Source organism: Bacillus sp. DNRA2, assembly GCF_012843265.1.
In the GTDB taxonomy this organism is placed as follows: Bacteria; Bacillota; Bacilli; order Bacillales; family Cytobacillaceae; genus Bacillus_BU.
Map to the genome: position 1 here is coordinate 173,014 of NZ_JABAIT010000004.1, position 41,966 is coordinate 214,979.

Here is a 41,966-nt window from a genome sequence, read left to right on the forward strand (position 1 = left end):
GTTTTAGGCGGGAAAGCTCCTCATAATCATGGGGTTTTTATTGGAGGGATAACAGCACAGGCAACAGCCGAGAAGGTCGTTCATATTGATTCTATTTTAGAGAAAATTTCTAAATTTATTGATGAAAAAATGTTTCCAGATGTATACGACATTGCTCGTTTCTATCCGGACTATTTTCGATTAGGCGGAGGGTATGGCAACCTTTTAACCTATGGTGCATTTAACTCTTATAAGGAGTTAGGCACGCTTTATGTGAATCCGCTTGTTTCTACAATGGGATCTGTTGAAACCTTTGATGAAACTAAAATTCAAGAAAAAATAGATTACGCCTATTACCAATCAATAACCAACAGCAATCAACCAAATGAGGCATTGACAAAGCCGGATATGGACAAAGAAAAAGCCTATTCTTGGGTGAAGGCACCAAGATATAATGGTCTTCCTTTTGAGGTTGGACCGTTGGCAAGATTAACCTTAAGCGGGGTGTATAACAATGGAATCTCTGCTATGGATCGAACGATTGCGAGGGCATTAGAAGCAAAGAAAATCACAGAAATTATGAAAATATTACTTCAGCAAATCATTCCAGGAGTAGATGTGCAAAAAAAATATCAACTTCCAGAATTAGCATCCGGAAGGGGGCTAGTGGATACAACCAGAGGGGCACTAGGCCATTGGCTAAAGATTATAGATAAGAAAATCTCCTTCTATCAAATTATTACTCCTTCCACATGGGATTTTTCAACTAAGGACGATAATGGATATAGAGGTACTGCTGAAGAAGCTTTAGTCGGTACACCCATTCAAAATCCAGATAAACCTGCGGAAATAGGCAGAATTCTTCGTTCTTTTGATCCGTGTATGTCATGTGCGACTCATGTATATAGTCCAGGTAAACAAGTAAAAACGATAAAGGTATTTTAATGGAAAAAATACTCGTTTTAGGTATTGGGAATAGATTAATGATGGATGATGGAATTGGAATTTATCTAATTGAGCAACTATCCCAAATAAATCGTACACCTCATGTATCATTTTTGATTGGAGAATCAGATATTGATTACTGCTTGGATCGAATAATGAAGGCTACATTTGTCATCATTGTGGATGCTGTATTTTCGGGTAGCAAACCAGGAGAGCTTACCGTTTATCCTCTTGCCAATTTACATGAATATCAAACTTTAGACATATCAGGGCATAACTTACATTTGTTTCAATCATTGTATCAACAAAAAGAATCAATTAAGGGTTATCTCATTGGAGTGGAGCCTTATGAGATAAAGTTCCATATTGGATTAAGCAAAACTTTAGGAGAAAAATGGAAAACAATTTTTCAAGATGTATCACAGACTATTGATAGTTTGATTGTTAAGAATTGAGTGTGTTATATAGATCTTCAGATGATAAGTTAAAATAAAGGTGCAATCGATTAAAAAAGCCCATCAGATTTATTTTCTGATGAGCTTTTTTACGATGCTAGCCTGCTTCGTTAATATTAGAGTTACCATTACCATTGATGGACTCATGCAATGAATCCCTGTCACGTATATTTGAAATGGTAGTATCATTATTTTTTTTCTTGTCGTTTGCCATAATCTTATATGAACCCCAAGCAACATACAACGAAACCATAAATAAGACGAGTGTAAATGCTGCATGAATAGCACCAAGCCAGCCGTAAGGAGTATAGTATTGGAAGTTGATAAAGAAGAATAACACAAAACTTATAACATTATACAATTTGTGGATCCCACCAGCTATACCCAAAATAAACATAAAGGATGGAATAAACTCAATTACCTTTACTAAATCTCTGTGTTTTTGCCAAAGTCCACCATCAACTGATACGGCTAAACCTGCTAAAGAAATTTGAGTGATAATCCCCAGCAAAAGAATCCAAGCTAATAGAAAAAATAAGGTTCGTGAGTATTTTTGTGTCTTATTCTTCGCTTTTTCACTTATTATCATTAAAAAGCCCCCTATTTTTTACTTTCAAGACCTAGTCATGCAAACGATTAAGATGATTCCCAATTACTTATGTATTCATAGTCCAAATAGACTATACAAATGTAATATGAAGAAACAATGTAGAAGTAATGAACTTTCTATGTCATTAATCGAATTTGTATATTGTGATCCAATTAAAATATTGGGCTGATAGTTAAAAAAATAGAGTTGAAAATGTTATTGCAATAATAATATTGAGTGATATAACATCGAATTAATGATGAACTAAACAAATTATAGGGGAGTCTTTTTATGTTGGAAGATATTTTATTTAAAGATGCGAGTATTGATGATTTACCAATTATTGTGGATATTTATAATTCAACTATTCCAAGCAGAATGGTAACGGCTGATACTGAACTTGTTTCGATAAACGATAAACTAGAATGGTTTAAAGAACATAACCCTTACAAAAGACCTTTGTGGGTTGTAGAGTATAGAGGTGAAATTTGTGGCTGGGTAAGTCTTCAATCTTTCTATGGTAGACCAGCTTATAATGCAACTGCCGAAATTAGTATTTACATTCATGAAAATTTTCGAGGTAAAGGACTTGGGAGAAGTATTTTAAGCAAAGTTATTGAGGAATGTCCTAAGTTTGAAATTGATACCATACTTGGTTTCATCTTTGGGCACAATGAGCCGAGTATTAAACTCTTTTCAAGTTTTGGTTTTGAAAAGTGGGCTCATTTACCAGAAATCGCAACATTGGATGGAATTAAGAGAGATTTGATTATTCTTGGCAAAAGGATTTCATAGCTTTAAGAATTTTTGTAAGGTAAACACAACTACATCAAAATATCTGCGGCCAACACTCATACCAGGTGGAATGTGTGTCTAAACTCATTTTTAAATAAGGCAACTGCTTATAGGGCGTTGCCTTTTTTGTGTTTTGTAAAGGATTTACAATGCTGGATTGAATTTGAAAAGAGCCGTAGTGATTCTGGATAGTCTGAATTTATACCATTACCATGTTGGCGTTGTTAAATTTTCAGATTAAGTATTGACGAAAGTAATCAAAAATATTAATATTTATGTGTGAGTGATAATGATTATCATTATCGAAAAAACGCGAAATAATTTACATAAAAATGAAAAGGTGGAAGTGAATGATGAATATAGGAAAACTTGTTAAGCCTTTATTGGTTAGTACTGTTTTAGCGCTTGGTCTTACAGGTTGCGGAACCACTGAGAAAAACGAATCAACTGAATCGAAGAAAACTGAAAATCAAGTTGTAAATGTGTATACAGCTAGACATTATGAAGCAGATGATGAAGTTTATAAGAATTTCACAGAAAAAACTGGTATCAAAGTAAATGTTGTAAAAGCAGAGGCAGAAGAACTCATTGAAAGGTTAAAGCGTGAAGGAGAAAGTACTCAAGCTGACTTATTTATTACCGTTGACGGTGGTGTTCTTGCTAATGCCAAGAATAATGATGTACTTCAACCTGTAACTTCTGATGAAATTGAAAAAAATGTTCCTAAAGAATTCCGTGAAAAAGAGAACAACTGGATTGGAATGGCCACAAGAGCACGTGTGATTGTTTACGCAAAGGATCGTGTGAAACCTGAACAGCTCTCTACTTATGAAGGTTTAACAGATAAGAAATGGGAAGGGAAAGTGTTGGCTCGTTCTTCAACAAGTTTGTATAATCAGTCTTTACTTGCATCATTTATTGAGTTGAATGGAGAAGAAAAGGCAGAACAATGGTCAGAAGGAATCGTAAAAAACTTTGCTCGTCAACCTGATGGGGGAGACCGTGACCAAGCGAAAGCCATTGCAGCTGGAGTCGGTGATGTAGCAATTATGAACACCTACTATGTTGGTTTACTTGCAAACTCTGAAGATCCGGAAGAAGTAAAGGTTGCAGATAGCATTGGTGTTTTCTATCCTAACCAAGAAACAAACGGTACACATGTTAACATTAGTGGAATTGGATTAACTAAGCACAGTAAAAATAAAGAAAACGCCATTAAGTTAATTGAATATATAACAGGTGTTGAAGCACAAGAGTTCTTATCTGCAAACAACTATGAATTCCCTGTAAACCCTGAAGCCAAACAAGCTGAGTTGTTAGAATCATGGGGCGAGTTTAAAATGCAGAAGCTTGATTTTGACACATTAGGGGAACATAATCAAAAGGCTATTGAAATCTTTAATAAAACAGGATGGAAGTAATATGAAAACTTCACCACTTAAACGTTACGCACAAAAAGAGCTTAACGGCTGGTGGATCATAAGTATGATTGCGGCGGCAGTAATTCTGCTGCCCATTCTTTATGTTTTTGTCGAACTTTTCCAAGTACCAAATGAAAATTGGTACCAGATCCGCCAATACTTAATCAAAAATTATGTTTTTAATACTGTATTTCTTGTGGTATTAACAGGATTGTTCACATCTTTCTTAGGGATTACCCTTGCTTGGCTGACATCAGCTTACGATTTTCCACTACGTAAGTTTTTTCGTTGGGGATTGATGCTGCCGCTTGCAATCCCACCATATATTGCTGCTTACACCTATAGAACCATGCTAAGCTATACGGGTGTAATTCAAACAACACTTAGGAACCAATTTGATTATCAAATGAATCCAGAGGTTTTATCGATTTCATCTTTACGAGGAGCAGTCTTCATTTTTAGTTTATTCCTGTTTCCATATGTTTATATTATTGCCAGAGCGTTTCTAGAAAGTCAAAGCTCTACTTATATTGAAAGCGCTAGACTTTTAGGGAGAAAACCTTTCGCAGTTTTTACAAAAGTTGTATTACCACTTTCAAGACCAGCATTAATTGGCGGTGCTGTTTTAGTTATTTATGAAGTGCTGAGTGACTATGGAGTTACCAGCTATTTTGGCATTCATACTATTACGACCGCCATTTTTCAAACGTGGTTTGGAATGTATGATGTGGATACTGCTATGAGATTAGCAGCTTGGCTTATGATGTTCATCGTTGGAATGATGATCATTGAAAGGCTTCTTCGTATGCGACAGCGATATCATTTAAGTAATAAATCTAGGCCGCTTGTACCACAGAAACTTAAAGGGATTCATTCAGCTGCTGCATCGATCTATTGTTCGGTAGTGTTTTTGCTCGGTTTCTTGATTCCTTTTATCCAATTATTATCATGGGCAAAGTTAACCGTTGATAAGGTTTGGGATACAGAATTTTTTACTCTGCTCTATCAGACCGTTTCAGTTGCAGCTATTTCAACGAGTATTATCCTGATATTTGCTGTAATTGTAGCCAATGTTAGTCGTTCTAAAACGACCTTTTCATTTATATTATCAAAATGGGTAACATCAGGATACTCGATTCCTGGTGCCATCATTGCTATTGGTGTACTGGCAGTTTTTATTCAACTCGATGAAAAATTAGCTCCCCTCTATTCGATGATGGGATTAGGAAATGCACCACTAGTATTAAGTCTGTCTATGGCCATGCTAATTGTAGGTTACACGATTCGATTTATGGCCACTGGATATAATGCCATTGAAGTGGGTTATGAGAAGATTGGATCAAAATATACAGAGGCTTCAAGATTACTTGGAAATGGAGTGACCAAGACGTTTTTTAAAGTAGAACTCCCGCTGATTAAAGGTGCTGTATTAAGTGGGTTTATTTTGACATTTGTAGAGATTTGTAAAGAGCTACCATTAGTTTTATTATTAAGACCATTCAATTTTGAAACGCTGGCTACGAAAACCTATCAGTATGCAAAAGACGAGATGATTCATGAAGCGTCCATTCCATCTTTAATGATTATTGGCCTTAGTGCTTTGTCTGTCATCGTTTTCCATTTGATTGATAAGAGGGTGAAACAATGAAAATTCTAGAAATACAGGATCTCACATTTTCCTTTTCACGAGTTCAGGAACCGGTCATAAAGGATTTATCCTTTATTGTTAAAAAGGGTGAAACAGTAGGTATCCTTGGTCCAAGCGGGAGCGGGAAAAGCACACTTCTTCGTCTTATAGCAGGTCTTGAAATGCCTAATAGTGGCAGTATATCAATAGCAGGTACATCAGTTGTAAACGATGCATTATTCGTTCAACCAGAAAACCGAGGAGTGGGGATGGTATTTCAGGATTACGCTTTGTTTCCCCATATGACTGTCAAGGGTAATATATTATTTGGTCTTTCGAAAATATCAAGAAAAGACCGCACTTCTCGTTTAAAAGAAATGCTTCAACTTGTACAAATGGAGGAATTCGAAAAGAGGTATCCTCATGAATTAAGTGGGGGGCAGCAGCAAAGGATTGCCCTAGCTCGGGCTCTTGCCCCAAAACCAAAGCTGTTGTTAATGGATGAACCTTTCAGTAATCTTGATGCCGATTTAAAAGAGTCCATTCGTGCAGACCTAGGATCGATTTTGAAGAAGGCAGAAATGACCTGTATTATCGTGACTCATGACCGAAAAGATGTGGATGCGATTTGCGATCGAAATATCATGTTGGGGCAAAAGAACACGGCCTTTTTTCAAGAAAAAATAATTACAATTCAATAGGGTAAGTTAGGAAATAAATCCCATGATCGTTTGGGTGGGGAATTTTCCAATACAATTTATCCGTTGCTACTTTCGCATGTAAATGATACCAATATAAAAAATATTGTTTGTCTGTTTATTTGATGTTAATATTTTATTGATTTAAAAATTTTATAAATAATTGGATTGTTACTGTTAAATCAGGCAAAACCTAAAATTAACTTTATTTATTATGTTAATTTTAGGTTTTTTATTTTTTTTTGAGGTGATTGACATGAAAATTGCAAAAGTGATCAACAACAATGTCATTAGTGTCACCGATTCCCATAATAAAGAGCTTGTGATTATGGGGAGAGGGATTGCGTTTCAAAAGAGGCCAGGCGACCTTGTGGACGAAACAAAGATCGAGAAGATTTTTAAATTAGATGATAAGGACATCTCTGAAAAATTTAAAATGCTCTTGTATGATGTTCCAATGGAATACATGGATATTTCTGAGCGGATTATTTCTTATACGAAAAACAAACTTGGTAGGAATTTGAATGATAGCATCTATGTATCATTAACCGATCATATTAACTTTGCGATTGAGAGAGCTCATAAAGGTTTACAAATTTCTAATCCGTTACTTTGGGAAATCAAACGAATTTATGCTGAAGAATATGCAATCGGTTTAAAGGCAATAACGATGATTAAAGAAACGCTTGGAATTATTCTTCCTGAGGATGAAGCGGGCTTTATTACGATGCATATTGTCAATGCTGAGCTAAATGAAGAAATGCCAAATGTCGTTAACATGACCAAATTAATTCAAGATATTTTAAATATCGTTAAATATCATTTTAAAATTGAAATTGATGAGGAATCCTTAAACTATTTCCGTTTTTTAACCCATCTCAAGTTTTTTACACAGCGGTTATATGCGGATACTCCCCACAATAATGAAGATGATTTTTTATATAAGATGGTCAAAGAGAAAAATACAGAAGCATTTGCGTGTGTGGAGAAAATTAGGGACTTTATCGAAAAAACTCATAAATATAAGTTAACAAAAGAAGAGATAGCCTACCTCACGATTCATATTGAACGAGTGGTAAATCGCTCCTGAAAAATTATAGTAAGAAAGCGTTGACACTTTATGAAAGCGCATGCTAATATGATTTTACAAATTAATATTAATTTATTAGGATTGTTACTGATTAAGCAGGCAAAACCTAAATTGTAGTACCAAACTTCTTTTATGTGTTTGGTTTACAATTTAGGTTTTTTTATTTCTTACATTGAATTACAGTTGTAGGTGGTGGCCAACACTTACAAGTGGTTATGTAAAATTTCATATTTTTAACAGGATTGTTACTGGTAAAGCAGGCAAAACCTGAGGAAGATGAATGGGTATTTTTACACCGTATCCATGTCTTGTTCCTCAGGTTATTTTTTTACAAAAAATCAGGAGGTATCACCATGGACTACAAAAAAACAGCAATAAGTATTCTTGAATTAGTCGGTGGAGAAGAAAACGTTCAAAATGTTATTCATTGTATGACCAGATTACGCTTTAATTTACATGATAAAAGCAAGGTAGACCGCAAACGTTTAGAAAAGGTTCCTGGCATCATGGGAACAAATGTAAGCGGTGACCAGTTCCAAATCATTGTCGGAAATGATGTTCCAAAAGTATATAACGCTATTTTAGAAAACAGCTCAATTAAAGTCGATAGCAAGTCCAAGCAATCTGGGAAAAAACAAAATCCAATCAATGCCATGTTCGATGTCATTTCCGGTGCGTTCACACCACTTCTCCCTGCGATTGCTGGTGCCGGTATGATCAAAGGGATTCTAGCAATCGCAATTGCTTTCGGATGGACAACGAGTACGAGCCAATTATATACCATCTTAAATGCTATTGGTGACGGAGCCTTTTACTTCTTGCCGATTCTTTTAGCAGTAAGTGCAGCAAGAAAATTTGGCAGCAACATTTATGTAGCAGGTGCTATAGCTGCAGCCCTCCTGCACCCAACCTTAACAGCTTTATTAAGTGCTGGTGAACCGATTCATTTCTTAGGTATTCCAGTTACCGCGGTTACTTATTCTTCAACCGTTATTCCTATTTTATTAGCAATTTGGATTGCTTCTTATGTTGAAAAATGGGTGGATCGTATTATACCTGACATGTTTAAACTAATTTTAGTACCAACGATTACTATCTTAATCATTGTACCCGTTACATTAATTGCAGTTGGTCCACTTGGTTCTATTATCGGAAATTGGCTTTCTGTAGCGATTGAGGCATTATTCAAATACGGATGGATTTTTGCAGGTTTAATCTTGGGAGGTACTTTCTCATTAATCATTATGACAGGAATGCACTATGCATTTACCCCAATTGTCATGAACAATCTTGCAACTAAAGGATATGACTTTATCTTACCGGCTATGTTTGCGGCAAACATGGGGCAAGCAGGAGCGGCATTTGCAGTGTCTTTACGTTCAAAAAATTTATCATTTAAATCTTTAGCAATGACAACTAGTATAACTGCACTTATGGGTATTACAGAACCAGCGATGTATGGAGTTAACATGCGCCTAAAGAAGCCATTTATTGGTGGATTAATTGGTGGTGCTGTCGGTGGAGCATACTATAGTGCTGTTGGAGTAAAATATTTCATTCTTGGCGGTAATGTTGGTTTACCAGGTGTTACTTCTTTTATCGGCTCAACATTTTTATTAGCTATTATTGGATTGCCAATTGCCTTTGTGGCAGCTGCCATCGCTACTTTTATCCTAGGATTTAAGGATTTAGAGAGTGAAGAAGGCCAAGATTCTGAAACTGCAGAAGGAACAACTACAACTGATACTAAGTCTGAATTAGTAGTAGCGGCAGAAAAGGTATTCAGCCCAATAAAAGGTGAAGTGAAGGCTTTAAGTGAAGTAAATGATCCAACGTTCTCTACAGAAATTATGGGTAAAGGTTTAGCAATCATGCCTCAAGAAGGTAAAGTGGTTTCACCTGTTACTGGAAGAGTAACGACTATTTTTAAAACGAAGCATGCAATTGGTATTACAAGCGATAATGGTGCTGAAATCCTAATCCATGTTGGATTGGAAACAGTAAGACTCGAAGGTAAACATTTCACAGCATATGTGAAGGATGGCGATTTTGTTGATGTGGGTCAAACTCTTGTGACATTTGATATGGATGCCATTAAAGCAGAAGGGTATGACTTAATAACCCCAGTTATCATTACAAATCCTGATCGCTATCAGATTATTAAACCAGTAAAAAAAGGAGACATTAACGCAAGTGAAGCATTCTTAGCATTACAGTAATGAAAATAAACTAGAGGTGGATAATTATGAATCGTAAATTTCCAGAAGGTTTTTTATGGGGCGGAGCAACCGCTGCAAACCAATTAGAAGGAGCTTATCAAGAAGGGGGAAAAGGATTAAATCTTGCCGATGTGCTTCCAGGCGGAAAAGTTCGGTTAGAAATTCTTATGAAACCCGGTTTTAATTATGAGATAGACCAAAGTAAGTACCATTATCCAAACCACGAAGGTATTGATTTTTACCATCGTTATAAGGAAGATATTGCTCTTTTTAAAGAAATGGGTTTTAAGGTATTCCGTATGTCGATTGCTTGGTCACGTATTTTCCCAAGAGGGGACGAAGAAACTCCCAATGAGGATGGGTTAGCTTTTTATGACCGTGTATTTGATGAGTTGCTCAAAAATGGCATTGAACCAGTCGTAACAATTTCGCATTATGAAACACCTTTACATCTTATTAAAGAATATGGTGCTTGGAAAAATCGAAAACTCATTGGATTTTTTGAGCGATATGTAAGAACCATTTTTAATCGCTATAAAAATAAAGTGAAGTATTGGATGACGTTTAATGAAATTAATGGAGCGACCCACTTTCCACTTTTTGGTTTGGGCTTTTCAGCTTCAAGCGAAGAAGCTCGTTTACAAGAAAGTTTCCAAGGACTTCATCATCAATTTGTGGCGAGTGCTTTAGCTGTAAAAATAGGACACGAAATCATTCCGGGGTCTCAAATTGGATGTATGCTTATTTATGCACCAGTGTATTCCTTCGATAGCAACCCAGAAAATGTTATGCATACGATAAGAGAAGAGCAAATCTTTAATTACTATTGTGGAGATGTCCAAGTTCGTGGTGAATATCCTGCTTTTGCCGAGCGTTACTTTAAGGAAAATGGTATTCAATTAGACATTCAAGACGGTGATTTGGACATTATTAAAGAAGGTACAGTAGATTATATTGGCTTTAGTTACTACATGTCTCGTACTGAAAAGAAAGTAAAAACTCAAGAAGAAAGTACTGCTGGTAATATTATCGGTGGGGTGAAAAATCCATTCCTTAAAGCAAGTGATTGGGGTTGGGAAATTGATCCAGAAGGACTTCGAATCTCATTAAACAAACTATATGACCGCTATCGAATACCTTTATTTATTGTGGAAAATGGACTAGGAGCAAAGGATCAAGTAGAAGCAGATGGCTCCATCAACGATGATTATCGCATTGATTATTTGAGAGACCATATTCAAGCGATGGCAGAAGCGATTGAAGATGGTGTTGACTTAATCGGATATACACCTTGGGGATGTATCGACCTAGTAAGTGCCTCTTCGGGTGAAATGTCTAAACGCTATGGATTTATTTATGTGGACAAGCATGATGATGGCAGTGGTTCATTAGAACGCAGCAGAAAAAAATCTTTCTACTGGTTTAAAGATGTTATTGCCTCTAATGGTGAACAGCTTTAACACTAATGTATGCCGGTTAGCCGTTAATGGCTTCCGGCATTTCTTTTGAAAAAATAATTCTAGTGGAGGTTCCAAAATATGAAACACAATCAACTTAAACCATTCCCAGCGGAATTTTTCTGGGGAGGTTCAACATCAGCTTACCAGATTGAAGGAGCTTGGAATGAAGATGGGAAGGGCCCATCTGTTATCGATATGGCGAAACATCCTGAAGGAACTACTGATTTTAAGGTAGCAAGCGACCATTACCATCACTACAAAGAAGATATTGCTTTATTAGCCGAAATGGGTTTCAAAGCTTATCGCTTTTCAATTGCTTGGACAAGAATTTTCCCAAATGGTACAGGAGAAGTGAACCAGAAGGGAATCGAATTTTACAATAACTTGATTAATGAAATCATCTCCCATGGAATTGAACCAATTGTGACAATGTATCATTTTGATTTGCCATATGCACTTCAGCAAAAAGGCGGATGGTCAAAACGGGAAACGATTGATGCATTTGAAGTCTATGCCAAAACGTTGTTTGAAAACTTCGGTGATCGCGTGAACTATTGGTTAACAATAAATGAACAAAATATGATGATTTTACACGGTGATGCGATTGGAACCGTTGATCCTAATCTAGAAAACCCAAAGAAGGAGCTATATCAACAAAATCATCACATGCTTGTTGCACAAGCGAAAGCGATGAATATGTGTCATCAAATGCTTCCAAATGCAAAAATTGGGCCTGCACCGAATATAGTATCCATTTATCCAGCTAGCTCCAAGCCAGAGGATATTATGGCAGCCCACAATTATTCCGCCATTCGCAATTGGCTGTATTTAGACATGGCTGTTTTTGGTCGCTATAATAGCACTGCTTGGAATTATTTTGAGGAAAAAGGTTATGTCCCAACAATTCTTGAAGGTGATATGGAAGTTCTAGCAAGTGCAAAACCCGATTTTATTGCTTTCAATTACTATACTTCACAAACCGTTGCGGCAAGTGAAGGAGATGGTTCCGATGTCAATCATACCGGAGACCAGCATATCACCATCGGGGAGTCTGGTATCTATAAAGGTGCAACTAATCCTAATCTAAAAAAGAATGAATTTGGCTGGGAAATTGACCCTGTTGGTTTTAGAAATACATTAAGAGAAATCTATGACCGTTATAACCTTCCGCTTATTATTACAGAAAATGGTTTAGGAGCTTTTGATAAGTTAGATGAAGGTAATGTGGTAAATGACCCTTACCGGATAGATTTCTTAAGGGAACATATTGAGCAGATGCAGCTTGCCATCACAGATGGTGTTGAGGTGTTTGGTTTTTGCCCATGGTCAGCAATAGACTTAATCAGTACACATCAAGGATGTAGCAAGCGCTATGGGTTTATTTTTGTAAATCGTGATGAATTTGATGTAAAAGATTTACGCCGTATTCGCAAGCAAAGTTTTTATTGGTATAAAGAGCTGATTGCTACGAACGGAGAGAAATTAAAATAATCTATTAAAAGAGTTTGTCCAAGAGAAGGGCAAACTCTGTTTTGATAGTCTTGGATCATTGAAAATTATCACCAGAATCTCATTTATTGTTACATACACTCTATTCTTATGAAGTGCATCTTTCTAAAAAGGTGCTATCGGGTGGGATGCGGTAGTGTCATGAATCATGATTAGAATGTCATATGTGAGGCGTAGTGGTATTTCTATGATTTCATCTTCTACTGTGGCTTCAGTCGCCACTGCTAGGATATTTCGAACCTGGTGGTCCTGGTTGAGCCAGGCGCGTGCAGGATTGTTCACGGTGCGCATGTCAAGCATGTAATTGGGGAATTGCACCCGACCGAGTACCTTTTCGGCATTTTCCGGCGGGGGAGGGCCGACAGTGAACTTCGTCAAATCTCCAGTGTTTTCATCGATAGCGATGAATGAACCTTGGTAGAAGAAGAGGCCGAGATTCACATAGCCAGGGCCAAGGATTTGCTGCAGCCAGGTTCCTTGCGTCTTGTAATCCTCGGGGTTATGGCCAATGTGGGCGTTGTGGGCAGATATAAGGGTTTTGCTGTTCTTGTGGCGATACCACCAGATGGTGTTTTCGGCCATTGCCTGATCACGGGGTATCCAGTATTCTTCGGTTGCGTGTGTCCTGGCGATCCAGACGACTACAGTTGCCTGTTGTTCGGCCCAGTCCGCCTCCTCCGGGTCAGCACCCCGGCGCAATCTCTTCACTAGTCGCAGGGCCTCTTCCGCCTGGCGCTGCACTTGTTGGCGCTCCCTTTCGGGACGGGCGTCGTAGCTACGCTGCCATGTGCTGAAGTCCGTGGTGGGTATCAGACCATCGTACAAGTCCCTGAGTTTTGGTACCAGTTCCGAGTGGCCGCGTTCCTGGACGTAGTTGAAGATGTCATCAAAGATCCGGATGTGAGGGAAATATACGTCATTTCCCATGAACTGCAATTGCCTGCATTGCGGATACTTCTTGTTGTACTGGCGCATCCACTCGATAAGTTCCAAATATTCTTCGGTGGCGAACAGTCGATAATTCCGGAGAAATTCTTGCTGCATGATTTCGACGGGGTTTCCCTTGCCATATAGGACGTAGTCGTTGAGCTGAAGGCCTGTACCCCAGTTTAGCTCTAACATGAATGTGGTGAACCCTTTTTCTTCAACCAAGTACTTGAAGAACCGGTGTTTGAGGGTAAAGAACTCGTGCGTACCATGAGTCCCCTCACCCATGCCAACCACAGGGGCGTTTCCAATCATCCTGTCAAGCGGGTACAAATCACGTAGGCTGCCGTACGGTTCGGTGGACAGCAACGGATATGCGCTACGGTTGAGAGTGCGGACTACGGAATCATTATTTGGTTTATTATACATATTGATAGCTCCTTTCAAGATTTCAACATATTTTATGTTTTAGTACACAGAATGTACTATATTTAATAGAAAATGTACTTTAGCTTATAGATGCGATGTACTTTGGCACAACAAAAGAAGGCAACTAACCCTCATGGGCGTTGCCTTCATACGTTTCTTGCAATTATTTAGAGTTTATAAAAATTAGTCTTCCTTCAAATGATCAACAAGACGACCTAATAATTCACTTAAAATCAACAGTTCTTGCTCATTGTAAATATGATAAGATTTGCTATTAAATTCATTTCGTGATGAACTTAATTGTTCGTAAACTCGTTGTCCCGTTTCGGTCATTTTCACCCGTGTGCGTCGTTTATCTTCAGGGTCTGTAAATAACGCAACTAGATTTGCCTGCTGCATGCGATTAATCATTCCGGTCATATTTTGTTTTGTTACTAGTGTTTCCTCTTTTAATTCTCCAATTGATATATCTCCCTTATTTATAATGGTTCTTAAAATAACCCATTGTTGTATGCTATTAAGGCCGACATCGGCGACCATTTTTGCTCCATATCTGCTAAAAAGATTTGATATCCTTAGGAAATCTAAAGTTATATTCGTTTTTAAACTTTCCATCATAACCTCCTGGTCTGGAAAAGAATTTCAATAGTTATTTGTTTATTGTAATAAGGTAAATATTATTAGTCAACTTATTGACTAATTGTGGATGAGAGATTAAACTAGTTTAGTCAATAACTTGACTAATTGAGAGGGTCAAATTATGTAGACTTTTATTATAGGAGATGAATAGGATGCCAAAAACAACTACGAATCGCAAGATGGTAACCATCGCTATGCTGGTTGCTATCCTATTAGTTGCTATAGATGTCACAGTTGTAAGTACCGCAATGCCGCAGATTGTTAGCGACCTCAGCGGTTTAAAATTAATCAGCTGGGTATTTGCAATCTACACACTTACTACTTCCGTAACAACACCGATTTACGGAAAATTAGCAGATTTATTCGGTCGAAAGAAAGTCTTTATTTTTGGGGTTATATTATTCGTCCTTGGTTCGATGCTTTCTGGAGCAGCACAGACGATGACTCAATTAATCTGGTTCCGTGCCTTTCAAGGAATTGGAGCAGGAGCAGTAATGCCGCTCACCTTTACGATTATTGGCGATCTCTACCCTGGAGAACAGCGGGCAAAGATGCAGGGAGTATTTAGTTCAGTCTGGGGAATTGCAGGCCTCCTTGGCCCATTAGTAGGCGGTTTCTTTGTGGACCAAATCAGTTGGCGCTGGATTTTTTATATTAATTTGCCGGTTGGGATAGTTTCTCTTTTGTTAATCACGATCTTTTTCCATGAAACGGTTGAATTGACCAAGGGTCGTAAAATTGATTATCTTGGTGCGATTACTTTTACAATTGGAATTTCAACTCTTTTATATGCGCTTCTTAATGCTGGTCCAGGGCAGACGTATGCATGGAATTCGTTGCCGATTTATACATTATTGGCTGTTTCAGTTCTCTTTTTAGTGTTGTTTGGCTATGTTGAAACAAAAGTTGAGGAACCAATGCTTCCGCCATCATTATTCCGAATTCCCGTGATTCTAGTTTCAAATTTAATGGGTTTTCTAGCAAGTGCGGTTTTAATTGGGGTTAATGTTTATTTGCCGATGTGGATTCAAACCATTCTAGGTCATAGTGCGACGAGTTCAGGATTTACGTTAATGCCAATGTCGATCGCCTGGCCTTTGGGTGCGACAATTGCCGGACGTTATATGTATAAAATTGGCTCTAAATTTACAGCAATTATTGGGGCAGTTTTGATTACCCTCGGTGGAACATGGTTACTTGCCGTTGAGCTTGGCTCTCCGTACTGGTATTTTGTTGGAATTATGATTGTGGTTGGTCTTGGGATGGGCTATGCCATGACTCCAACAACCGTTCTTGTTCAATCAGCGGTTGGTTGGCAGATGCGTGGAGCGGCAACCGCTTCAAACTCATTTACTAGGTCAATTGGACAAACGATTGGGGTCGCTGTTTTTGGAACGATTTTTAACAATTCATTGATTTCTTTTGGAAAAGAACATGCGAAAGGTACTTTGGGTAGCGGCAATATTAGTAATCTCATAGGCTCGGACTCGTTTAATAATCTTCCTGCCGCTGCAATGGATATGATCCGTGAGGCAATGGCTAATGGTATGCACCTAGTGTTTATTCTCGTATTCTTTATCGCGATAGCAAATCTGTTGATGACACTATTTCTTCCTTCACACAAGAAGGTAATGGAACAGCAAAAGCAGGTTCAACATTCATAACAGAAATTGCTATTTTCAATGAATATGAGTAAGAATGAAAGAAAAAAGCTGCCAGTGCTGGCAGCTTTTTTGCTAGACAGTATTAAACAATACTGTTGTTTTCACTGTGTTTGAAAGGTTATAAGTATATTCCCACAATTTCGAATGTTTAACAGAAATTTCACAAGGATTATTGAGATTAATAGCGAAATTTGAAAGTGAAAGTCATTTTTTGATGTGGATTGTTTGAAAATTCTAATTCTTAAGGGCAATTATAAATGGATATTTAATAGAGTTCTTTTGATCGACACGGTATGGCAGACAGAATCAAGATTCCGGAAGGATTGAAAATTTTACCGAAGGAAGAAGATGATGATGATGCTTGAAATTCGATCGGCACTAAGAAAATGGAGTTTGCAGGGAAGTCAGAGCTTATGGAAATAACAATCGTGGATTTTATTTCTGAATTGAGTGTTTATCCGGCTTTAATCATCACAACTGTACTGACCTTAGGTGTGATTATTGTTAATGGGTGGACAGATGCTCCCAACGCAATCGCCACCTGTGTTTCCACGCGTGCAATGAAGCCGGGATCGGCAATTCTCATGGCAGCAGTGTTTAACCTGTTTGGTGTAATTGCTATGACAATTGTTAATCAAAAGGTGGCTGAGACCATTTACAATATGGTTGATTTCCGCGGTAATGTAAATGATGCATTAGTCGCGTTATGTGCGGCAATGACAGCAATTGTGCTCTGGGCAGTTTTAGCGTGGATATTTGGTATTCCAACAAGTGAGAGCCATGCATTAATTGCCGGGCTTTCCGGAGCAGCTATCGCTTTACAGGGAGGATTCTCTGGAATTAATGGCAGTGAGTGGGTCAAGGTTCTCTACGGATTAGTTCTTTCCACCGTCCTTGGATTTGTGATGGGATTTGTAGTGGTAAAGTTTGTTGAACTAGTATGTAGAGGAATAAATCGTCACAAAACAAGCGGCTTTTTTGAAAAAGCCCAAATTATGTCAGCAGCAGGAATGGCTTTTATGCATGGTGCACAGGATGGTCAAAAATTCATTGGTGTATTCTTGCTTGGAATGTTTCTTGCGAAGGGCCAGGCGCAAACTGGCGAAGTGGTCATTCCGATATGGCTCATGGTACTTTGTGCTGCCGTTATGGGGATTGGAACATCAATTGGTGGATATCGCATTATCAAATCTGTAGGCATGGACATGGTCAAATTGAAGAAATACCAAGGTTTTTCTTCCGATTTTGCAGGGGGTATGTGTTTATTCCTTTCAACTATCAGCGGTATACCAGTCTCTACCACACATGTAAAAACCACCGCAATTATGGGCGTTGGAGCAGCAAAGAATATCAGGGATATCAATTTGGGAATTGTTCGTGAAATGGTATTAACCTGGGTTCTCACATTCCCATGCTGTGGTTTGGTCGGATACATGATCGCAAAGTTGTTTTTGTGGTTTTTTTAAAAAGGGAAATAGTGAAACTGAATAAAGTGGATAAATGAATAAAAGGGTGCAGCTTGTTATTTCAGCTATTAAGGTTAGTGGGTTATTGAACGCTCATTTGATCCTTAAAAATTGATGGTGACAAGCTTTTTATATTGTGACAGTTATTGAACCGAGGTGACGAATAAATGGAAGAGAAACTAATTGCTCCATGCGGGATGAACTGCAGCATCTGTGTAAGTTTTTTAGCGAAAAAATATGACCTGAACAAAAAAGGTTTTAAGAAGACGTATTGCGCCGGCTGCCTAGATAGTGGTAGAAACTGTACCTTAAAAAAACATTGTGGGTTGCTTTGGAAAGGGCTCGTGCGGTTTTGTCATGAATGCGGCGTTTTTCCCTGCAGTCAACTGAAAGCTCTCGATAAGCGTTACCGCACCAAGTATCATATGAGCATGCTCGAAAACCTCGAATTTATCAAAGAACATGGCACCGAGAGTTTCTTGGTGCAGGAAGAGGAAAAGTGGTGCTGTCCTGAGTGCGGAGAGTTCATATGCTGCCATAACGGACTGTGCTTGAATTGCGACCTTGATAAGCTACGTAAGAATAAAAAGTTCCGCTGGGAAGAAGAAGATTTATAGAGATGGAAATCATATTTATAGAGGAAACCCCATAATGTTTGTTAATGGAAAATATTATAGTTGCATAATAAAAAAATATGTGATAATCTTTTTATGTAATCGGTTACATATTAGGGGTGAAACGAAATGGCTACTATACGAGATGTTGCAAAAAGAGCTGGAGTATCTGTAGCTACAGTTTCCAGAGCCTTAAATGATAATGGATATGTTCATGAAGAGACTAGAAAACTAATTAATCAAGCGATTCAGGAATTGAATTATCAACCAAATGAAGTGGCAAGATCATTATATAAGAAAAAATCAATGTTAATTGGTTTATTGCTTCCGGATATTCGAAATCCATTTTTTCCTGAGTTAGCACGTGGTGTTGAAGACACGATGCAGGAACATGGCCTTCGGCTGATTATTGGCAATGCGGATGAGAAACCGGAAAAAGAGATTGATTATATTCAAACGTTTAAACAAAATAATGTAATCGGTCTCATTACAGCAACGAATCAAACCGATACCAATCATTATGAAAATCTAACCTTCCCAGTCGTATTTCTTGACCGGATTTCCAAACAATATCCTTCTGTTTATGCAGATGGATTAACAGGTGGGAAATTGGCAGCAAAAGAAATCATCAGAAGGGGAAGCAAGCGGATTACGTTGCTTAGAGGGCCGATGGAATTAACTACAGCCCAAGACCGCTTTAAAGGGGCAATAGATGAGCTTTGTAATTCCAATGTTCATTTTAATGTAATGACCACTGCGTCGTTTACTTTTGCTGATGCTGAAAAAACGGCACAGGAACTATTTGAAAAGTTTCCTGAAACAGATGGAGTGATTGCCGGCAATGACCTTGGTGCTGCAGCCATTCTACATGAGGCATTAAGAAGAGGCATTTCCATTCCAGATGAACTGCAAATAATCGGATATGATGATATCCCCTTAAGCAGTTTGCTTTACCCGCCTTTGTCGACGATTAGACAGCCAGCGTATGATATGGGAAAAGAAGCTGCAAAACTATTAATTGCAATTATTAATAATGAGATTATTGAGCATAAAAATATTCAATTGCCTGTTACATTTATCGAAAGGCAATCGACTCGAAAGGTTGAGGACAATGGCTAAAATAACAGTAATCGGAAGTTCATCGATGGATTTAGTTGTTACCGCTCCCAAACGACCAAGTAAAGGTGAAACGATTTTGGGAGAATCATTTAAAACGGTGCCTGGTGGAAAAGGGGCAAACCAAGCTGTTGCTGCTGCTAGGTTGGGGGCAGAAGTCTATATGGTTGGCTGTGTAGGGGATGATGCATTCGGAACAGAAATACTGGAGAATTTCAAGAAAAATAATGTGTTAACGGCCTTTGTGGAACCGGTTACAGATATAGAAAGTGGTACAGCACATATTACCCTTGCTGAAGGTGATAATAGCATTATTGTGGTAAAAGGAGCAAATGATTATGTAACACCTGAATTTGTTGAAAAAGCTCTCGATGTTATTCAAGAATCTGATATTGTTCTTATTCAGCAGGAAATCCCTGAAGAAACAGTTGAATATGTCAGCGAGAAATGCCGACAATTCGGGGTACGACTCTTATTAAACCCCGCTCCTGCACGACCAATAAGCAAGGAAGTAATCGAAAAGGCAACCTATATTACACCAAATGAGCTGGAAGCATCAGTCCTTTTTGAAAATAAAGCATTGCACGAGACATTAAAAAAGTATCCAAATAAAGTATTTATCACTGAAGGCAAAAACGGAGTCCGCTTCCATAATGGCGAAAAAGAGGTAGTGGTTCCTTCCTATCCGGTTGAAGCTGTGGATACAACAGGTGCTGGAGATACTTTTAACGCAGCTTTCGCTGTTGCGCTTGCTGAGGGAAAAAGTTTTGAAGAGAGTGTTCAATTTGCCAATCGTGCCGCATCACTATCAGTCACCAAGTTTGGGGCACAGGGCGGAATGCCAACACGAGAAGCAGTAGAGGAGAGCATGTAGAATGAAACGCCATGGGATATTAAACAGTCATATTACTAAAGTCTTAGCAGATCTTGGTCATACAGATTTTATTGTCATCGCTGATGCGGGATTACCGATTCCAGATGGAGTTACCCGAATTGATTTAGCTCTTAAACCAGGATTGCCATCATTTAAAGCGGTTTTAGACGCAGTTTGTGACGATATGGTAGTCGAAAAGTGCATTGTGGCATCGGAAATAGAAGTTGGAAATCCTAATATAGAAAAATTTTTAAAAGAAAAATTTGTTGATATTGATATGGAACGGGTTACACACGAAAGTTTTAAGGAACTGACAAAAAAGGCTAAGGCCGTCATTCGTACTGGTGAAATTACACCATATGCGAACTGCATTTTACAATCAGGTGTGTTCTTTTAATAAATCGAGGTGAAAAAAATGCGAGTTTCGATGCAGAACATCTATAAAGCCTTTGGATCTAATCAAGTGTTAACGGGGGTTAATTTTGAATTGTTGGATGGAGAAGTCCACGCGTTAATGGGTGAAAATGGGGCTGGTAAATCAACGATGATGAATGTACTGACAGGACTTCATTCTCGCGATAAGGGCACCATTATGATTGATGGGAAAGAGACCTATTTTAAAAATCCGAAAGAAGCCGAGCAAAACGGTATTACGTTTATCCATCAAGAATTAAATGTTTGGCCAGATATGACGGTGTTAGAAAATCTATTTATCGGTAAAGAACTGAAAAGCTCACTTGGCCTACTTAAAATGAAGGAAATGAGGGCACTTGCAAAGAAACAGTTTGACCGATTAATGGTTACGATTCCTTTGGATAAAGAAGCTGGCAGCTGTTCAGTTGGAGAGCAGCAGATGATTGAGATTGCCAAGGCCTTGATGACGGATGCCAAGGTTATTATCATGGACGAGCCAACAGCAGCGTTGACCGAAAGAGAAATCAACAAGCTTTTTGAAATCATTACCTCATTGAAAAAAGAAGGGGTATCAATTGTTTATATTTCACACCGTATGGAAGAAATTTTTGCCATTTGTGATCGAATCACCGTTATGAGAGATGGTAAAACAGTAGATACGAAAGCCATTCGTGATACGAACTTTGATGAGGTCGTAAAGAAGATGGTAGGCCGCGAATTGACAGACAGATTCCCAAAACGTGACTCCAAGCCGGGTGAAATGGTACTTGATGTCAAAGGTTTATCAAAATGCGGAGTATTCCAGGATGTGAATTTTTCGGTCCGTTCAGGAGAAATTGTTGGTATTTCGGGACTAATGGGTGCTGGAAGAACGGAAATTATGCGGGCGATCTTTGGCCTCGATTCATTTGATAGTGGCGATATTTGGCTGAATGGAGAGAAACTCGCTATCAAAACACCTGACCAGGCTGTAAAGGCTGGAATTGGGTTTATCACGGAAGACCGTAAGGACGAAGGTTTAATTTTAGATTTCTCGATAAAGGATAATATCGTTTTGCCATCATTATTTAGCTTTGCGCCTAAGGGCATTATTAATCAAAATAGCGAAAATGATTTTGTTAACATGCTGATAAAACGCCTGACCGTAAAAACAGAATCTGCGGATATTGCTGTTGGAAATCTGTCAGGAGGAAATCAACAAAAAGTCGTGATAGCAAAATGGATTGGAATTAGTCCGAAAGTGCTCATCTTAGATGAACCAACAAGAGGGGTAGACGTCGGCGCAAAAAGGGAAATCTATCAGCTCATGAATGAACTGACGGATCGAGGCGTGGCAATCATTATGGTTTCATCCGAGTTACCGGAAGTTTTGGGAATGAGCGACCGAATTCTTGTTGTTCATGAAGGTAAAATTAGCGGCGAATTGATAAATAGTGAAGCAACTCAGGAAAAGATTATGACATTGGCAACGGGAGGTCAATGAGATGAATGCAACCAATGAAACTGCAAAAGCAGGCAAAGGGAATTTTTTAAATACAATGACACAAAAGCTGGGGCCTTTACTCGGACTTATCATCTTATTTGTTATTGTTTCAGTGTTAAACCCAAGTTTCTTAGAGCCTTTAAACATATTAAACCTTTTGCGACAAGTAGCTATTAATGCCCTGATTGCGTTTGGGATGACATTTGTTATTTTAACCGGAGGAATTGATCTATCAGTAGGGGCTATTCTTGCTCTATCAAGTGCTTTAACTGCGGGTATGATTGTGTCTGGCCTTGACCCAATCTTGGCGATTATCGTCGGCTGTTTATTAGGTGGAATCATGGGAATGGTTAATGGACTCATGATTACAAAAGGAAAAATGGCACCATTCATTGCAACATTGGCAACAATGACTGTTTTTAGAGGTTTGACTCTTGTTTATACAGATGGAAATCCAATTACTGGACTTGGTGATAACTATTTATTCCAACTATTTGGACGAGGATATTTTTTAGGAATACCGGTTCCTGCTATTACTATGATTATTATGTTTGTACTGTTGTATATTATTCTCCATAAAACACCATTTGGTCGGAAAACTTATGCAATTGGTGGTAACGAAAAAGCGGCAATCATTTCAGGTATTAAGGTGCCAAATGTTAAGGTAATGATTTATGGTCTATCCGGTTTACTAGCTGCCTTAGCAGGAGCCATTTTAACCTCACGATTGAATTCCGCCCAACCAACAGCGGGTACATCTTATGAATTGGATGCGATTGCTGCGGTAGTTTTAGGCGGGACAAGCTTATCCGGCGGGAAGGGCAGGATATTTGGAACACTAATTGGTGCCTTAATTATTGGTACGTTAAACAACGGCTTGAATCTTCTGGGTGTATCTTCATTTTATCAAATGGTAGTAAAAGGGATTGTTATTGCGATTGCTGTATTACTTGACCGGAAGAAATCGGCATAAGGAGCGAATTTTTTATGAAAAAATTAGCTGTATTATTCATATCACTGTCACTATTGTTTTTGGGTGCTTGTTCCATGCAGCCGCCTGAATGGGCAAAACCAGCGGAAAAAGACGATTTGAAAGATATTAAGATTGGCTTATCTGTTTCAACTTTAAATAATCCATTCTTCGTTTCGCTTAGAGATGGTGTTAAAAAGGAAGCAAAAGCCTTAGGAGTACAAATAAAAGTTGTCGATGCGCAAAACGACACCGCAAAGCAAATTAACGATGTTGAGGATTTAATTCAGCAGGGTGTCGACATCCTATTAATCAACCCTACTGATTCAGCAGCTATCTCCACAGCGGTTCAATCTGCAAACAACATTGGAATCCCAGTCGTTACGCTTGACCGTTCTGCTGAAAAAGGGAAAGTTGCAACGTTAGTGGCCTCAGATAACATTAAGGGTGGAGAAATGGCCGCAGAATACATTGTAAAGATGCTGGGCGAAAATGTCCAGGTAGCTGAACTTGAAGGTGTTCCAGGTGCTTCTGCAACACGTGAAAGAGGTAAGGGTTTCCATAATATCGCCGATAAGAAATTAAATGTGACAGCAAAACAATCTGCCGATTTCGATCGCACCAAGGGATTAACCGTGATGGAAAACCTGCTTCAATCAAACCCAGATATTAAGGCGGTTTTTGCTCATAATGATGAGATGGCATTGGGAGCAATTGAGGCCATCAATAGTTCGGGTAAAGATATCATGGTCATTGGTTTTGATGGAAATGATGATGCTTTAAATGCGATTAAAGCAGGAAAAATGGAAGCTACGGTTGCGCAGCAACCAGAGTTAATCGGTAAGCTTGCAGTAGACGCAGGCATCGACGTTCTTCAAGGAAAGAAAGTTGCAAAAAACATTCCTGCTCCACTTAAGTTAGTAGTAAAAGAATAAGCAAGATTTTTGGATTAACATCATTATTCATGAATATGAACCCTTTAAGCTTTTGGGCTTGAGGGGTTTATTTTGTTAGTGTATTTTGGTTAATGATTCTTTCTTCTCTTCTTCAAACAATCACATCTAAGTTGGAGCTGGTCCTTTCATCTACATCAATCTCCACCGCCACCTCCGTCGCAGCCACCGCTATCGGAGCTACCGTCACAGCTGCTATCAAACCAACTTCCACCAGAATCACTAGAAGACCACCAATTACTACTTTCAGAGCTGCTACTTTTTCTATTTTTACCTTTTACATTCCCTCTTGAAGAAGCATTAGTAGCAAACACAATTATAATAATAAAAATAATAAATAGAACTAAGCCCATTTCCATAGAACCTCCTTTGAAAAAACTATTATTATTTTCAAAAATGAAAGATATCATTAAGTCGAACTTTCTATCATAATAAAATTATACAATGAATTTTCCTTTTATTGTAAATAATTTGCGTAATTTTGTGATTTTTCATAAAAATACTATTCATATACAGTTAGGGGAAAATATTGTAGTACATGGATTTCCAATGAGCTAATATATTTAGTGATGGAGATAATGACAAAAATGATATTGTTAAATGAAAGATAGATAAAATACAGCATGAATCCAATAATGTGAGGTTGGTTGTGATGAAATTAGGTTTTATTAGTGATACACATGGTGGTTTTGAAAATACAGTACAAGCTTTGAGTCTGCTAGAGGGATCGGAGCACATTTATCACTTGGGCGATGTTTTATACCATGGACCGCGAAATGATCTTCCTAAAACATATAATCCGAAGAAATTAGCAGAAATTCTAAGGGGACGGACAGATATTCATTACGTCCGTGGAAATTGCGATGCAGATGTAGATGAAACTGTTACAGAACAAAATATTTCCCATAAATCCAGGATTGTTTCCTTCGATAATATAAAATTTTATCTTGTTCATGGGTATGAAGAGACGGAGGAGCAACGGATTGAAAAGGCTAAGGAGCTTGGCTGCCAGGTTGTTGTCTCAGGTCATACGCATGTTAAAGTGCTTGAGGAAAAACATGGGATAATTGTGTTAAATCCAGGCAGCACGACAATCCCGAAAGATGGCTCGAGCTCCTTTGCTGTTTATGAAAATGGCCAGATAGAACTTTGGGATATAGAAAGTAAATCGCAAATAAAAGTGTTGAAATTATAAGGAAGATTAGATGATACGTACCATGATGAAGAAGTCTATATCGATAATGGTATAGGCTTTTATCTGTGGGAATGTTAAACTTAGTTGTACAAAATTAGCTGGAGGAACTCCTTTGGATATTGTGATGACCTTTATGATTGTGTACAGCTAATTAAAAAACTAATAATAACCAGGATGAGGTTTAGATGACAAATAAAGATATTTTAATTAGATTAAGATATGCATTGGATATTAAAAATACTGATATGGTTGAGATTTTTAAACTGGGTGGCATTGAGCTAACGAAAGAGGAAGTCCTCCACATCCTAAAAAAAACAGATGACGAACTTGAGGATAATAAGAATGTCAATAACTCTACGTTAGAGTCATTTTTAAATGGTTTTATTATTTTTCATCGAGGAAAGCAGGAAACGAAGCCAGGCCAAACTGAAGGAAACGGACTCCCATCAAAAACAAACGAATGTGTTAATAATATGCTGATTAAGAAAGTAAAAATCGCACTTTCTCTTACAAGTGAAGATATTCTTGAAATTTTAAAATCAGCGGGAGTTACTGTAACAAAAGGAGAATTAAGTGCAATTTTGCGAAAAGTGGGACATAAGAATTATAAAGAATGTGGTGATCGTTACGCCCGAAATTTCTTAAAAGGTTTAACGATAAAATATCGAAGTTAATGTACCATCAGTGAATAAAGAGGCTGATCCTAATAAATCGTTTTTAGCGATTTTGGGGTCAGCCTTTTTCGTGTTTAGGGCCTACAAGAGTGGAAAAATCTAGTATCCTATATTTGCCAAATATCTAACTTTGAAGTAAGGAAGTTTTTGTAATATACTCATGTTGGGAGTAATTTTCTTTATTTTCCTAAAATAAAAACAATTCCAATACCTATAATTTGGGTCAGAAGCAGGTGATCCTGATGGATCTTATTAATCGTATTTTTCTAAAAGGTGATAAAGCACTCTATATGGAATTAAGCGCAATCAATATTAAGCGAATGATTTTCATGAGCCTAATAATGGGGTTGATTAATATTGCCCATATTATTGTATTTTGGCTTGATTTCCCGTCATCACCTAGGAATGTTGTTCAGTGGCATCAACTCATCATATTGATCCATGCATCGATGTTGGTAGTTAACGGGATTTTCTGTTTTGCATGCTTAATGATTGAAAAAAGACAAAGACAGAGAGATAAAATTGCCTTATTCGTCCAAGGGCTTTGTGTTTTTTTCAATCTTCTTTTTGGGATTTTTCTTTGTGTTAGTGATCAGCTCGTAACAACAAACATTAATCCGCTACTTGTGGCCTGTATCGGGGTTGGGGTTGTTGTGTTGATTCCCCCTGCAATTTCAGCGGTATTTTATCTTGTGACGTTTGTGTTATTTTATTATTTGGTAACATTGACACAGCACGTTCCTGACTTACTTGAACATGTAAGGGTGAATAGTGTTACTGCAACTGGGATGGGTTTCGGGGTTTCATGGATTCTTTGGAAAAATAATGTATTAAGAGCGAAGCAACAAAAAGTTATTGAAAACCAAAAGCGGGAGCTGGAGGAAAAGAATAAGTATCTTGAATACCTAGCAACCCGTGACCCACTAACAAAGCTGTATAATCGCGATTGCTTTAAAGAATTAGTGAATAAAGAAATTAACCGTACTAATCCCCAAAGTGAAGATGCTTGTATCGTTCTCTTGGATCTTGATTTTTTTAAAGATATCAATGATAACTTTGGGCATCCAGCTGGAGATATGGTAATTCAAGAAACAGCAAGAATTATAATTCATACTTTCAGGGATTCAGATATTACGGGGCGCCTAGGTGGAGAAGAATTTATTATTCTGCTCCCGCAAACAGATACTCAGGCTGGAAAAGAAATTGCCGAAAAGTTAAGAAAAAATATTGAAGATTATTCATTTCAGTTTGAGGGGCATCATATTAGCGTAACTGCCAGCAAAGGAATTGCGAGACTAAAAGATTCCTTTGAAATATGTTATCGAGAGGCTGACGAGGCTCTTTATGCTGCAAAGAAAAATGGTAGAAACTGTGTTGAGGTGTCGAGAAGGGCATTTATTAACATTTGAGGAAAATATCAATAGATGAGGGCGATGAAAACAAAAACCTGTTTTCATCGCCCTATTTATTCGACAAAATTCGGGTGGTGCCTGGCACCCTATGTTAAAATAGTAGTTGGAGAGAGGGGATATAATATGGAATTGTTAAGCTCAATTGTAATCATGGTTCTGGCGCTTGTTTTGACAGTGGTGCTAGGGATAGTTGGCTATCTTTTTATGTTGTATCGGAAAACCTATCGAATGGACGTCAGGCAACAGCAGCATGCAATTAGAAGAAATTATCCTGTTGTTAGTAGAATTAGATATTTTATGGAGCAAATTGCTCCGGAAATTAAGCAATATATTTTAGATGAAGACCATGAAGGGAAGCCATTTTCACGCCTTGATTTTCAACAAATTGTTAAGTTGGCGAAGTATGGAAAAAACATCATTTCATTTGGAAGTAAGCGAGATTTTGATCAGCCTAACCAATTTTATCTGCGAAATGCATTCTTTGCGAAACAGTTAACAGAATTAGAAGCAGATAATACGGAATTGGTAAAAACGAATGTCTATGTTGAGGCACCAACTGAAAAACACAATATGTTGACGCAATATCAAGAATTATTTTTTCCGAAGAATGAAAAATTCATAGAAAAAGAGATTAAACCTTGGCTTTATAAAGATGAAGAAGCCATCGTCATTGGGGAACATTCCTGTCAGGATCCGTTTGTATTGAAAAGCCCAATTGGGATGTCTGGAATGTCTTATGGAGCATTAGGTGAAAATGCAATCGAAGCGCTTGGTTTAGGACTAAAAGATGCGAAATCGTTCATGAATACTGGAGAAGGCGGCATATCTCCATATCATTTAAAAAGCGGAGTGGATATTATTGCTCAGATTGGTCCAGCGAAGTTTGGCTTTCGAAATCAGGATGGAAGCTTTTCGTGGGAGGAGCTCCATAAAAAAGCGCAAATACCTCAAGTAAAAGCATTTGAATTAAAATTGGGACAAGGGGCGAAAATCCGCGGTGGTCATCTCGAGGGATCGAAGGTTACGCCTGTAATTGCGGAAATTCGTGGCGTCGAGCCATGGAAAACGATCAATTCTGCGAACCGGTTTGATGAGTTTTATGATTTTGATTCGATGTTTGATTTTATCGAAAGAATCCGTGAAGTATCAGGGAAGCCTGTTGGAATTAAGATGGTTGTTGGCGGACATGATACGTTTGAGGAGTTTGTGCAATATATGGCTGCTCATCATCGTTTTCCGGATTATATCGCGATTGATGGAGGAGAAGGAGGAACTGGCGCGACTTACCAGGCAATGGCTGATTCCGTTGGGTTACCAATTAAGCCTGCGTTAATGATTGCTCAGGAATTGTTATTGAGTTACGGAATTCGTGAGCAACTGAAAATATTTGCAAGCGGTAAATTATTCTCCCCTGATAGAATTGCGATTGCATTAGCAATGGGGGCGGATGTGGTAGTTGTTGCTAGAGGGCTTATGATTTCAGCTGGCTGTATTAGCGCGGGAGTTTGTGCGACTGGAAATTGCCCTGTTGGCGTGGCGACAACTAACCCAAAACTGCAAAAAGCTCTGGTCGTGGAAGAAAAGCGTTATCGGGTCACAAATTACGTGACGACGCTAAGAGAGGAGCTATTTGCCTTATCAGCATCTGCGGGGCTTACTTCACCAAGACAACTAGAGCCGAAGCATGTAGTCTATGTGGATGGTCATTTTCATGTGGTTAATCTAACGGATTTGCCAAAATATGAAACAAAGAAACAGAAAGTGCTAATTTCATAACACAATTATCACAAAGATAAATCGACAAAATTCGGGCGGTGCCTGGCACCCAGAAAGGATTGGCTGGATGGAGATTAGTTTTAGTGCACCGACAGCACAGGAATATATCTCATTACGAGATAGAGCAGGTATGTCATCAAAAACTATTAGTAAAAGTGAAATTGCGCTGAAGAATTCACTCTTCTTAGTATCATTAAGAGAGCAGGATCAGTTGATTGGTTTTGGTAGAGTTGTTGGGGACCAAGGGATTACCTATATTGTTTCTGATATTATGGTAGACCCTGATTATCAGCGTAGGGGATACGGAAAGTTAATCATGAAGGAAATTGATGCGTATTTAGAGGAGAATACAGATGACTCAGCATTTGTGTGTCTGATTGCTGACAAACCTGCGGATAAGCTTTACACTCAATTTGGTTTTGACTATACAGAACCTAAATCCTGTGGGATGAGAAGAATCAAACAAACATAAATTAAAAAAGGGTTCTATGAAGGTTATTCATAGGACCCTTTAGTATTTAGTACTCTATATGATGATAAACTCTTAAGCTTCAACAATAGTTGGTTGTTGGAAAGTTTCAGTCTCCAATTCTCCTGTTACTTTACTTGTAATAACCCCTGATGTCATAGCACCACTAACATTTAAAGCAGTACGACCCATATCGATTAATGGTTCAACAGAGATGAGCAATCCAACAATGGCAATTGGTAGGTTCATAACAGATAAAACGATTAAGGCTGCAAATGTTGCTCCTCCACCGACTCCGGCAACACCAAATGAACTAATTGCTACCACAAGGATAAGGGTTGCAATAAAGGATGGGCTGGTTGGATCGATTCCTGCAGTTGGAGCGACCATTACCGCTAACATCGCCGGATAAATTCCTGCACATCCATTTTGGCCGATTGACAGTCCAAATGAACCAGCGAAGTTTGCTATCCCTTCAGATACACCAAAATCTTTAGTTTGTGTTTTGATTGTTAATGGTAAGGTTCCAGCACTCGAGCGTGATGTAAAAGCAAATGTTAAAGTTGGTAATCCTTTTTTAACGAAATTCATTGGATTTAGTTTCACCAATGTAATTAATAATAAATGAACAATAAACATTGCAATTAAAGCCACATATGAAGCAACAACGAACTTACCTAGTTTCATTATGGCTTCATAATCACTTGTTGCGGCAACTTTCGTAATGATAGCCAAAATGCCATATGGTGTTAAACGAAGAATTAGCGTAACGATTCTCATGGTTATGGAGTACAAAGTATCGATAATCTTACCAAACAGTTCTGCATGTTCAGGTTCTTTGCGTTTGACTCCAAGGAAGGCAACGCCAATAAAAGCTGCAAAGATAACCACGGCGATGGTTGAAGTTGGACGTGCACCTGTTAAATCAGAAAATGGGTTACTAGGGAACATCTGGACGATTTGCTGCGGTACTGTCATGGTTTCGACAGTGACAACTTTTTCTTCGAGTTCGGCATTCCGTGTGTTTTCTGCATCACCTGCAGTCAACTGAATACCATCTAGACCAAAACCTAAGGCAGAACCAATTCCAATTGCTGCGGAAATGGCAGTTGTTCCAAGTAATATTCCGATAACAAGAAAACTTATTTTACCAATATTTTTAGTGAGTTTTAATTTAGTAAAAGCTCCAACGATTGAAATAAAAACAAGCGGCATAACAATCATTTGTAATAGTTTCACATATCCTGATCCAACGATGCTAAACCAATCGATTGTTGTGGTTGTAATCTCAGATGTTGTACCATAAAGTAGATGAATAATATATCCAAATACTAAACCTAAACCTAATGCTATGAAAACACGTTTTGAAAATGACACGTGCTTTTTTTGCATGATGAACAAACCAATCATTAATAATAATAGGATTGCAACATTCACGATGATAAGAATGGTGTTCATTTTATTTCATCCCTCAATTCTATTTGTTATGTTGATATAATAATATAATTAATCCTATTAGTCAAGTCGGATTAAAAGATTCAAAACATTCGACAAAATTCGGGTGGTGCCTGGCACTAAAGTGGCACTTTAGAGGAGTAGGACGATGAGTAGAACAAAAGGTGCGATTGAGGCTGATATTAGTAAGGCGATTACACATTGGGAGAAGGATTTTCTCGGACGGGGTTCTATATCAGTGAAGACGGATATTTTGCGTGATATGATTATTGTGACTTTAAGAGGAATCCTTACACCGGCAGAATATGCTGTTTGCCAAACGAAGGATGGCATTCTGATGATAAAACGGGTTCGCGCTGAAATGGTAGAATTGGGATTAGACGATTTAAAAAACATTATCCTTCACTTAACTGGTCAAGAATTAAAAAGCTTTTATACTGATCTAAGTACTACCACTGGAGAAAGAGTCATGGTATTTAGATTACTCACCGATTATGAGAAAAGCATTTAAAGATCTGTTTGTCGTTATGATTAATTATTTAAAAAATATAAGCTTTGGTTGCTAACGTAAACACTTCATCATCGTTGGTCTACTGTTCTAAAATTCAAAACATAGTTACACTTTCTATGACGATTGCTGTATTTGCATTCTTAACGATGTTCGTGAAAGAACCTAAGAATTTAGCTGGAAAAAGATTTCTCAGGGAGAAAATAGTTGGATGAAGTTTTTCGAATAATGTATACCTTACCATATTCTTCACAATAATAGAGAGGACTTTGCTTTATTATGCTGAATAATAGTATTAGTTATATCATTTCAATTTTAGGAGGTTAATATGGGAAGATTAATTCATTTTGAAATTCATGTAGATGATATGGAGCGGGCTAAGAAGTTTTATGGCGAGGTATTTGGTTGGACTTTTCAGGATTGGACTGATTATGCGGGAATGCCTTACTTTGGTGCAGTAACAGGAGATGAAGGGCAACCAGGAATTAATGGTGCATTGATGCAACGTCAAGGTCCGCCACCTGAAGCGGGTCAGGCTATGAATGGATATGCTTGTACGATGGGTATAGGTGACTATGATGCAACGGAAGCGAAAATCCTTGCTAATGGGGGGAAAGTTGCGCACCCCAAACATGCTTTGCCTGGCATGGCTTGGCAAGGCTACTATCTAGATACCGAAGGAAATATCTTCGGAATCCATCAGCCTGATGAAAATGCTAAATAAATTAAATATTCAAAGAAAAGCTGTCCCATCACATCATGAGACAGCTTTTTAATTGAAATGATTCGACAAATTTCGGGTGGTGACAGGCACCACCTATGGCACCACCTTTGATGCCACTCTTCAGTTTCTTCCCCAAATGCGGTTGATCCATTGTTCGAACAGGCCGACAGCTTTGTCGAGTAATAATCCTGCTACGCCTATAAAGATAATCCCTGCCATGACAAGATCTAGTCTCATTGAATTCCTTGAATCAACGATCAAATAACCAAGTCCGGATTGTGTTCCGACCATCTCACCGGCTACTAGGAATATCCAGGAAGTCCCTACTGCAATATGGAGGCCATTTGCAATGTAGGGAAAAGCTGCAGGAAAAATAATTTTACGTAAGAGCTGAAAACCCTTAATTTCAAAGTTCTGAGCAACCTTCAAATAGGTGATATCGACTTTTCTAACAGCAGTAACCGTCGAAAGCAATACGGGAAAAAAGGCTGCAATAAAAATAATCACGATAGCTGGCATATTACCAATACCAAACCATAGGACAATAAACGGTGACCAGGCAATCGGTGAAACGGGTCGTAGCACTTGCACAATTGGATCAATAATTCCCCAGATTAATGGAAGTCTACCAAAAATCAGCCCTAAAATGATTGCAGCCACAACTGCTGAAATATATCCAGCTAAAAAACGGAGAATACTCACTTGAAAATGTTCTAATAGAGTACCATCTTTGATGATTGAAAGTATTCCATCCCATACTTGTAAGGGTGCTGGAAAAAGTGCAGCATCATATTTCCCAATGACAATAGCCGCATGCCACACGGCTATTAAAATAATGAAGCTAAGGCAGACATTTATGATGTTTTTTAATTTTTGCATCTTATCACATCGCTTTTTTGCGGATTACTGAGAAAATCACAATGAGGCTCCGCTTTGGATATTTTTAAATACACATTTTTTATAGAAACAAAATATGAATTACACTTATTTACCATTTGCTTTATCGAATAGAGAATTGTCTACAAAATCTTTAAATGCTGGTGGATTTTCTTGTAATCCCATCTCGGTAAGATTATTGGTTAACTCTTTGTAGTCTGCCTCATGAATTTTTAAATCATCGTAAACAATCCATTGAAAGGATAAGTCTAAGACCTTTTTATCTGCTTTCATGTATTTTCCTGACATTTCAAGAGTTTGTTCATCTTTTTGCTCAGCAGACTTTCCAGCTTGAACATAATAGTTCACTAATTCTTGAGCAGCTTTTCTTTCTTTGTCAATGAAATCGCCGCGTAATACTAATGCACAGTCGATAGAATTTTTCCAAATATCTTGATCCTGATATAGGACTTTCCCATTCTTAAGTGCCACAGAAGCAGCGCCAAAAGGTTCAGCAACAACATATCCTGATATTCTACCTTCAGCTAAAGCTGCTGGCATTTCGGCAGGGGGTAGCTCAATTACGTTTACGTCAGTGTATTTTAGGTTATTTTGTTTAAGCATTTGATTAAGCAAAATATTATGTGTCGAGAATTTATGAGGAATAGCAAAGTTTTTTTTCTTTAAATCTTCTACGCTACTAATATCATTTCCGACAACAATAACATTCCCGTCTCGATGACCTAGAGCGACTGCTTTTAAATCAATGCCTTGCTCTTTTGCCTTCATTGCAAGGGTAACTAGCATCGAGGCACCGTCAATATTCCCAGTGTTCAAAGCATCAACAAGTTCTGGCCACGATCCGAATTTGACAAGTTCAAGATTGATATTTTTGTATTTTGCTTGTTCCTTTTCAATATATAATGGGACAGCATGTGTAATAGGTATATAACCAATTTTTATGGTCTTTTTTTCCTCGTTGACATTGCTTGTGGCCTTATCACTTTTACCTGATCCGCAGGCGGCCAAAGCAAGCAGTAGTAAGGCAGTTATTAAAAGCAAAACCCCTGATTTCATAATCCTTTTCATAAAAACTCTCCTTTTTCCTTTTGTATTTAAGTGATGACTTTTAAAAATTAAATATTATATTCCAATGGTGCAGTTGTATGGTTGAAATGGAATTCGTTAAAAATGATCTGACGATAATGTTGAAAATCAGAGTGACTTCGATCCCTTGGCTTTGCAAGAGAGATGTTTAACTCATTATGTATCTGTCCAGGATTTGGATGCATAATAATAATTCGATCTGACAAATATATAGCTTCGTCAATATCATGGGTGACTAACACAATTGTCGCTTTTTCTTGGCTCTGGATTCGAAGCAGTTCATCCTGTAAATAATATCGATTGAATGTATCAAGTGCCGCAAACGGTTCGTCCATTAAGATTAATTCGGGCTGCATGGCAAGTGCTCTGGCAATCCCGACCCTTTGTTGCATTCCCCCGGAAAGTTCAACAGGAAAAAGGGCTTCTTTTCCAGATAATCCAACTAAGTTCACGTAGTGTAACGCCTTTTCTTTGCGTTCTGAAGAAGTTAGGGTTAAACCCTCCAAACCTAATTCAACATTTTTAAGTACTGACCGCCAAGGCAGTAAGCCATAATTTTGAAACAGCATAATGCATTTCCGATTAGGATGATTAACTAACTTACCATCAAGTAAAACTTGACCACTATCAGCCTTTTCAAAACCAGCAAGAATGTTTAATAGAGTACTTTTACCACAGCCACTTTCACCTAATATTGAAATGATTTCCCCCTGATGAATATTAAAAGAGATATCGTTTAGCACAGGGATGGATTGTTTCTTATTTGTAAAACTTTTATAAACTTTATCAATAATAATCTTCGTTTGAGGATATTGGATATTCATAATTTCACCTCTCTTGCAATGATTGGAAAATGTAAAAGATATCAAACTTGTGATTACAAATTAAATAATTCTTATGAGAATACTATGTTTTATTTGTAAGTCATTTTATTATACTTTGTTATTTTTTTCAATCTTAAATGTTAAAAAATTTTAATTATTTATTAAATTTAAAAAATGCTACCTGTTTATGGACGAAAAAAAGGCGGAAACTAATTGTCCCCGACCTTTTTCAACTCATGTTCAATTGGAATGACACTAATATTTTCAACTAGTTCCCCGGTTTTTTTATTGTAATAAGTAATTCCAACTTCCTCACCAGTGGTTGAATCAACTAGTTTTTTATAACAATTTTCCAAATGGCTGCTGCCCCAAATAACGAGAGAATTAAAGACATCCTCCAATTCTGCACCACTCTTTGTTAGCGTATAACGGTAGCGGGGTGGGTGATCGGAATATAGTTCTGATTTTACCAAACCTTCATCCTCTAAATATTTCAGGCGTTCTGATAGCAGGTTTGAAGAAATACCATTTAGTCCTTTCTTCATTTCATTGAATTGTGTATGCCCGATGAATATTTCATGAATCACCAATAAAGTCCATCGGTCACCAATAATATTGAGCGATTGTGCAATATTGCAAGGCAAATTGTATCTAGGCTTCATGCTTTAATTCCTCCATTGTTTTTTATTATTTTACCATATAAAAAATAATTTAACTAACTAGGTTGATTTTTTTAACTAAGTAAAATAAAATAACCTTAAAGTTGAAAGTTAAACGAAATGAGGGACTAATAATGGGATTATATTTAATTGAATCGTCATTAAAAGAAATCGTATCAAGCAAAGAAGAAGTAAATCAGAAAGTGACCGAACTACAAGCTCAGCTGAAAGAAATACAATCAGCGCTAATTGAACTTCAAGTATCAAAGGATTTCTCACGTGCGTTCTTCATCGTTGAAGGCGAAGACCAAGGTATTGTAACTAACACCTTAACTGCTTCTGGAATTCCGATTGAATTGGTAAAAGAAGTACGTCTTGTTGGTAAAGAATTGACAGATGTGAAGCGAAATAATGATGTAGTGAATTATTTAGTTGAATGGAATATTCCAGCAAATATTACAATGGACCAATATTTAGCAAGAAAGAAAAAGAACTCAGTTCATTATCAAGAGGTTCCGGAAGTAACATTTTCAAGAACTTATGTGTGCGAAGATATGACGAAGTGCTTGTGCTTCTATGATGCACCAGACGAAGCAGCTATCAAACGGGCTCGTGAAGCAGTGCAAACACCAATTGATGCCATAACAGAAATTCTTCCAACAGAAAAATAATAGATACAAAACAAAGCAATAAATCAGAATGTGGTTTATTGCTATTTTTTTACATAAAAGATTCATAGTTGTTTTTTTAAAAATAAAAAATATTCTGTTGTATTTTTTGTAATTATGGAATAAAATACCTAAAAAACCAAGTAATTTTATCGGAAAATACAAATTTATCGTGTTAACCAATATAAACTGAATTTTGGGGTGGTACTTATGAATATTAATACCGAAGAAAAAAAGTTGATACTTGAAAAATTAATTGAAGAGGACTTAAAGCCTTATATAAAGAAAATTGATGCTGGAGAGTATTATGCCGAGAGCTTTATCAGAAAAGTTCTTGAATCTGGATTACTATCTTCTGCTAATAAATCTCAACAGGAGACCTTAGTTACCGAGTTTAGTGTGGTTGAAGAGACAGCTAAAACATGTATGACTACTGCATTTTGCATTTGGTGCCACCTCGCTGCTTTAACTTATGTACGGGAAACGAAGAACGAAACTCTGAAACAACAGCTTCTGCCAAAGTTGGAAAAGGGAGAAATCATTGGCGGTACTGCATTATCCAATCCAATGAAATATTATGCAGGTCTTGAAAAACTATATTTGAGTGCCGAACTGACGGAAGGGGGATATTTGATTTCAGGTGTCTTTCCTGCTGTTTCTAATCTTGGCGAAAATCATTTATTCGGAATTATTGCTGGCGTGAGTGAGTCCAAGCAAATTATGGGTATTGTCTCTTGTAATGCCGAAGGTTTAACATTAAAAGAAAAAGCTGATTACCTTGGTGCTAATGGGAGTGCAACATATTCATGCACGTTTGATAAGGTGTTTGTATCTGATGAATGGATTCTGTCTGAAAACGCAGCAAGCTTTGCAGAACAGATTCGTCCTGCATTTATTGCCTATCAAATACCGCTTGGCTTGGGCGTCGTGCAAGCTTCAATTGCATTAATTGAAAAAATAAGTCAGAGACAAAATGGCTGCAATCGTTATCTAAAGACACAAGCATGCGACCTACGAACACCAGCACAGGAATTACGAAAGCAATTCATTAACATATTCAATTCTGAATCAATCAATTGGAAGGAAATAGCTGAAGTTCGACTTAAAACAGCATACTTAACTCTTGAAGCAGTCCAAGCGAACATGCTTCATCATGGGAGTGCAGGTTATTTGAAAGATTGTGAACCATCACGTAAGCTTCGTGAAGCATACTTCTATGCAAATTTAACACCAACAATAAAGCATCTAGAAAAAATACTACAATAAAGACTCAATCGGCTCAGAAACACCTCATTTCCTAAAAATGAGAAATTGGTATATTGAAAAAAGCTCAAACCTTGTTCCTATAGGTTTGAGCTTTTGGTCATTATGCTTATTAATTCTATTGTTCTTCTGCGTGATTAAGATTTCCTCGTTCTGCTGGTGCCTGCCTTTGTTTTGAGTCAGCCTTCTTACCAGCCATAAAAAACGTCACCACTAAGGCGAGAATCGCCATGATCGTTGAAAAGAAGAAAGCGTCATTCATCCCAAGAATGGAGGCATCCAAAAGCAATTGTGCTTTGGAAGATATCGCTCCTTCATGCATGAGAGTCGTTGCATGTTCTGTTGAACTATTTGTAAAAATCGTAATGACTAGGGCTGTTCCGATTGCACCTGCTAATTGACGCACCGTATTGTTTACAGCTGAGCCATGAGCGTTCATTTGTTTTGGCAGTGCATTAAGTCCGGCAGCACTAAGCGGCATCGTCATACAGCTTAAGCCGATTCGCAGTATAATCGTCCGGACCATCAAATATGTGAAACTAGTTGTTTCAGTTAAGTGCGTTACTCCCCACATTGACGGAATAATCAAGATTAGGCCAATTAGTGCTAAAGGTTTAGCACCTACTTTATCAAAAAGACGCCCTGACAATGGTGACATAAGTGCATTGATTAATGCCCCCGGCAGTAACAGTAAGCCTGTTTCGAGGACAGAGTAGCCCCGAGCTGTTTGTAAATAAATTGGTAGCAGAATCATATCCCCGTACATCACCATCATCACGAATGTACTAACAATGGTGGTAATGGTAAAAACCTTGTTTTTAAAGACGCGGATGTCCAATAACGGATCAGTTGACGTAAGTTGGCGCCAACAGAAAAGGACTAGGAAAATGGCTCCACCGATTAAATAACTTAGAACAACAGTACTTCCCCAGCCCTTACTCCCTGCGCTGCTAAATCCATATAAGATTCCACCAAAGCCAATCGTAGAAAGGATTATACTAGTGATATCAAGCTTTGCTTTTGATGTCTCAGATACATTTACCAAGAATTTTAATGATAACAAAATAACGATAAAAATGAGTGGTGACATGCCGATGAATAACCACCGCCAAGAGAGGCTTTCAATGACGAACCCTGCCAGCGTTGGACCAATTGCTGGTGCAAATATCATAACAAGACCGATCGTTCCCATTGCAGTGCCACGGCCCTCTTCCGGAAAAATTACGAGCACGACCGTCATCAATAAAGGCATGATAATTCCAGCGCCAGCTGCTTGAATCATCCGCCCAATCAATAAAACGGTGAAGGTAGGCGCAACTGCATTTAAAAGCGTACCAATTAACAGCAAAACCATGGAGCTGAGGAAAAGCTGCCTCGTCGTAAAACGTTTCATTAAATAGGCTGTTGCAGGAACTAAAATACCATTTACGAGCATAAAGCCGGTTGACAGCCATTGGATTGTCGAGGGTGACACATCAAATAGCTTCATTAGGTCCGGCAATGCAACATTCAATAATGTCTGGTTTAGGACAGAAAGAAATGAGCCTAACAGCAGTACGGTGAGAAGCAGTTTTTTATTTATGGTTTGTTTTGATAGATTCATAATCTAAAAACACATTCCTTCCTTTTTTCAGTTAATTGACACTTAGTCGTTTAATTGATAACGTGTTATTAAATACTATCACGTTAGCTTTGTTCATAGCCATTTACAATTTAATGGCATATGTTAACTAATCGACATTTTTGGGTAGTTTGTTGAAAAAATAATAAAAAATAGACGAAGGAATGAGAAAATGTCTAAAAGTAAAGATACGAAGGTAGACCCCCGAATAAAACGGACAAGAAGAATGTTTAAAGAAGCGCTCATTTCATTAATTTTAGAAAACAACGACACTAGTAAACTCACTGTTCAAAATATAGCCGATCGTGCAGAACTCAATCGTGCGACCTTCTACCTTCATTATCAAGATATTCAAGATTTAATGGAGCAAATGTTAGCCGAAATTCTAGATGAACTAAATGAAACAATGAAATACCCAGCTCAAATAAAAGCAGATCAAGTAATGATACGAGATCAAAGTCCGAAAAACCGACTAATTGCATTTATAGAACACTTTTATCGGAACGCAGATCTTTATCATGTATTACTTGAAAATAAAGATTTCCGGCAACGGGTTTTTGGAATTTTATTAGAAATTATCTCCTTTTGGGCGGAGTATAAAAAATCCAAAAATCAATCGTTTAAGGTACCTAATGAAGTCCTGGCAGCTTCTACACTTGGGATTGTTTCATGGTGGATTCAAGCAGGGACGCCATACAGCTCAAGCTATTTAGCAAACCAAATCATACTTATGGCAAAATAAAACTCAATTACCTTACAATATATGGAAATAACATAAAAACAAAAGCAGTCAGCTTACATCATTTAAAAAATGAAGTGGGCTGATTGCTTTTGTTTATTAGCTCGAAAATATTGTTATTGTAATATATCAAAAGATTCATTATAATGCTAGAGAAGGACAGTTGTATTTTTAGGGTGGATTCCAAGAAGGTAATCCCCTACCGAATTAAGCAATTATTCATTCATGAAGAAATAAAACTAGTGGGGGATCAATTTTTATGAAGGAAATGTTAAGAAAGTGGAATCAAATAAGCCTGGTTAAACAGATCATTGTCGGTTTAATCATTGGAATTATCTTGGCTGTGACAATCCCAGATTCTGCAAAGCCAGTCGTAATTTTTGGAACATTATTCGTTGGAGCATTGAAAGCTGTCGCACCAATATTAGTATTATTCTTAGTTATGTCAGCAATTGCCCAGCATAAACAAGGAAACAAAACGAATATGAAAACGATTGTTGTTTTATATTTGTTAGGCACCTTTTTAGCAGGCTTTATTGCAGTTATTGCTAGTTTTATGTTCCCTGTTGGGTTAACCCTTACAAAGGGTGTAGAGGGAGTAACGGCTCCCGGTGGGGTAGTAGAGGTCTTAAAGACTTTGTTGCTCAATGTTGTAGATAACCCGGTTAAGGCAATTTTCAACGCGAATTATATTGGTATTTTAGCGTGGGCAGTAGTTCTTGGCTTTACACTAAAAAATGCTGCTGAATCAACCAAAACTTTAATTACAAATTTTTCAGATGCCGTTTCAAAAATCGTTACTTGGGTCATCAAATTTGCTCCATTAGGAATTATGGGACTTGTATTTGAATCGATAACAGCAAACGGATTGGAATCTTTATTAAGCTATGGAAAATTACTTGCTGTCTTGATCGGTTGTATGTTATTCGTGGCACTTGTGGTAAATCCAATTATTGTATACGTTGTAATGCGTCAAAATCCATTCCCATTAACATTAAAATGTTTAAGGGAAAGTGGAATCACAGCATTCTTTACTCGTAGCTCAGCATCAAACATTCCTGTTAATATGAAACTATGTGAAAAATTAGGATTGAATAAGGATGCATATTCTGTCTCAATTCCATTAGGTGCAACAGTTAATATGGCAGGAGCGGCAGTTACGATTTCTGTTTTAACGCTAGCTGCAGTTCATACATTGGGAATCGAGGTTGATATTCCAACTGCATTTATCTTGAGTGTACTTTCTGCCATTTGTGCTTGCGGTGCATCAGGAGTTGCCGGCGGTTCGTTATTATTGATTCCACTAGCATGTAGCTTATTTGGAATCCCAGATGATGTGGCTATGCAAGTAGTAGGAGTGGGCTTTATTATCGGTGTATTGCAAGATTCATTTGAAACAGCGCTTAACTCATCAACAGATGTTCTGTTTACAGCTGCAGCGGAATATAGAGAATGGCGCAAGCAAGGGAAAGAAATTAGTATTAACAAAGTAGCTTAATAAGGTATTCGTCGAAATATTTTTTAGAAATGCACCTCACTGAGATTTTGAGGTGCATTTTTCATTGTTTAGGAAATTATAAAATTCTCGACTTGTGGATAACTGTTCGATACACTGTTCGTATAAATCCTTAGGGGAATGGATATGGGTAAACAAAAGAGC

40 protein-coding genes (1 of these 40 running past the window's edge) are annotated in these 41,966 nt (G+C 37.8%); 30 read left to right on the plus strand and 10 right to left on the minus strand.

Annotated elements, in window-relative coordinates; all coding sequences use genetic code 11:
* A protein-coding gene (locus HHO41_RS05750; RefSeq protein WP_169096378.1) for a nickel-dependent hydrogenase large subunit crosses the window boundary here: on the plus strand, positions 1-924 show its 3' portion. It extends 483 nt beyond the left edge of the window; 924 of the gene's 1,407 nt are visible here — the last part of the coding sequence; its start codon lies off the left edge, out of view; its stop codon occupies positions 922-924.
* Positions 924-1,379, plus strand: a complete 456-nt coding sequence (locus HHO41_RS05755; RefSeq protein WP_169096380.1) for a hydrogenase maturation protease — start codon at positions 924-926, stop codon at positions 1,377-1,379. Before HHO41_RS05750 ends, HHO41_RS05755 begins: the two co-directional genes overlap by 1 nt.
* Positions 1,380-1,476: 97 nt before the next feature.
* On the opposite strand, the gene HHO41_RS05760 is transcribed toward HHO41_RS05755, so the two are convergent.
* Entirely contained in the window at positions 1,477-1,968 is a 492-nt protein-coding gene (locus HHO41_RS05760) for a DUF6220 domain-containing protein (RefSeq protein ID WP_169096382.1), read from the minus strand.
* A 291-nt stretch (positions 1,969-2,259) separates the two neighbouring features.
* Between HHO41_RS05760 and HHO41_RS05765 the strand changes: the two genes are divergently transcribed.
* The 8 genes from HHO41_RS05765 to HHO41_RS05800 all read left to right on the plus strand — a co-directional run bounded on the left by HHO41_RS05765 (position 2,260) and on the right by HHO41_RS05800 (position 12,769).
* The gene (locus HHO41_RS05765) at positions 2,260-2,763 is read left to right on the plus strand and encodes a GNAT family N-acetyltransferase (RefSeq protein WP_169096384.1); all 504 of its coding nucleotides are present in this window, start codon (positions 2,260-2,262) and stop codon (positions 2,761-2,763) included.
* A 353-nt stretch (positions 2,764-3,116) separates the two neighbouring features.
* Entirely contained in the window at positions 3,117-4,184 is a 1,068-nt protein-coding gene (locus HHO41_RS05770; RefSeq protein ID WP_211171054.1) for a Fe(3+) ABC transporter substrate-binding protein, read from the plus strand.
* A gap of 1 nt (position 4,185) precedes the next feature.
* Positions 4,186-5,832 carry an ABC transporter permease gene (locus HHO41_RS05775; protein WP_169096388.1) on the plus strand — a complete coding sequence of 549 codons (1,647 nt, stop codon included), beginning with the start codon at positions 4,186-4,188 and terminating at the stop codon, positions 5,830-5,832.
* Positions 5,829-6,512: an ABC transporter ATP-binding protein gene (locus HHO41_RS05780; RefSeq protein ID WP_169096390.1), complete on the plus strand. Its 684-nt coding sequence runs from the start codon at positions 5,829-5,831 to the stop codon at positions 6,510-6,512. The genes HHO41_RS05775 and HHO41_RS05780 overlap by 4 nt, the downstream gene beginning before the upstream one ends.
* Positions 6,513-6,765: 253 nt before the next feature.
* Positions 6,766-7,599 (plus strand): BglG family transcription antiterminator LicT, encoded by an 834-nt coding sequence (licT, locus tag HHO41_RS05785; protein WP_169096392.1) that lies wholly within the window; start codon positions 6,766-6,768, stop codon positions 7,597-7,599.
* A gap of 353 nt (positions 7,600-7,952) precedes the next feature.
* Positions 7,953-9,818 carry a beta-glucoside-specific PTS transporter subunit IIABC gene (locus HHO41_RS05790; protein WP_169096394.1) on the plus strand — a complete coding sequence of 622 codons (1,866 nt, stop codon included), beginning with the start codon at positions 7,953-7,955 and terminating at the stop codon, positions 9,816-9,818.
* Positions 9,819-9,844: 26 nt separating this feature from the next.
* Positions 9,845-11,278, plus strand: coding sequence for a glycoside hydrolase family 1 protein (locus HHO41_RS05795; RefSeq protein WP_169096396.1), 1,434 nt, complete (start codon positions 9,845-9,847; stop codon positions 11,276-11,278).
* A gap of 78 nt (positions 11,279-11,356) precedes the next feature.
* Positions 11,357-12,769, plus strand: coding sequence for a glycoside hydrolase family 1 protein (locus tag HHO41_RS05800; RefSeq protein WP_169096398.1), 1,413 nt, complete (start codon positions 11,357-11,359; stop codon positions 12,767-12,769).
* Positions 12,770-12,892: 123 nt separating this feature from the next.
* Here the strand turns inward: HHO41_RS05800 and HHO41_RS05805 are convergent, their stop codons facing one another.
* Together HHO41_RS05805 and HHO41_RS05810 are read right to left on the minus strand one after the other, a co-directional pair.
* Positions 12,893-14,143 (minus strand): erythromycin esterase family protein, encoded by a 1,251-nt coding sequence (locus HHO41_RS05805; RefSeq protein WP_169096400.1) that lies wholly within the window; start codon positions 14,141-14,143, stop codon positions 12,893-12,895.
* Between the two features lie 183 nt (positions 14,144-14,326).
* Positions 14,327-14,758 (minus strand): MarR family winged helix-turn-helix transcriptional regulator, encoded by a 432-nt coding sequence (locus tag HHO41_RS05810; RefSeq protein ID WP_169096402.1) that lies wholly within the window; start codon positions 14,756-14,758, stop codon positions 14,327-14,329.
* 176 nt (positions 14,759-14,934) lie between these two features.
* Here HHO41_RS05810 and HHO41_RS05815 point away from each other — a divergent pair, with 176 nt between their 5' ends.
* The 9 genes from HHO41_RS05815 (at position 14,935) to rbsB (ending at position 24,318) form a co-directional block, all read left to right on the plus strand.
* Positions 14,935-16,446, plus strand: coding sequence for an MDR family MFS transporter (locus HHO41_RS05815; RefSeq protein WP_248278377.1), 1,512 nt, complete (start codon positions 14,935-14,937; stop codon positions 16,444-16,446).
* A 413-nt stretch (positions 16,447-16,859) separates the two neighbouring features.
* Entirely contained in the window at positions 16,860-17,912 is a 1,053-nt protein-coding gene (locus HHO41_RS05820; RefSeq protein WP_169096404.1) for an inorganic phosphate transporter, read from the plus strand.
* A gap of 167 nt (positions 17,913-18,079) precedes the next feature.
* Entirely contained in the window at positions 18,080-18,529 is a 450-nt protein-coding gene (locus HHO41_RS05825; protein ID WP_169096406.1) for a DUF3795 domain-containing protein, read from the plus strand.
* A gap of 126 nt (positions 18,530-18,655) precedes the next feature.
* Positions 18,656-19,645 carry a LacI family DNA-binding transcriptional regulator gene (locus tag HHO41_RS05830; protein ID WP_169096408.1) on the plus strand — a complete coding sequence of 330 codons (990 nt, stop codon included), beginning with the start codon at positions 18,656-18,658 and terminating at the stop codon, positions 19,643-19,645.
* A complete protein-coding gene (gene rbsK, locus HHO41_RS05835) occupies positions 19,638-20,516 on the plus strand; it encodes a ribokinase (protein WP_169096410.1) in 879 nt (292 codons plus the stop codon). The genes HHO41_RS05830 and rbsK overlap by 8 nt, the downstream gene beginning before the upstream one ends.
* A 1-nt stretch (position 20,517) precedes the next feature.
* Positions 20,518-20,913 (plus strand): D-ribose pyranase, encoded by a 396-nt coding sequence (gene rbsD, locus HHO41_RS05840; RefSeq protein WP_169096412.1) that lies wholly within the window; start codon positions 20,518-20,520, stop codon positions 20,911-20,913.
* Positions 20,914-20,931: 18 nt separating this feature from the next.
* Positions 20,932-22,413, plus strand: a complete 1,482-nt coding sequence (locus HHO41_RS05845; protein ID WP_169096414.1) for a sugar ABC transporter ATP-binding protein — start codon at positions 20,932-20,934, stop codon at positions 22,411-22,413.
* A 1-nt stretch (position 22,414) separates the two neighbouring features.
* On the plus strand, positions 22,415-23,386 hold the full coding sequence (gene rbsC / locus HHO41_RS05850) for a ribose ABC transporter permease RbsC (protein ID WP_169096416.1): 972 nt from the start codon (positions 22,415-22,417) through the stop codon (positions 23,384-23,386).
* 14 nt (positions 23,387-23,400) lie between these two features.
* A complete protein-coding gene (gene rbsB / locus HHO41_RS05855) occupies positions 23,401-24,318 on the plus strand; it encodes a ribose ABC transporter substrate-binding protein RbsB (protein WP_169096418.1) in 918 nt (305 codons plus the stop codon).
* A gap of 155 nt (positions 24,319-24,473) precedes the next feature.
* Here rbsB and HHO41_RS05860 read toward each other — a convergent pair whose 3' ends face one another.
* Positions 24,474-24,689, minus strand: a complete 216-nt coding sequence (locus HHO41_RS05860) for a hypothetical protein (protein ID WP_169096420.1) — start codon at positions 24,687-24,689, stop codon at positions 24,474-24,476.
* Positions 24,690-24,988: 299 nt separating this feature from the next.
* On the opposite strand from HHO41_RS05860, the gene yfcE reads away from it, so the two are divergent.
* The 5 genes from yfcE to HHO41_RS05885 all read left to right on the plus strand — a co-directional run bounded on the left by yfcE (position 24,989) and on the right by HHO41_RS05885 (position 29,865).
* Positions 24,989-25,531, plus strand: a complete 543-nt coding sequence (yfcE, locus tag HHO41_RS05865; protein ID WP_169096480.1) for a phosphodiesterase — start codon at positions 24,989-24,991, stop codon at positions 25,529-25,531.
* Positions 25,532-25,716: 185 nt separating this feature from the next.
* Positions 25,717-26,205 (plus strand): YehS family protein, encoded by a 489-nt coding sequence (locus tag HHO41_RS05870; RefSeq protein ID WP_169096422.1) that lies wholly within the window; start codon positions 25,717-25,719, stop codon positions 26,203-26,205.
* Between the two features lie 242 nt (positions 26,206-26,447).
* Entirely contained in the window at positions 26,448-27,614 is a 1,167-nt protein-coding gene (locus tag HHO41_RS05875; RefSeq protein ID WP_169096424.1) for a GGDEF domain-containing protein, read from the plus strand.
* A 126-nt stretch (positions 27,615-27,740) separates the two neighbouring features.
* Positions 27,741-29,393, plus strand: a complete 1,653-nt coding sequence (locus tag HHO41_RS05880; protein WP_169096426.1) for an FMN-binding glutamate synthase family protein — start codon at positions 27,741-27,743, stop codon at positions 29,391-29,393.
* Between the two features lie 67 nt (positions 29,394-29,460).
* Entirely contained in the window at positions 29,461-29,865 is a 405-nt protein-coding gene (locus HHO41_RS05885) for a GNAT family N-acetyltransferase (protein ID WP_169096428.1), read from the plus strand.
* 72 nt (positions 29,866-29,937) lie between these two features.
* Here HHO41_RS05885 and HHO41_RS05890 read toward each other — a convergent pair whose 3' ends face one another.
* Positions 29,938-31,320, minus strand: a complete 1,383-nt coding sequence (locus HHO41_RS05890) for an L-cystine transporter (RefSeq protein ID WP_169096430.1) — start codon at positions 31,318-31,320, stop codon at positions 29,938-29,940.
* Between the two features lie 145 nt (positions 31,321-31,465).
* On the opposite strand from HHO41_RS05890, the gene HHO41_RS05895 reads away from it, so the two are divergent.
* Entirely contained in the window at positions 31,466-31,828 is a 363-nt protein-coding gene (locus HHO41_RS05895) for a Na-translocating system protein MpsC family protein (RefSeq protein WP_169096432.1), read from the plus strand.
* Positions 31,829-32,153: 325 nt separating this feature from the next.
* A complete protein-coding gene (locus tag HHO41_RS05900; protein ID WP_169096434.1) occupies positions 32,154-32,549 on the plus strand; it encodes a VOC family protein in 396 nt (131 codons plus the stop codon).
* Between the two features lie 120 nt (positions 32,550-32,669).
* On the opposite strand, the gene HHO41_RS05905 is transcribed toward HHO41_RS05900, so the two are convergent.
* From HHO41_RS05905 to HHO41_RS05920, 4 genes are all read right to left on the minus strand, one after another.
* A complete protein-coding gene (locus HHO41_RS05905) occupies positions 32,670-33,428 on the minus strand; it encodes an ABC transporter permease (RefSeq protein WP_169096436.1) in 759 nt (252 codons plus the stop codon).
* Between the two features lie 105 nt (positions 33,429-33,533).
* Entirely contained in the window at positions 33,534-34,514 is a 981-nt protein-coding gene (locus HHO41_RS05910; RefSeq protein ID WP_169096438.1) for an ABC transporter substrate-binding protein, read from the minus strand.
* 47 nt (positions 34,515-34,561) lie between these two features.
* On the minus strand, positions 34,562-35,356 hold the full coding sequence (locus HHO41_RS05915; RefSeq protein WP_169096440.1) for an ABC transporter ATP-binding protein: 795 nt from the start codon (positions 35,354-35,356) through the stop codon (positions 34,562-34,564).
* Between the two features lie 209 nt (positions 35,357-35,565).
* A complete protein-coding gene (locus tag HHO41_RS05920) occupies positions 35,566-36,018 on the minus strand; it encodes a winged helix-turn-helix transcriptional regulator (RefSeq protein WP_169096442.1) in 453 nt (150 codons plus the stop codon).
* A gap of 131 nt (positions 36,019-36,149) precedes the next feature.
* On the opposite strand from HHO41_RS05920, the gene HHO41_RS05925 reads away from it, so the two are divergent.
* Together HHO41_RS05925 and HHO41_RS05930 are read left to right on the plus strand one after the other, a co-directional pair.
* Complete coding sequence (locus HHO41_RS05925) at positions 36,150-36,686, plus strand: DUF4242 domain-containing protein (protein WP_169096444.1); 537 nt, start codon at positions 36,150-36,152, stop codon at positions 36,684-36,686.
* 207 nt (positions 36,687-36,893) lie between these two features.
* The gene (locus HHO41_RS05930; RefSeq protein ID WP_169096446.1) at positions 36,894-37,949 is read left to right on the plus strand and encodes an acyl-CoA dehydrogenase family protein; all 1,056 of its coding nucleotides are present in this window, start codon (positions 36,894-36,896) and stop codon (positions 37,947-37,949) included.
* A gap of 115 nt (positions 37,950-38,064) precedes the next feature.
* Here HHO41_RS05930 and HHO41_RS05935 read toward each other — a convergent pair whose 3' ends face one another.
* On the minus strand, positions 38,065-39,549 hold the full coding sequence (locus tag HHO41_RS05935; RefSeq protein WP_169096448.1) for a DHA2 family efflux MFS transporter permease subunit: 1,485 nt from the start codon (positions 39,547-39,549) through the stop codon (positions 38,065-38,067).
* A 190-nt stretch (positions 39,550-39,739) separates the two neighbouring features.
* On the opposite strand from HHO41_RS05935, the gene HHO41_RS05940 reads away from it, so the two are divergent.
* Together HHO41_RS05940 and sstT are read left to right on the plus strand one after the other, a co-directional pair.
* The gene (locus tag HHO41_RS05940) at positions 39,740-40,309 is read left to right on the plus strand and encodes a TetR/AcrR family transcriptional regulator (protein ID WP_169096450.1); all 570 of its coding nucleotides are present in this window, start codon (positions 39,740-39,742) and stop codon (positions 40,307-40,309) included.
* Positions 40,310-40,565: 256 nt separating this feature from the next.
* On the plus strand, positions 40,566-41,804 hold the full coding sequence (sstT, locus tag HHO41_RS05945) for a serine/threonine transporter SstT (RefSeq protein ID WP_169096452.1): 1,239 nt from the start codon (positions 40,566-40,568) through the stop codon (positions 41,802-41,804).
* The last annotated feature ends 162 nt before the right edge of the window (positions 41,805-41,966 follow it).

Excerpts from the sequence above, each read along its gene's own strand:
- HHO41_RS05755 (WP_169096380.1), top strand. The coding sequence starts at position 924 with ATGGAAAAAATACTCGTTTTAGGTATTGGGAATAGATTAATGATGGAT.
- HHO41_RS05760 (WP_169096382.1), bottom strand. The coding sequence starts at position 1,968 with ATGATAATAAGTGAAAAAGCGAAGAATAAGACACAAAAATACTCACGA.
- HHO41_RS05765 (WP_169096384.1), top strand. The coding sequence starts at position 2,260 with ATGTTGGAAGATATTTTATTTAAAGATGCGAGTATTGATGATTTACCA.
- HHO41_RS05770 (WP_211171054.1), top strand. The coding sequence starts at position 3,117 with ATGAATATAGGAAAACTTGTTAAGCCTTTATTGGTTAGTACTGTTTTA.
- HHO41_RS05775 (WP_169096388.1), top strand. The coding sequence starts at position 4,186 with ATGAAAACTTCACCACTTAAACGTTACGCACAAAAAGAGCTTAACGGC.
- HHO41_RS05780 (WP_169096390.1), top strand. The coding sequence starts at position 5,829 with ATGAAAATTCTAGAAATACAGGATCTCACATTTTCCTTTTCACGAGTT.
- licT (WP_169096392.1), top strand. The coding sequence starts at position 6,766 with ATGAAAATTGCAAAAGTGATCAACAACAATGTCATTAGTGTCACCGAT.
- HHO41_RS05790 (WP_169096394.1), top strand. The coding sequence starts at position 7,953 with ATGGACTACAAAAAAACAGCAATAAGTATTCTTGAATTAGTCGGTGGA.
- HHO41_RS05795 (WP_169096396.1), top strand. The coding sequence starts at position 9,845 with ATGAATCGTAAATTTCCAGAAGGTTTTTTATGGGGCGGAGCAACCGCT.
- HHO41_RS05800 (WP_169096398.1), top strand. The coding sequence starts at position 11,357 with ATGAAACACAATCAACTTAAACCATTCCCAGCGGAATTTTTCTGGGGA.
- HHO41_RS05805 (WP_169096400.1), bottom strand. The coding sequence starts at position 14,143 with ATGTATAATAAACCAAATAATGATTCCGTAGTCCGCACTCTCAACCGT.
- HHO41_RS05810 (WP_169096402.1), bottom strand. The coding sequence starts at position 14,758 with ATGGAAAGTTTAAAAACGAATATAACTTTAGATTTCCTAAGGATATCA.
- HHO41_RS05815 (WP_248278377.1), top strand. The coding sequence starts at position 14,935 with ATGCCAAAAACAACTACGAATCGCAAGATGGTAACCATCGCTATGCTG.
- HHO41_RS05820 (WP_169096404.1), top strand. The coding sequence starts at position 16,860 with ATGGAAATAACAATCGTGGATTTTATTTCTGAATTGAGTGTTTATCCG.
- HHO41_RS05825 (WP_169096406.1), top strand. The coding sequence starts at position 18,080 with ATGGAAGAGAAACTAATTGCTCCATGCGGGATGAACTGCAGCATCTGT.
- HHO41_RS05830 (WP_169096408.1), top strand. The coding sequence starts at position 18,656 with ATGGCTACTATACGAGATGTTGCAAAAAGAGCTGGAGTATCTGTAGCT.
- rbsK (WP_169096410.1), top strand. The coding sequence starts at position 19,638 with ATGGCTAAAATAACAGTAATCGGAAGTTCATCGATGGATTTAGTTGTT.
- rbsD (WP_169096412.1), top strand. The coding sequence starts at position 20,518 with ATGAAACGCCATGGGATATTAAACAGTCATATTACTAAAGTCTTAGCA.
- HHO41_RS05845 (WP_169096414.1), top strand. The coding sequence starts at position 20,932 with ATGCGAGTTTCGATGCAGAACATCTATAAAGCCTTTGGATCTAATCAA.
- rbsC (WP_169096416.1), top strand. The coding sequence starts at position 22,415 with ATGAATGCAACCAATGAAACTGCAAAAGCAGGCAAAGGGAATTTTTTA.
- rbsB (WP_169096418.1), top strand. The coding sequence starts at position 23,401 with ATGAAAAAATTAGCTGTATTATTCATATCACTGTCACTATTGTTTTTG.
- HHO41_RS05860 (WP_169096420.1), bottom strand. The coding sequence starts at position 24,689 with ATGGGCTTAGTTCTATTTATTATTTTTATTATTATAATTGTGTTTGCT.
- yfcE (WP_169096480.1), top strand. The coding sequence starts at position 24,989 with ATGAAATTAGGTTTTATTAGTGATACACATGGTGGTTTTGAAAATACA.
- HHO41_RS05870 (WP_169096422.1), top strand. The coding sequence starts at position 25,717 with ATGACAAATAAAGATATTTTAATTAGATTAAGATATGCATTGGATATT.
- HHO41_RS05875 (WP_169096424.1), top strand. The coding sequence starts at position 26,448 with ATGGATCTTATTAATCGTATTTTTCTAAAAGGTGATAAAGCACTCTAT.
- HHO41_RS05880 (WP_169096426.1), top strand. The coding sequence starts at position 27,741 with ATGGAATTGTTAAGCTCAATTGTAATCATGGTTCTGGCGCTTGTTTTG.
- HHO41_RS05885 (WP_169096428.1), top strand. The coding sequence starts at position 29,461 with ATGGAGATTAGTTTTAGTGCACCGACAGCACAGGAATATATCTCATTA.
- HHO41_RS05890 (WP_169096430.1), bottom strand. The coding sequence starts at position 31,320 with ATGAACACCATTCTTATCATCGTGAATGTTGCAATCCTATTATTATTA.
- HHO41_RS05895 (WP_169096432.1), top strand. The coding sequence starts at position 31,466 with ATGAGTAGAACAAAAGGTGCGATTGAGGCTGATATTAGTAAGGCGATT.
- HHO41_RS05900 (WP_169096434.1), top strand. The coding sequence starts at position 32,154 with ATGGGAAGATTAATTCATTTTGAAATTCATGTAGATGATATGGAGCGG.
- HHO41_RS05905 (WP_169096436.1), bottom strand. The coding sequence starts at position 33,428 with ATGCAAAAATTAAAAAACATCATAAATGTCTGCCTTAGCTTCATTATT.
- HHO41_RS05910 (WP_169096438.1), bottom strand. The coding sequence starts at position 34,514 with ATGAAAAGGATTATGAAATCAGGGGTTTTGCTTTTAATAACTGCCTTA.
- HHO41_RS05915 (WP_169096440.1), bottom strand. The coding sequence starts at position 35,356 with ATGAATATCCAATATCCTCAAACGAAGATTATTATTGATAAAGTTTAT.
- HHO41_RS05920 (WP_169096442.1), bottom strand. The coding sequence starts at position 36,018 with ATGAAGCCTAGATACAATTTGCCTTGCAATATTGCACAATCGCTCAAT.
- HHO41_RS05925 (WP_169096444.1), top strand. The coding sequence starts at position 36,150 with ATGGGATTATATTTAATTGAATCGTCATTAAAAGAAATCGTATCAAGC.
- HHO41_RS05930 (WP_169096446.1), top strand. The coding sequence starts at position 36,894 with ATGAATATTAATACCGAAGAAAAAAAGTTGATACTTGAAAAATTAATT.
- HHO41_RS05935 (WP_169096448.1), bottom strand. The coding sequence starts at position 39,549 with ATGAATCTATCAAAACAAACCATAAATAAAAAACTGCTTCTCACCGTA.
- HHO41_RS05940 (WP_169096450.1), top strand. The coding sequence starts at position 39,740 with ATGTCTAAAAGTAAAGATACGAAGGTAGACCCCCGAATAAAACGGACA.
- sstT (WP_169096452.1), top strand. The coding sequence starts at position 40,566 with ATGAAGGAAATGTTAAGAAAGTGGAATCAAATAAGCCTGGTTAAACAG.